The organism is Dyadobacter sp. HNCC25DJ184 (genome assembly GCF_056895215.1).
Map to the genome: position 1 here is coordinate 288,358 of NZ_JBXHAQ010000005.1, position 57,671 is coordinate 346,028.

The following is a 57,671-nucleotide window of genomic DNA, read 5'->3' on the forward strand; positions in this document are numbered from 1 at the left end:
AGTTCAACAATCAACTTCGTTCCTCCTCAAAAGTGACCACTGCTAGCCTGTACACACCACTTATCCGATTTTGCTTTCAACTACTGTGTATTGCATAGTACCTTTGATTATCAAATTTAAAATTACATACGGCCATGAATAACAATAGATTATATCGTAACATAAACAGCAAGGTAATAGGTGGTGTAGCTTCAGGTTTAGCCGATTATCTTCAAATTGACACCGCAATCGTTCGTGTACTTTTTGTAATGGGATTTTTCATCCCGACGAGCTTTCCGGTCGTTTTACTTTATATCGTGCTTTGGATAGCTATGCCAAGCAGCGCTAAAAGACCGAAGGAATTGCAGGAAAGCCATCAGCCGATATAACTGGCAAATGCCATCGTGTCGCATGAATTCAAACCGCGGGAAAACAATTTCCTGCGGTTTGTTGTTTTCTGCGAAATGCGTAGTTTTACCATAGTATGCAGGCATACTATTTTTTTACGTTGGATATCAGAGTTTAATCATACTTATTATGAACGCTTACATTGTTGCAGGTTATCGTAGTGCGGTCGGAAAGGCTGGAAAAGGAGGATTCCGGTTTGTTCGTCCGGATGATTTGGGTGCAGATGTGATCAAATATATGCTTGAAAAATTGCCACAACTTGATCCCGCCAGAGTCGATGACCTTATCGTCGGCAACGCGGTACCTGAGGCGGAACAAGGAATGCAAATGGGAAGGTACGTTGCATTGCTTTCTTTACCCCAGCATGTTTCGGGAATTACGATTAACCGATACTGTGGTTCTGGTTTGGAGGCGATTGCAATGGCCGCGGCAAAAATTCATGCTGGATTGGCGGAATGTATCATAGCAGGCGGAACTGAGTCGATGTCGCTGGTGCCTACCATGGGGTGGAAAACTGCTTTAAATTATAATATTGCTCAAACCCATCCGGATTACTACCTGAGCATGGGCCTCACTGCCGAACAGGTATCAAAAGATTTTTCGATCAGTCGTGACAGACAGGATGAGTTTTCATATAATTCCCATAGAAAAGCTTTAAATGCCCAAAAAGAAGGCTTATTTGAAAATGAGATTGTACCAATTACGGTGACTGAGACTTTTTTCAATCCGGCTACAGGGAAAAAGGATAAGAAGGAGACCATTATTAAACAGGATGAGGGGCCGAGAGCCGATACAAGCGTTGAGGCATTGGCAAAACTCAAACCAGTATTTGCCGCTGGTGGGTCGGTGACGGCCGGAAATTCTTCTCAAACCTCTGATGGAGCTGCTTTTGTGGTGGTGATGTCGGAGAATATGGTGAGTGAATTGGGGTTGAAGCCCATTGCCAGGATGGTATCATATGCCACGGCCGGCGTTGATCCGCGCATTATGGGTATCGGACCTGTTGCTGCGATTCCAAAAGCACTCAAGCAAGCCAATCTTTCTTTGGCCGATATTCAACAAATAGAGCTCAATGAGGCCTTTGCAGCTCAAGCTCTTGCGGTTATTCAGGAACTGGATATTAACCCGGATATAGTAAATCCAAACGGTGGCGCGATCGCTTTGGGGCATGCTTTGGGTTCAACGGGTGCAAGACTTTCTGTGCAAATATTAAATGAAATGGCACGTCAGAACCAGAAATATGGGATGGTCACTGCCTGTGTGGGTGGAGGCCAGGGAGTTGCCGGGATTTTTGAAAGATTGAACTAATCCGTTCAGTGAGTTTAGTCGTTCCGAGTTGCTTATGAAGCATTCGTTTTGTTGTCCTGCCGGAGATTTTTCTATTTTTGCCGGACAATCGTCTAACGCGTCTTCATGGATGTATCCATTATAATTGTCAATTTCCGAACCCCCGAGCTCCTTATTAATTGCATAAAGTCTGTTTATCAATACACGGAAGGGGTTTTATTTGAAGTTATTGTTGTGGATAATGACCCGTCGAACGGCGGGAAAAACGACGTTCTGAAAATTCACCCTAATATCAAATGGGTGGATATGGATTACAACGCGGGGTTTGGTCGCGCAAATAACGCTGGCATGAGTATCGCCGCTGGAAAATATTTTCTCCTGCTCAATGCCGATACCCTCCTGGAGGATAATGTGGTCGGTGTTTGCATGGAAAAAATGAACAAAAGACCCGATATAATGGCTTGCGGAGCCATGCAATATTATCAGGATCTCACTCCCATACCTTTCTATAAAAGTTTCAATGAGTTCAGGAGGACGTTCTTCATCTTACCGCCGAGCGGTTTTTTTGAAAAAATGCTTCTGAAACTTTTCCCTGAACCAAAATATGCTGATCAGGAACAATACGATTGGCTCGTCGGCGCGTTCGTTTTTTTGAGAAAGGAAGGGTTTGAGCGCACGGGGGGGTTCAGTGAAGACTTCTTTATGTACGGAGAAGACGTGGAGTGGTCGGGAAGGTTGGCAAAATTAGGGAAACTTTGCTATTTCGAAGACTGCAGATTTTTGCACCTTGAAAATAAAAACCCGTTCCGAAGAACGAATATTTCCTGGATCAACCGGTTCAGCACACAGATGCAGGTTTCCAATTTGCTTTGGCTGAGGAAACAATATGGAGTGTTTGCATATCTGTTTCAAATTCTCCATTACATTTTCATGATTCCGGTTATATATGCATGGAAAATGCTTTTGAATATAAAAAAGGATGGAAACCCTTTTAGCCAGCTGGGTACGCAGCACATTTATACTCGAAAAGTGGGGGTGCTGATAAAGTATTTTTGGCCCACGCTGACTAAAAAGAAAATGCTGTATAAAATACACACATCTGAAAACATAGATCTATTGACTTTGAATGACTAAGCCCAAACAAAAGATACTTTTTTTTACCCCATTTGCGACAAGGACGGGATCCGAAATGATGTTACTATATATCATCAGAAAGATCGATCGTTCACGCTTCGATATTGGTATAGTAAGCTTTGCAGATGGAGAACTTCTCAAAGATTTTCCTGAAGATATTCCCGTTTTTATCGCACCCAGAAAATTTAATCTTCAGCAGAAAGTTATGTTTCATTTGGGGGTGAACCCGACATTGCGATATCTGCGAAAAATGGCAAAAGAGTTTGGAGCAGATTATTGGTATGTCAATACAACAATGTTACCCGAAACCATAACCATTGCCAAGGAGTTTTCAATCAAAGTCATCACACATTTTCACGAACTCCCGCTAACATATGCCTACCTGAGCGATCAGGATTTTGGAGATATCATTGACTATTCTTCTCTGCTTATTGGTTGTTCGGAAGTAACGTGCGATGCAATGAGACAGGCAGGAGGGAAAAATGTTGCACTTCTTTACTCCTTTATTGATACCTCAAAGGTTGTAACAAATCCGACCAGAAGTGCTGAATTAAGGCAAAATCTGGGGATACCCAAAGAGGCATATGTTTGGGTCTTGTCCGGCATGACATCGGAGCGGAAGGGATTTGACCTGGTTCCTGAAATTGCCGGGGAAATTAACGATCCTAATGTTCATTTGATCTGGATCGGAAGCAGGATCAGCGACGGGCTGGTCAGGTATACGGAGGAATGCATCAAAAACTCCAGAAGCAAAACCAAGGTCCATTTTGTTGGTAAACAAAAAGAAGACTATTACGATTATCTAAATTGTGGTAACGGGTTTTTATTAACCTCCCGTCAGGATCCATATCCTCTGGTCATGATCGAAGCGGCGTTATTGGGTAAACCGATTGTTTCGTTTCCTTCCGGCGGCGTGTCTGAATTTATTAAGGATGGAATGGGCATTGTAACAGAGGGATTGAGCGTTAAACAAATTACTGCTGCGATGCACAAAGTGATGAATCGGGAGGTGGTTATTTCTGCCGCAAAGAGTATTGAGGTTGCAAATCAGTTCAACGTGGAAAACGGTTATAATAACTGGCTTAAGATTATTGAACAAAATTTCTAGAAAAGTTGAGGAGAGTGACTGTTTTTCTACCAATCAGAAAGGGTTATAATATCCTTTGTTTCTTTATGCTGTGGTTAGTCACTTCAGCATATGCTTCCCAAATTACCAAACCGAACGATCCGGATACTCAGCGTTATCTGGCGCTTATGTTGTTGAATTTGAGAGTGGACAAAGGTCCGGAGGTTGACCTGATCAGGAAAGGTAAGGAATATGGAATGAATGCCGTTTACCTCACCATTCCATGGGACAAAGTTTATTATCAATCACCAACCGAGCCTCCCAAATGGGAGGTTTATGATGAACAGATAAAAGTTGCTACAAGTCTTGGGATGAAAATTGCGCTCCGAATTCATGTTGGAAGGGCAACAACCCGATTAAATGGCTTTTGGGAAGTAAGCGACAGCCAGTTTTCTCAGTCCGGAAAATCTTTGGTAGGTGGTTACGGCGATACTTCATTTGGGTTTGATAATCAGCCAATTGTTGATAAAGCTGTGACTTTCGTGAAGGAGGTAGTAAATCGATACAAGTATCTTCAGACTGATAATAAATTGCTTTTTGTTTCTGTGACGAATACGCCCACTCAGGAGGGAGAGTATTCCGGAGGTATTCTGATAGATGGAAAAAGCGAGACTGCTGCATATGATTATTCTCCCAGAATGATCAAAGGGTTTCAGGGATGGCTTAAAGACCATTACAAAAAAATAGAACGACTCAATTTTCTTTGGGGAAGTCAATATAAAAACTTTGATGAACTTCCGGCTCCGTCTACACCATGGGAGCCCAACATGTCGTTCAAGCAACGCTTTGGCAAAGACTGGTATATATATCGTCACATTGTGATGAAGAAATATGTGGAACAAATGATCACGGCAATAAAGGGCGTTGATTCCAAAATAAAATATGTTTCAGATTATGGCTCAGTTTTTGACGCGGCTTCGACCCTGCGAGGGACGATTGGATATAAAGATTTGAACGCAAAAGGAGATGGAATAAAAGTAAACGATGATCTGGCGACTCATGATCACAGGTTTTCCGTAGATATCCTGAAAAGTGATGCTCCTGCCTCTTTCATCACCGCCAATGAGCTGTTCTTCAACCAGTATTTTGACGTCGCCGCGCACCAACGCCAGATCACCGAAAATTTTGAACACGGAGCGAATGTAGTTGCGGTGGTTATTAGTACGATGGAGCAAATGAGTCGGTCGGAGGGCTTCGTGAGACCATCTGCTGCAAAATGGGTGAACGTCCCGGTATATCCAATTGTATATAGTGATTCTGTGAGTTACCGAATGTCGGATGCTGTTGAAAAAAACGGAGCAGTGAACGTCATTTATAGCGAGTGGTCAAGGCGGGCATATGCTGATAAAGCTAACCCTCGTCCGATCAAAATAAAGCTGGATGAAGATATTTTGCGCGATTCTTACTGGGACGACGCAACGAATTATGCTCCGTATATATTTCGCCCGATACCCATGCAAATTATTGCGGTAAACCGTGATTTCACCTATCGTTTGCCACAAGATACTTTTTCCGATGTGGATGGTAAGATTGTGAGAATGGACGTGGAGTCTCTTCCTTCCTGGTTAAAATATTCCAATGGGCAGCTTACCGGAAAGCCAACAGTACTTGGCGATTATCGAATAAAAGTAATTGGGGTCGACGACGAAGGCGGCAAGAGTGATGCATACTTTACGATTCGTGTGGATACACGGGAGAATGCCAATAAACCGCCGGTGGTCAGCAGCAATTTTTCGAACCTGACTATCGCGCTTAGCAAACCGTTTGACTTGTCGATAGCCGAAGATGCGTTTGAAGATCCTGATGGAAAAGTGACAAAAGTTGAAGCGTCTGATTTACCGTCATGGTTAAATTTCAGTAACGGGCATTTGACAGGTACTCCTCCGATAACAGGTCAGTGGCGGATTTTTCTGAAAGCATATGACGATATGAATGCTTTCGTCGAGACGTATTTTACGATTAAAGTCGTTGAACCGCAGTTTCTGAATAAGCCACCGTATGCAAGTGGCACATTACCAGTGAAATATGCGTCGCTTAATAAGCCATTCTCATATGTATTGCCAAGCATTTTTGCTGATGGTGACGGTTATATATCTTCTATTACAATTGTCAACCGCCCGTCCTGGCTTGACTTTTCGTTGAATGTACTTTCCGGAACACCTACCGAAGAAGGCGAATACAGGCTCATATTGCGTGCATATGATAATGGAGGCGCATATGCGGAATTACCTTTTGTATTAGTAGTGGAAATTCCAAAATTGAAATTCGAGCTTGTCAAAGGCGGAAGTGCTGTGGACCAGCAGATTATTCGCAAACTGGAAGGGGAGGATGTATTGGCATATAAAGATCTGCCTCCTTTACTCAATATATATGCATATGGTAACTTCGAGTACGACGAAGTGAAATTCGATCTCCGCGGTCCTTATCGCAAAAGCTCAGTTAGTCGCAGGTTTCCATATTCCCTTTACAATGACGAACGCGGTTTTATTCCATATGCCGGCCGGTATACGCTGACAGTCACTGCTAACAGCAAGGATTCTGCCGTCGTTACAAATTCGATCCAGTTCAGCATCGGCTACGGCGATGAGGTTAATATATCAAAAGACATCGCCGAATGGAGCTTTTATCCCAATCCGACAGAAGGTATCGTTAATCTCAAATTACCTGAGACGATCGAGAATGGTTCTATAAAATATTCTCTTGTAAGTACGGCTGGGAAAACGATTCCTATTTCGTCAGGATATATCAATGAGTATGATGGGTTGGTAAATATAGATCTCATAGCGATGGGACTGCCAGCCGGGATTTATTTTATCCGGGTCGAGTCGGACGGGGAGCTGTTGCAGCAATTTAAAGTCGTTAAAAAATAGCATTTTAAAGCAAATGAATTTTTCAATAGTATGCTTGCATAATATTGCGAAACAATTAATTTTGTATAGTTCGAAATTAGTATGCTTGCATACTGTGTTTGCTTAAAGTCAATAATTGAAGATATTACTATGCAGGTCGCAGAATCAAAAAATACGTCGATTAAAGGAGGGGAATTCCTGATCCGGGAAACAGAGGCATCGCAGGTGTTTATTCCCGAAGAATTTGGAGAGGAGCAGCGCATGATTGCTCAGTCCTGCAAAGATTTCTTGCAAACCGAAGTTTGGCCGATTTTAGATGAAATTGATCAGGCGAAAGGTCCCGAACTGATATCCAGCCTAATGGATAAAGCAGGGGAGCTAGGCTTATTGGCAACTGTAATTCCAGAGGAATATGGTGGCTTTGGAATGGACTTTAATACATCACTGCTAATAGCAGAAGAACTCGGGCCGGGCAATTCGTTTTCGGTAGCGATTTCAGCACATACCGGAATCGGGACATTACCGATCTTGTATTACGGAAACGAAGATCAGAAAAACCAGTATCTCCCAAAACTCGGCTCCGGTGAGTGGAAAGCGGCATATTGTTTGACAGAACCAGATTCCGGGTCAGACGCAAATTCCGGCAAAACCCGCGCGTCTCTTAGCGAAGATGGTAAAAGTTATGTGATCAACGGGCAAAAAATGTGGATCACAAACGGAGGCTTTGCTGACGTCTATATTGTATTTGCCAAAATCGCAGAAAACGGTCAGGTTGATAAAAATCTTTCTGCATTCATTGTGGAAAAAACTTTCGGAGGAATAACAATGAACGCTCCGGAACATAAGATGGGTATCAAAGGCTCCGATACGCGCCAGATATTCTTCAACGACTGCCATGTTCCTGTCGAAAATATGCTTTCCGAACGTGGTAATGGATTTAAAATAGCAGTTAATATCCTCAATATAGGTCGTATTAAACTGGCAGCAGGTTCTTTAGGAGGAGCAAAAAAGGTTGCTCAACAGGCTATCAATTATTCTAATGAACGTAAACAGTTCGGTACTTCGATATCGGCATTTGGTGCAATAAAACATAAACTGGCAGAAATGGCGGTGCGCATATTTGCGTCAGAATCCGCTTCTTTCCGAATAGGGCAGAATATTGATGATCAAATCAGTCAATTGCGTCAAAATGGGTTACCTGAAGCGGAAGCAAAACTGAAAGCGCTTGAAGAGTTCGCGATCGAATGTGCAATCATGAAAGTTCATGGTTCGGAAGTGCTTGATTATGTGGCGGATGAAGGTGTTCAGATATATGGCGGAATGGGATATTCAGCTGAGGCACCGATGGATCGTGCCTACCGCGATAGCCGGATCAACCGTATTTTTGAGGGAACCAATGAAATAAATCGATTGCTGATCATTGATATGCTTTTAAAAAGAGCCATGAAAGGTCAGTTGGACTTGATGGGGCCGGCCAAAGAAGTTGGAAGAGAAATTATGTCTATTCCTGATTTCGGTTTGGATGAAGACGTTACCATTTTTGCGGCTGAAAAGAAGGTCATCAAAAACCTGAAAAAGGCAATATTGATGATATCCGGAGCGGCAGTTCAGAAATTCATGATGAAACTTTCTGACGAACAGGAGATCATTATGAACCTGGCTGATATGGCCATCGAGATATACATAGCCGAATCAGTTTTGCTAAGAGTGGAAAAAAGAATCGGACTTCTGGGTGCGGAATCGAGCGCACTTCAAAAGGATATGGCACTGATATATCTTCACTCCGCTGTGGAAAAAGTGAATGCAGCCGGCAGATCAGCAATTACCAGTTTTGCCGAAACAGATGAGCTAAGAGTAATGCTGCTAGGCTTAAAACGATTCACAAAAATAGAGCCGTTAAATTTAAAAGACGCCCGCAGAAGAATTGCTGACGAGCTGATTGAAAAGAACGATTATATATTCTAAGACATTTCAGGTGCAAGCGCCTGCGCAACTAAAAACCGAATTTGAAACAAAAGGCCGCGTCTGTAAAGTCGTGGCCTATTATTATGGTCGTGCATGCTAAAATTCAGAAGGCATACTCACAGAAATCCTGAACTTTAACGTTATTTGTAAGGTTTCATACCTATTACCAAAAATCAGAAATGTTGGAATCTTTACCAGCTGTTGAAAAGCCACCTTTCATGACAGTTCAATCCCTTGACCTGCGCCATACAGGTCAATTCTCTGCGTTATTACTCGACTATCTGGACGAAAAGGAAACTTTAAAAGAGTTTTACAATATCTTCCCTTCAATTGAAAATACGCATGAAATTATCGGGCAGCGATCGGATTTCGATGCAGATAAGCGCAAAACGCTGGTAAAAGTTTTGAAGGAGCAATACCAAAATTTGCCTCATATTCCTGATTTTTCAATTCTACTTAAGGAAAATACATTTACGGTAACAACCGGCCACCAGCTCAATATTTTCACTGGGCCTCTGTATATCATTTATAAGATTGTCACGACGATAAATCTGGCAAGGAAATTAAAACAGGCGCATCCGAACTATAATTTTGTGCCGGTATATTGGATGGCTTCTGAAGACCATGATTTTGCTGAAATTGCTTCGGTTAACCTTTTTGGGCAAAAACATACCTGGAAGGGAGATCACTCGGGGGCGGTAGGAAGGCTTGACCCAAAAGAGCTCGAAAGTATATTGCGTCTTATTCCGGATCGTCCGCTACTCTTTTCAAAAGCATATCTTGAAAATGATACCCTTTCTGACGCCGTGCGATGTTATATGCACGAGCTTTTCGGAAAGGACGGGCTGATATGTCTGGACGCCGACAATGTCGATCTTAAAAGAGAATTTCTTCCCGCTATCCGCGAGGAGCTGATGACTTCCAGCTCTGCCGAACTCTTATCTGCAACCAGCGCCAAGCTTTCTTCTTCCGGTTATCACCCACAGATTAGTGCGCGCGAAATTAATCTTTTTTACCTGGAAGGGAATGTCAGGGAAAGGATTGTACGCGAGGGGAAAGATTTCAAAGTGCTGAATACTGAACTTACATTTTCAGAAAAGGAAATTCTGGAACTGGCTGAAAATCAGCCAGATTTATTCAGTCCGAACGTGGTACTTCGCCCGTTGTATGAGGAAATTATTCTTCCGAATCTTGCATATATAGGTGGTCCGTCAGAGGTTCCTTATTGGATGCAGCTTAAGGGAATTTTTGACCATTACAATGTGGTTTTTCCGATGCTCATTCCAAGAAATTTTGGTTTATATCTCAACGGCAGCCAGCAGAAAAAGGCTGAAAAGCTCAAGCTGGATCCAGAGGACCTTTTTTTGGATGAAATCGCTTTACGTAAAACATTTATTCAGAAAAATACAGAACATAAGATTGATCTGGAAGATCAGAAATTGGCGTTTTCCGAAGTGTTTGAAAGTATTGTAAAAGCTGCGGTAAAAGTTGACTTTACAATGGAGGGCGCAGTTAAGGCCGAATATACACGATTACTGAACTCACTTGAAAAGCTGGAGCGACGTATCCGTCGTGCTGAGGAAAGAAACCATGAATCGGAGATAGAGCAACTCCTGAGGCTTAAAAACAAACTGTTCCCGGGCGGAAGTGCCCAGGAACGTTATGATAACTTTCTGAATTTCTATTTGAGCGACAATCAATTTATCGAAAAACTGCTGGCAACTTTTGATCCACTGTGTTTTAGATATTATCTGTTGACAGAAAGCTGAGAGTTTAGATTGACTTTCAATCCTTTAGCTTTACATCTCCATACTTGGAGACAACGGTGATTTTCGTACCCGATCCAGCTCCCACAGAGCCTTGATATTGGCGCATTTTGAAAGATTTATCGTCCTTAGAGGGTTGCATCGAAAAACTCACATTCGCAGCCGGATATATAAAACTTCCATATGATACTACGACGTTGAATTTGTTCGCTTCGGCAGGTAATACCACAGAAGAGTATGAGGCATCAATATTCACATTTTCAGCCGAATTGGTCATTTCATCGATTTTGAAATTACCGGAATAGTTGAGTTTAATCTTGCCCTCACCTTTGATCGTACCGATTTTTGCACCAGAATAATTGATATCAGCGATCAGGTCAGTTACCTCTCCGATCATCAGATCCCCGCCTTTATTATTGAGCAGCAGTTTTTTCACCTGATCCAGTTTGAGATCAGAATACTGGCTATCAATACGTCCGTTTATGATCTTTCCGATTTTGGCATTTCCATATCTCACATCTATTTTGTTTGTAATACCCTCCAGTGAGTTAGCGTAGAAGTTACCATATCGCGTATCAACAGTCAATGCGGCCTGAAATAATGGGATATTGATATCGCCAAAGCGGTTTTTTACCAATAACGGATTTTCCTTTGGCATAGAAACTGTGTAGTCGATTCGGATAAAATTCTTATCTCCTTTCCTGTTTTCCCACATTTTGGCGTCAAACTGGCTGCGGTTAATAACAGTTGATAACGTCAGTGTGCCTTTTTCCCGCGTTTCCTGAATTTCAACCGCTTTCAGATATTCCAACGCTTTTGAGTCCGTGGCAGCGTTTGCAGTAATGACGATCTCAACCTTTATCTCATTTTTATCCCAAAGGGCTACTTTTACGAGCCCAAACTGATTGTCCAGAACGAGGGCTTCTTTATTATTGACATCAAATTCTTTGACAATGTTTCTGCGTCTCTCAACCAGGAAGGCGTCAGCGCCGGGATCCATTGCAAATGAAGCAACTGTTATGTTAAATAACAGGAGCGTTATCGCTATTTTCATCTTGATCATTTTGTTCCTTGTTAATACGCTGTAAAATATTCAATTGTTGATTCAGTAATTCAATTTGCCATTGCAAATTCTGAACCATGGCTTTTAGTAATGCTTCCTGATTAGGCGCATTAGACAAATTGGAACGAAGATTAGTATAGCTCTTCTCGAGCGATTGGAGGTCGGTAGAAAAATCCTTATAAAGCTCCGGATTGTTTTTGGTGAGCTTGATGAGCTCCACCCTTTTCTGTTCAATCGTGTTGGTATATTGATTGAACTCACGTGCATACGCAGGTACTTTCAGTGCTACTCCCGGGTCGCGTGTCATGCCATACTCTTTATTGAGAAAGAATAAATAGCCGATCCCAAGTACGAGCACAATCGATGCAGCAACGCGCCAGTCGAAAAGCATTCGTGTCTCCAGGTGCCACTTTTTACCGTTTTTTTTACTTAATGGAAGCGGCGGTGCGTCGTTGTGAAGTTTACTGTCTATTCGATTCCACAGATCATCTTTTGGCAAGAAAGCGTCGAACCCATCTCTATTATCCCTCACAAACCTTTCCAGCCGATCCTTTTTATCAGAAGAATTTTTCATTGTTAAAATTGATTTGTAAAAAGTGTTTCAAATTGATCCAAATGTTTGATTGTTAAAACTATCTCTCTTACTGAGCCACGAACCAACCTTATACACCCCAGTTATTAAATTAACTATCCATCTTTTTCATTTACATTCTAGCTTCAATCAAATCCATCACCTTGCGTTTTCCTCTCATATATTGGGTTCTGGATGTACTCTCACTAATTCCGAGGACTTCACTGATCTCCTCGTGATCATAACCTTCAAATAAATAGAGCGACAATACGACCCGATAACCGTCCGGAAGTTTCATTACCGCATTACGAATCCTTTCTATTTCCAGCGAGGTCTCGTCCTCGGTCAAATCTATTTCTTCGTATGGCTCATCCTGACCGTTACTACTTTCCTGCCATTCTTCCAGTTCCACCCACTTTGCTTTTCTGCCCCTTATCTGGCTGATCGCTTTGTTGATCACAATTTGTTTAAGCCACGCCCCGAAAGTAGACTGCTGCCTGAACTGATGTAGATTTGTAAATGCATCCACAAATGCCTCCTGTAAAGCGTCCTCAGCTTCCCCGACATGGTTCAATATCCGCATGCAGATATTGAACATCGCTTTGGAATAGCTTTTGTACAGCTCATACTGCGCCTTCCGCTCGCCGTTTTTACAGCGTTCCACAAGATCGACATGCCGGTCAGTGTACAATTTTGTTTTCAAGCAGAAGGTTTAATTTTTTGAACGTTCAATGTAAAGACAACATCTGAATCAGAATGTTGCACGAGAAAGTAATTATTTTGGTTTTTTTGAAAAGAACATTCACCGATCGTCGATTGTTCTTTTTACCGGCTAGCCGTATCTTTGACAAATGGTGCGAATTTCGACCGTCAAATAAAGATAGTGAATATCAAGCTGGCGTTAAGAAATTGAGCATCAATATAAATCCAAGGTAAACAGAGTGCCATGAAGACCTTCAATATCCCCGATTTCTACAGAAGTAACATCATATCCCCGATTAAGGAATTCAGGCGTAAAAATGATAAGCTGAAGCGAGATTACAGTCCTACGGTTTTGGATTTTGGTTCTGTCAGTTTTTTGATCGCCAGGCATTTTGGTTTTTGTTATGGAGTTGAAAATGCAATTGATATTGCATATCGTGCCATTGCCGAAAATCCGGACAAGCGTATTTTTCTGTTAAGTGAAATGATCCACAACCCTGATGTAAATCAGGATTTGATATCGCGTGGCGTTCAATTTATCATGGATACCAAAGGAAATCAGATCATTCCTTGGGAGAGTCTGACGAATGAGGATATCGTGATCGTGCCTGCGTTCGGGACGACGATTGAGAATCAGCGAAAACTCGAAGAACTGGGAATCAATTCATTGGTATATGATACTACTTGTCCTTTTGTGGAAAAGGTATGGAACCGCGCTGCCCAGATCGGCGAAAAAGATTATTCCATTGTAGTGCACGGCAAACCGACCCACGAGGAAACGCGCGCCACTTTTTCTCATAGTAAGGAAACTGGACCGACTGTGGTTGTCAAGAATATGACTCAAACAGAAATACTGGCGAGATATATCACAAAAGAATTACCAGCTGATCAGTTTTTTACTGATTTCAAAGGGCAATATTCGGAAGGGTTTAACCCTGAAAGGGATTTGGAGCGAATCGGTGTAGTTAATCAGACGACTATGTTGGCATCTGATACACAGGGTATTGCTGATTATCTAAAAAGTGTTATGATTCGGCATTACAAACTGGGTCCAACCGAAATCGAGAGTCGTTTTGCTAATACTCGGGACACACTTTGTTATGCTACAAATGACAATCAGGATGCTACATATGCATTATTGACACACGAAGCTGATTTGGTAATTGTGGCGGGCGGCTATAATAGCTCAAATACTTCTCATTTGGTCGAACTATGCGAAACCAAATTTCCAACTTATTTTATCGAATCAGTCAACAAAATATTGGACAAGAATCTGATACGGCACTATAAGTTAGATTCAAAAGAAGAGGTTGTAACTGAAAACTATATCCCGGAAAAGTATCCGGTACGGATTATGCTTACTTGCGGGGCATCTTGTCCGGATGCGGTTGTTGAGGGTATATTGGTTAAACTGCTTTCGTTTTTTGAGACCTCGCAGACGATAGAGGAAGTGATGACTCCATATCTTTGATCTAACTAATTCTTCAAAATCAGATATACTCCTGCAACAAGTAAAACCGCGCCTGCGATACGGGGAGCGGTAATATGATGGACGGAAAATCCCTGGAGGCCGTAATGATCGATCAGCATGGCGGCGATCATTTGACCGGCAACAACGAGACATATCATATTGGCAGGGCCAATATCTCTGACAATAAAGATGACTGTGATTACATAAAAAGCGCCCAATACACCGCCTACGAATCGAGTCCACGGGATTTCTCGAAGTTCACGTATTGATGGAACCGGATGTTGATTAAAACACGTGAACGCAATGACCATCACGATCAAACCAACAGCAAAGGAGCTGATTCCTGCTAAAATTGGGTTTCCAAGCGACTCGCGAAGCTGAACATTTACGCCTGATTGAACTGTGTTGGATATTCCGATAAGGAATGCAAAAAAGAGAAAAATCCAGTTCATATTATTTTGAGACGATTTGATATTTTAGTGATTGTCATAATATATGGCTAGTACTAGTGGTCACAAAGTTTGATAATATTTCGATGACCTCTTAGATTATTTTTGGCTATGTTTGTACAAAAAAGCTTTATCAGCAATGTTTTCAAATGAATTGGCTGCGAAATTACTAAAACTGCCAAAAAATATTGAAGGAGTTTCAGTGCATACAATTGATCTTTCTGTCGAGAAAAGTCGGTTTCACTTGACTAGTCCAAACGAAGAGGAATACGACTTCTTATTTGAGATTACTTCTCACAGAAAAATTACATTCAAGATATCTCTTCATAATCAGGAAAATAATTCAAAAGAAGGATTGATCAGAATAGACTACAAAGGCGGCCATAAAAATCCGGAGAGTATTACGGATTTTGTTCCTGAATTCATTAGACCTTATGTTGGCTATTTCTTTGTCAATGAACCACATGTCCATGTGTATGTTGAGGGATTCAAGGATTTGGCTTGGGCAGTACCTTTGTCGGTTTATAAATTTCCAATTCTTAGTATCAATAATGCTGACGATTTTAGTAATGCAATTATTGCTTTTGCTAAAGAGATTAATATTGTTTCAGTATTTAACATCCAAAGTGCAATATTATGACTTGGGCAAATACTCTTATAAACGACTATTTTGTTTGGCTGAAAAATAAAACAGTCATTATTTCAGATGAACATACGGAATGGGTTGCGATTCAGACACCATTTATTGGTCTTTTTAATGATGTTGTAGAGATGTATGCCCAAAAGAAAGGTAATAAAATTATATTATCTGATAATGGAGAAACATTTCACAATCTTGATTTGGTTGGTACATCACTTAACAGACTCGGAGAAAGGCGAAATATTGCTGAAAGAATTTTGCTAAATTATGGCATCCAATTGAAAGATAATGAGCTTGTTGTGGAAACCAGCGAACAGAATTTTTCTCAGAAAAAACATAATTTTCTATCTGCAATAATGGAACTGAATGATTTATATGTTCTGTCTAAATCAAGTGTTTCTTCAATCTTTAAAGAGGATGTAAGGACATACCTAGATGAGAATAATATAATTTATACTCCCGATTTTATTTCTAAGGGTTCAACGGGCTTAGAGTTTATGTTTGACTTTCAGATTGCTGGAAAAAGAAGTGAGCTCGTACTCAAATCCTTCAATACTATTAATAAACAGACTCTAAGTAGCTTTCTCTTCAGTTGGGATGATATCAAGTCAGTTAGAGAGAAGGTTAGCAAAAAGAATGTAACTGCAATAGCAGTGATTAATGATGAAGAAAAATTAGTAAAAGGAGAGTTTCTTGAAGCTTTAAAAGCGAAAAGTGCAAGCTATATTTTATGGAGCGAGCGACATAATTTAGATAATTTGTCTAAACTATATCCCGCGGCTTAACCAGCTTGTAAACAATAGGAAATTTAAGGACTGATGTGTAACTGTAATTAATTTGCTCCGGAGTTACGATTTCTAAAATCTGGACTCCTCTGTTGCTAGATACAGGTTTACTGCTTCATTTTATTAACCTTGTCCGGGTCAACAGTTTTGAAGTGACCGTAAACGCGAAGTATAATAGCCAGCGCGATTGTCACTTCGGCAGCCGCCACTACTATTACAAATAATGCAAACAACTGCCCGTCGAGACGTTCAGGATCGTGGCGATTGAATGCAACCAGATTGAGGTTGACAGCATTCAGCATCAACTCGATACCTAATAGCATACCAATAAAATGGCGTTTGGTGACCGCAATGGCTAATCCGAGGCTAAAAAGTAACGCAGCTACAATGAGATAATGTTCCAGGCCTATCGAGTTCATGCGGAAGGGTTTCGGTTCATGGCAAGATATGCAGCTCCGATTAGAGCCACTAACAACAATATCCCTATAATCTCAAACGGCAATAGATGACTCGTCATCAGATCAACGCCAATACTTTTTACCGTAGATTTTCTCACAATCGGCTCTCCAACTAGTCGGAAATTGGCTGTTAGAATCATGAAAAGCAGGAAAATGAAAGTCAATCCGCCAAAGAAGAACCCCGGAATTTTTCGCTTCGATTCTACAATAACTTTATTAGCAGTCGACGACGTCGCGGCCTTGTCTGCCTGCTGAGTGAGCATGATCCCGAAAATGAGAAGAACCAAAATTCCACCTACATATACCATGATCTGAGAAACTGCAAGGAAATCGGCCCCGGCCAGCACAAATAGTGCCGCAATACCTAGAAAGGCTTTGAACAGCGCAAAAGCGGCATAAATCAGATTCCTGGAAAACAAGATGAACAAGGAAGACGCAATGGTCATCGCTGAAAAAGTATAAAAAGCGGCTATTTCCATAGATTCAATTTCCTTATTTATTCCTGATCAGGAGACTTGGGTCTCGGCTTCATTGTCGGTTTAAAAGCTGGCTTTGGCTTTTCGGGTTCAATATTTTCCGTTGCCTTATTCTCAACTATATCTGACTCCGTTGGCTTCGGCTTCATCGTCGGTTTAAAAGCTGGCTTTGGCTTTTCGGGTTCAATATTTTCCGTTGCCTTATTTTCAACTATATCTGACTCCGTTGGTTTCGGCTTCATTGTCGGTTTAAAAGCTGGCTTTGGCTTTTCTGGTTCAGTATTTTCCGATGCCTTATTTTCAACTATATCTGACTCCGTTGGCTTCGGCTTCATTGTCGGTTTAAAAGCTGGCTTTGGCTTTTCGGGTGGGATACTTTCCGTTGCCTTATTTTCGGCTATATCTGACTCCGTTGATCTCGGCTTCATTGTCGGTTTAAAAGCTGGCTTTGGTTTTTCGGGTTCAATACTTTCCGTTGCCTTATTTTCAACAATATCGGAGCCAGCCGTTTTTGGCTTCATTATCGGCCTGAATACAGGTTTCGACTTTTCTAGCTCGGTATTTTCGGACGCTTTATTTTCAACTTCTTCTTCGTTTGCCGCCTTCGGTTTCATGGAAGGACGGAACGGTAATTTAGGTGCTTCAGCTTTTGGCTCTTGCGGGGTTTCCTCTGCGCTGGCGGTGATGACTGGCTTGCGAGGTTGGAAAACAGGTTTCGCAACGGGTTTTTCTTCCGCTTTTTCCTCCTGAATTGCAGTCTCAATCTTTGGTTTTATAGTTGGTTTGAAAGCTGGTCGGGCAGTTACAGGTGTTGGTTCGGAAGCGATAACTGGCTTCTGAGCAGCTTTTAATGCTTCTTTTTCTTTCTGGAATTGCTCCAGCAACGCACGTTTTTCATCTGCTTCCTCCGGCGTTAAATTGGCATAGTTGTAAACCAGATCACGAACGTCAAATTCGCTGTAATCAAAAGTTTTTGTCATGGTCAGACACTCCGTTGGACAAACCGTAGTGCAGAGGCCGCAATAGCAGCACTTGCCCATATCGATGTCAAACTTAGCAGCATAAAGTCGGATGGGGGAACCATCGGATGCCCGTCCAACTTCTTCAAAGGCTTTAATCGGCTCAATTTCAATACAATCGACAGGACAAACTTTTACACATTTGTCGCAAACGATACAATCGTCCATTTCATTATGGAGTCGATATCTACCATTGTCAGGGATCGCTATGCTTTCCTGCGGGTATTGTATCGTGACCATCCCGTCTGTCTGGTCATAGAAATTGTCTTTCCGGATATCAGTATTCGTGCGTCGTTGTCTCGCCTTCCACAAATGTCGCAGCGTAAGGCGCATTCCGGTAAGCGTGGTATTGATGCCTTCTGATATGTTTTTAAAATAATCTGACAACGCTATGATCTTAATTTATCGACGATAAGATGTTCTGACAGCACTTAGAAGCCTATGACAAAGATAGAGTAAAGAGCTCGAAAACTCAGCAGTATCCCAAAACACCTTCCAAAATTGTTTTCATTTCGTTTTGGCGCATGCCCCTGATAAACTGACAATAAAATCTCTTGACCAGTTCATTCGCCCACTCTATTTTTCAAGATATGATGCATGTCCAATCAACGGGGCATTTTCCTAGTTTCGTTCCCAGGTTAAACAGAAGTTGGGTCATTTGCGATTTTATATAACATCAAATCACACCTTCCGATTCAAATAATTGCTATAATCTGTTTGAATAGCCAGATATTCCTGATCCATTAATGGAGAAGAAAATAAAAAGTCAGCCGTAGCTTTGTTGGAAGCGACCGGAATATTCCAAACGACACATAGGCGAAGCAATGCTTTCACATCAGGATCATGAGGTTGCGCGGACATGGGGTCCCAAAAGAAAATCAGCAAGTCAATTTTCTCTTCCGCGATCATACTACCCACTTGCTGATCACCTCCAAGTGGCCCGCTCAGAAGCCGGATCACCGGTTGGTTTAGCCTTTCTTCAATCAGCTTACCCGTGGTTCCTGTACCATACAGGGTATTTCCGGCGAGTTTTTCACGGTTAAAATAAGCCCAATCCAATAGCTCGGTTTTCCGGTTATCATGCGCTACGAGGGCTATTCGTTTGGATGGGGATATTGTTCGGTAGTTTTGCATGAGCGCGCTTTAAGCAGTTAGCTTTTAGTGGTTAGTTTTACTAATTAGCTGAATATTAAGTGTTTGAAGTATTTCTTGGGCTAGTTGAATGTTCTTTCTGCTAAATTTTGGAATTCGCAATATTATTTATCGCTTTCAGATATTCCAAAGCCAATTTGTTTCTGTCAAAATGTTCTTTTGCATATTGATATCCATTTACGCCCTGAGCTGCTATTTTTTCCGGTTGCTTCATGTAGTGCAAAATTCCATCGGCAATTTGCTGTGGGTTTTCGGGTTCTACAAATAATCCAGCATCTGCGTCTTCGATTAATTTTCTTGAAACACCGTCAATGCCTAAGAGAACGGGCTTTTTACATGAAAAATAATCGAAAGTTTTGTTAGAGTAAACAGTTTTGAAGGTATCCACTTTTTTAAGCACAGATATACCAATTTCAGCAGCCAGGATATATTTAAATACCTCTTTTTTTGACAGCGGTTCAATAAAGCGAATATTGGCTAAATTTCGTTTTTGAGCATCTTTCATCAACTCTTTTTTCTGCATACCATCGCCTATCAGAATAAGGAGCAAATTTGTATTTCGCAGTATTTCAGCCGTATCCAAAAGCTGTGACAACTGATTGGCAACACCGTGCGCCCCTACATATACCGCCACAAATTTCCCTGTCAGATCGTTTTCAATTCTGAATTTCTCCGTATCAAAATTTGCCGAAACTTCATCAGCAATAGCAAAATCGGCTGCGTTGGGGATATATAGAATTTTTGACAGCGGTACTTTTTTGCCATGAATCAACTTTTCGCGGAAGGCGGGCGTCAGGACATTGATTAACTTGGCTTTTATATATATCAGTTTTTCAAAGCCAAAGGCCAGTTTGATAAGCGATTTGTTGGTTAATATACCTGTGTCAATCGCGGATTCGGGCCATAAGTCCCTTACTTCAAAAATTAACGGTACTTTCTTTAGAAAAGATAAAACCAGACCGGTTGCACCCACAAAAAGTGGCGGAGAAGTGACGATCACGACGTCGTATTTACCATTAAGTTGAAATAGTCCGGCCCAAATACTGGAAAAAGTAAAGGAAAAATAACTCCACAATCGTCCGGCGAAACTGGCGTGATATTGTTCAGAAACATGGCAGCGAATCACTTCAACCCCATCTTTATTTACGTTTTTAACAAAATATCGCCCATTATATCGATCGACCTGCCCACCCATATAGTGTACCATGCCAGCTAAAACGGTGATTTCATGACCAGCGTCACGCCATATCCGGCTCATTTCATTCCATCTCGACCCGCCGCCATCATCGTCTTCCAGAAAATATTGATGTACTAATAGTATGCGCATATGGTCAGGCTGGCGAATCAGTATTTATCATAAGAGCGGAATGGCTTTGAATCACTGTCCGGATATAATTATTCGGGATTGTGAACGAAAGTTGTGTTCCCTCGCTCATCTCTCCATATTTTTCCGAATACCATCCCGGAGAAGTTTTGTATGCAATCGGTTGATTTGAATAGTCATATGCCCGGATATGGAAATGTTCGGAAAAAGTTTTTGATGGATGCCATAATTGCGCGGCTGTATATCCCGCAGGCAGACCTTCCAGCCAGTCTTCTATTTCCCAATAATGTGTATTAACTTTTTTACGCACCTTCCGGCGATGAATAATTCCACTGGCAAGGTGACGAAAACCCTCAAAACTTCCTTCAAAAATTTGTTCATCTCCATGCAGGTCTTCACTTAAAAGGCCAGCACTTTTTTTGATCCAATAATACCACATGAAACGTGAGGCTCTTTTCATTTGATCAAAACCATAAATTTTAACCGTATTATGCGCTTCGGTTCCAGAGAAGTAATTCCGCCATTCGGCTTTGGTATTGTAAAGATAAGAACCAGCGTCGTGCATAATATTATCGCCGTTAACCCAAATGTCAATATGCAGATTATCTGCCTGAAATGGGCGGGTCTGGTAGTTTCCGCAACGGAGGAAAGTCAAGCTTTCGACATCTCTCATGATATAATATCCGTCATTCAGGAATTGAAAACAGCCGTTTTCAGGCTTCCACTTATTATTGTCCGAATTCAATCCAAACCATTGACTTTCCTCGATCCAAGGACCTGAACCATATCCGGTATTGATTTTTAAAGCCTGGGCCAGTGCGAACAGCTGTGAACGAAAATCAGGATATGCACTTTCTGAAAGTGGGAAAAAGAGCGCCCCATCATTATTGCCATAGTTGGGTAGCCTTCCCGTTTTTTCATCCTGACACGCAGTTAGAAACGCGACAGATTTTCTAGCTTTTTCATAAACGATCGGCCTAAAATTTTCCCCATTTAACTCGGAAAGCCGAATGGCCCAGGTTAGTAGCTGCACCACCACCCGATGGTAGTTCATCGAAAACTGCAAATAAGTGCCATCTTTTTGAATTTGATATTCAATTTCTTGCTCGAACCAAGCCTTACCTTTTGCCTTCCAAACAGCGCTCTCAGGAAAAAATGGATATAGCAAACCGACCAGATATAAAGTCAGCGTCTCTGTAATCGCATGATTATTTCGAACTGCGATTCTTGAAAAATGAATATTTTTTTGAACATGAACGATTTGCTGATATATGCTATTGATGATTTTTTTAAATAAAGCGTCTGTCAGGTTTTCGCTATATCTATAGTATTGTAACGCAAAAGTCCAGTTCAATACGCGTAGAGATATCTCCTGTGAACAACGCCAGTTTGGACCACAATTGACGGGATTTTCATCAATCCAGTTTTGGATATGATCGAATACAACTTTCGACATATCTGTCTGAAAATGTTGGTCATAACGTATCAGATCGTATAGAAAAGTGAAGCGTGATTTTTCCCAAACATATTTGATATCCCCAGCCGAAGTGGAAAAATCCGGAATTTTAGTCCAATGTAAGTCTTTTGGATAGACATGTCCCGTGATGGGATGGGTATGCCAATCGGGTATACGGTACCACTTGGAATAGAACAGCTGATATTCTCCATCCAGAATCTGGTCAACTCTTTTTTTGAGCGACGCCATATCCTCGTTGCTGAGGGATCCGATGCTCGGGATTTTTGGAGAATGAGCCTGCCCCCTTTGATTTCCTGAAAAGAAGAAATCAGGGCTGGAATTGTTACGCCAGTGATCTAATGTGATCAAGGATTTAAGGGCCTGGTCTTTGGGGTATTGTCTCTTTAAAAGGCCTGAACGCAATTTTATCTCGTACCAACCACGAAACAGGATATAGCGAATACCCATATTTCTAATCAGATCAAGAATAAGGAGGGTGCGTTCAATCATTCAATTCTATAAGTATATCCAGCGATTTTCTTTCAGACTATTTAATGCGGCAAAAGCGGCTTTTGAGGTATTGACAATTTCGGCAAACGGGATAATAGGTGCGCTTCCGGTTTTCACCGCAGTGATCAGTCTTCTAAACTGCTCTTTGTGTCCTTTGTCCTGCCTGCTATCAAGTTTTGAGAAATTCTTGAAGCCATATCCATAAAGAGTTCGGAAATTATCTAAAACGAGGGTTCGGCCCTGTGCATAAACTTCCACCCGTTCTTTGGAATAGGCACTGCTGCCATTTGAAAAATAGTTGATCACGCCCGTCGATCCGTTCTGAAATTTGAGCAGAATACTGGCATTGTCAGACGAAGTATCTGGATGTTTACCCATTGCATTCATACAAACCGCTTCGATTTCACTGCCGGTCAGATATATTAATAAGTCCATATAGTGACAGGCCTCGCCCAATATCCTCCCACCGCCTACCTGCGGGTCGTGTACCCACGAAGATGGGTCGATCCAGCCGGCGTTCATCGTTGCAACGACGTTCATGGGTAAGCCATTCGTGAGCTCTTTAATCTTCTGAGTGTGAGGTGAAAATCGGCGGTTATACCCGACGCTCAGCGAGACATTGCCGGCCGAAACTTGTTGGTAGCTTGCTATTATATCGTCTAATTCACCCTCAAAAATTGCCAGCGGTTTTTCCACAAAAACGTGCTTGCCTGCATTTAATGATTCGATGACCATTTTTGCGTGCTGATTATGTCGGGTCGTGATCATCACCAGATCGACTTCCTGGTCATCCAGTATTTCCTGATAATCCGTTGTACTAAACCCTATTTTATGTTTCTGGGCCAACGACGTTCCAGAAAGTCCGTTCGCGCTGGAGATATACTTAATGGTTTCGCCGGTGAGAATAGGTAGCAAAGTCATTTTCGTGAAATTGCCTGCACCGATGATTCCAATTATTCCGCTTGAATTTGTGTTAGGTATATCATGGTATCGAATGGTTTTCGCAACAGATACTTTTTCAGGGTAAGTCAGGAGCGAGGCGACGGTATTCGCTTTTCCTATTTGACTATATATGTTGTTAAAATCCACGAATTCAACAACTTCACTGATATAAGGTTTGACATCCAGGGTGCCGGAGGAAAGTAATTGCAAAATGGCCTGAAAGTTTCGATTCTCTGTCCAGCGCACATAGGGCAACGGATATTCAACGCCTTTGTTTTCATATGCCGGGTCGTATCGGCCGGGACCGTAAGAGCAGGAAACCTGGAATGTGAGCTCTTTTTCATAAAAATCGGCCCGATTGATATCCAGACCTGTGACTCCGATCAATACGATTTTGCCTCTTTTTCTGGATATTTTCGCTGCTTGAGAAATGATATCATTGCCTTTGGATGACGCCGTAATTATTACCCCATCTGCCCCATATCCTGCCGTCATTTCCTGGATAATTTTTTCAATATCACCCTCAGACGAATTTATGGCAATGATTCCTTTGGATCGCGCAATCTGAAGTTTTTCTTGGTTGATATCAAAACCGATCACCTGGCAACCATTGATTTTTAACAACTCAGCAGTCAATAATCCGATCAATCCCAAACCAATAACGGCCACAGTTTCGCCTAATGATGGATTCAGCAATCGAATTCCCTGCAAGGCGATTGACCCAATTACGGTAAAAGTTGCATCCTGATCCGAGACGTTGTCAGGTATTTTTGCCAGTAAGTTCCGGGGTACACAAACGATTTCTGCATGACTGCCATTGCTCGCAACCCGATCCCCAACCTGTACATCCGTAATTCCTTCACCCGCCGCGAGTACGATTCCGGCATTGCAATATCCAAGTGGAATCGGCTGACTGAGTTTGTTAAAAACGGCTTCTACTGTCGGCATTAATCCGTCGGTTTTGATCTTATCCATCACCATTTTAACCCTCTCGGGCTGTTGCCGGGCTTTTTCGAGGAGATTGGCTTTGCCAAATTCGATCAGCATTTTTTCCGTTCCGAGCGAAACAAGGGTATTTGTCGTCTGAATCAAGACGTGTCCATGTTTCACCATAGGCGCGGGAACTTCTTCCAGCAAGGTTTCGCCTGTTCTTAAATTCTGGATAAGCTGCTTCATTCAACGGGCAGGGTAATAACAATGGTAGGTCTTAACTTGCAAGATAACAGACTGTTTGGAAAAACAATAGCGCAAAAAAAGACCGATCCATCCGAATCGGCCTTTTCTAATTACTATGGCGAAATTATAATCTTAAACTGATTTATATCTCAGTGTCAATTCTTCGAAATATTAGATTTTAGTCACTTTGGTTTCCACAAGTTCAGTCCATTCCGGTAACTCAGGAATACCCGGTTTTCTTTTACCAAAATATTGGTTGAACATCACCCCGTTTTTGTCGATCAATTCGATACCCGTTACCAATCCGGCTTCGCTAGGTTTTTTTACTACCCAGGCTTCATCAATCGCGTCCTGGCGAAGGTGTAAATTGAATTCCGGATCCATGATATTCAACCATGGACCCATCACAAATATCTTGTTGATCGGGCCGGTATGGATTTGAATGCAGTTGTTGTTCGAAACAAAAACCATGATCGGAACCTGTGTTTCAGATGCGCCGTCGAATATATCTTTCAAACTTTCCGGCGTAATCTGATATGCATATCCCTCAGGAGCAAGCCTCAATGCTTGTTTTCGGGTCAGGTTATGTTTTTTCAGGAGACCGAAAAAGTCGTGGGTGTCTTTCAGGTTCAACCATTCTTCCTGAAACGTGGCTTTGTCAATGTCCGGTATTGATTCCGGTTCAGGTTTTACCTCGGCTTTTTCAGCAATAAATAGGTTTTGATCCTGATCGGCGGCTTTATATTTTTCAGTCAGCGTATCATATGCTACCAAATTGCTTTTTTCTGTCATATATATCTTGTGTGTCGCTTCTCCGAAACTGTTGAAGAATTGAAGACTTTTACGATCATTTTCATTAACCGCAAATCCGAATTTCCAATCGCCCAGAAACAAACGAAGATCAATATCTGCGCCTAATACAAGTCCGACGTGGTTATTGAAAGATATTTTCTCATAGGTTCCTTTACGCTCATGAACAACATGGTCGTTTCTGGTCAGCGCCATCACGTGGCCAAGCGAACCAACTTCTTTAATCAACTCTCTGAAATCACCTTCCAGAAGAATAGCAGATTCGCCAATGCCTGTTGCCACCAGCTCTGCTTCGGTTGTGCCAAGTTCCTTAGCTGCATCTCTGATACGGGTTTTTGGATTTTGCGATTTGAATTCTGCCCAGGTTGCTTTGAGTTCTGCCCTGTTGGGTGCGAGTGTTGTCTTCATGAGTTATTGATAAATAATTGATTATTAGTATTTTAATATTTTCATCACGAAAGATGTTATCTGAACGCAGAGTTAATTTGAGTTTGACGCTGAGTTACGTGGAGTTTTTTAATTGCTATAGCGAAACGCTGTGCGGCACTACAGCCACTCGCGTTAAAAAAATAGACGTAACAGCTCTAAACATGAATCGGTTTTTGTTGAAAGTTGGGAATGATGATCGGGAAGGGCGAATTTTCGGTTTGAATGATTTGTACCGAAATTCCGAAAGCACTTTTGATGATCTCTTCCGATAGTGCTTTTTCCGGCTCACCTTTTGAAATAACCTGCCCCGATTTTAGTACCAAAACTTTGTCTGCATATTGTAAAGCATGGTTTAGATCATGGACAACGGCGATAACTCCATATCCTTTTCCCGTCATTTCTTTTGCCAGTTTGAAAGTTTCATATTGATGCAAAAGGTCCATCCCGGTAGTTGGTTCGTCCAATAATAAAAGCCCTTTGTCGACATTCCATATTTGCGCCAATGTCCTCGCTACCTGCACTCTTTGCTGTTCACCTCCGGATAGAGTCGGATAAAGCCTGTCTTTTAAATGAGAAACTCCGGCCTTTTGAAGACATAGATCCACAATGTCCAGATCATGGTCAGACGGATCGGCACTGTAATATGGATATCGACCCATCAGCACAATTTCTGCGGCGGTAAAAGAGAGCGTAATGTTGTTTTGCTGGGCTAAAACGGCACGTTTTTTAGCCAAGTCCTTTAATTCATAGTCGGAAAGAGCCTGCCCGTGAAACGCGATTGATCCTGTTGAAGGCGTATATTCTCTTGACAAAAGCTTCATCAAGGTCGACTTGCCAGCGCCGTTTGCTCCTAAAACTGCCCAAAATTCGCCTGCTTGCGCTTCAAAGCAGATATCCTGGATCAGTGTCCGTCCGTTAACTCCATATCCAGCTTTGTTGACCGCTATCATATCCTCTTTCTTTTTTGTTCCCAAAGGATGTACAAGAAAAACGGTGTTCCCAAGAGTGCCGTCAATATTCCTATCGGCAGTTCGGAAGGAGCCGCGATAGTTCTGGAAATCGTGTCTGCCAAGGTCAGCACAATCGCTCCTCCTAGTGCGGACCCCATCATCAATGTGCGGTGATCCGGTCCAAAAGTGGTGCGAATAATATGCGGAACTACCAATCCAACAAAGCCAATCGTGCCTGCAACTGCTACGGAAGCACCAACCCCCATCGTTGCGAGGATGATTACCTGTCTTTTTAAAATTTTCATATTGACACCAAGCGCTGACGCCTGACTTTCGCCTAAAACCAAAAGGTTCAGCGACTTGGCAAGATATGGCATACTGAACACCGACACGCCGACAAATGGAGCGATCGAAATAACGGAAGTCCAGGTGGCGCCACCCAAGCTGCCGAGGTTCCAGAAAGTAATGGAGCGAAGTTGCGCATCATCGGCGAGGTAAGTCATGAGGCCAGTTAAAGCGCCAACAAGTGCGTTGATCGCAATTCCGCAAAGAAGTATGGTCGTGATGCCGCCTTCTCCGGTAACCTTGGAAAGCTGATATACCAGCATCGTCGTCAATACGGCTCCGATAAAAGCTACGAATGATATGACATATGCACCACCTAACTCATTGAGCATAAATAGATATTTGGCGTTCAGCATAATGACAAAAACCGCAAACATAGAGGCTCCCGACGTGACACCTATAAGGCCTGCATCAGCTATGGGATTTCGGAAAAGACCTTGCAGAGAAGCCCCGGCGATACCAAGTCCTGCACCAATCAATACTGCCAGGCATACTCTTGGCAAACGTATCATCCAAAATACGATCGACTTTTGTTCTTCGTAATTCGCTGATTGTGAGATGCCCGTTTTAAATGCGACGATGTTCCAAAATTCCGATATAGAAATCTGTAGCGCACCCTGGCAGGCTGAGTATATCACACAACCTGTCAAAAGAAGGCTCAAAATGAGCAACATTCTTTGATCCGAACGTCGTTTTCGTTTGACGGGAGTCAAAATCAGATTAATACTTCCGGGTTTTTCCTTTATCACCACCTCCATTTTTTCTTATTTGACTTTTTGATAAAGTTCCAATGCTGCTTTGCCCAGTCTCGGGCCAAAACCCGTAAGTAACTGGCCGTCCATTGTTATTACCTTCCGGTTTTTTCCTGCGTTTGTGAGCGCAATTCCCGGTACTTTCAAAAGTCCGTCCGTTCCGTCAAGACTTTCCAGTCCGCTCGAAAACAATACCAAAACATCGGGATTGGCCGCAACCAGCGATTCGGATGTCAAAGGTTTGAAATCGGTGAAGCCTTGAACGGCGTTCTTATAGCCAGCCAGGGTGAACATTTTGTCAGTGGATGTACCCGTTCCCGAGACCATCAACGTGCCTGTTCCGCGGGCATATATGAATAGTAATTTCTTTGATGAAGTGTTTTTAGGAATTTTATTAAGATCTGATTCGAGTGTTTTAACCATCCTTTCAGCTGCAGGTTTGGCATTGAAATATGCGCCCACTTCCCTGATCAGTTTTATAGCGCCTTCCTTCGAATACTCATGTTTAAATTCAACTACCTTTTTTCCGGTACTGGTGAGTTGTTTAACAACCGCCGGAGAGATCATGCTTTGGTCGGTATATACAATTACGTCAGGATTTAGCGCAATGATACCTTCTGCTGCAATGGTACGGTTATGGCCAATTTTGGGAAGTTTTTCCAGAGTAGCCGGGTACGTGCTTGTTACGTCGACGCCAACCAGTTGACTTTCAAGACCAAGTCCGACAATGATTTCACTCAAGGTACCATTCGCCGATACAATCCGCGAGGACTTACCTGCAATGGCATGGACAGAAAGCGATACCAGTAAAATGTTAAGAATCAGAGGTTTAAAACACTTGGACAGCTGCATTCAACGGGGGATTTATTTACACGAAAAGATCTTGTCTATCTCTAAGGTTAGAAATGATTCCTGAAAAAGATTTTTAATTTCTTCCACTTCCGACTCGTCAAACGACAGCATAAAATTCGGAATAGGAGAAGGTAAAAGGTAGTTCTTACCGTGAGGAAGGCTTTCTTCAAGCTGCTGCATATAGCAGGCATCGTATAAAATAGATTGAAAACCTCTCAGCCCGTCTTCAGTGAAAATGAACAGAACATTACCGAAAACGAAATTGTAATGGTCACGGCACGAACATTGACCGATATAACCTCGCCCGGTTTGACTAAGAATTCGCAATGAATTGTAACTGTGTTGTGATTCCTGCATACCCACTGTTTAATAAGTTTTACATATCAGTTTTACCGTTCAGTAAATTCATTTCGCCATGATAGGATCCTGTCGCAAATATATATTATTTATTTAGACCAAGTATAAACAAAAATAAAAAATCTTTTCCTGCCTGAAAGGCGGGTGATCAAACCTTAATTCTTTATTATCTTGTTTGGTCGCACCGTACACCTGATCTTATCCTCTTCACTTATTAACCACAATGAAATTGAAAAAACTTTTTACCAATCTCACTTTCTGGGTGTTGACAGCCATCACCGCGGGCGCATTATTAGGTCATTACAATCCGTCGGCGGCTATTGAAATGGAGTTTCTAGGCAAAGGTTTCATCAGCATTGTGAAGCTTTTTATCAATCCAATCATCTTCCTGACCATTACGCTCGGCATTGTCGGGATGGGTGATCTTAAGAAAGTGGGTAAAGTAGGTGCGAAGGCGATTCTATATTTTGAAATTATAACTACACTGGCTCTGATCATCGGCGTTGTCGTTGCCAATATCATTCAGCCAGGTCATGGTGTCGTGACGACATCACTTGAGAAAGGAGATATATCGCAGTATGCCAATAAAGTGCACGATTTCAGTTGGTTGAAGTTTTTCTTGGACAATATCACCCTGCAGGTTCTTTTGTTTTCATTGGTACTGGGTACGTTTTTAAGCAAATATTCGGGGCGGGAAATGATTGTTTACTGGCTCAATTATGCGTCAAAATATATATTCCGGGCTTTGCATTTTGTGATGATGGCGGCACCTATCGGGGCATTCGGAGGAATGGCTTTTACGATCGGTAAATATGGGATTCATACGCTATTACCGCTAGCGAAGTTGATGGGGACGGTATATGCAACGATGGCCATATTCATTTTCGGGATATTAGGCCTGGTGCTTCGGACCTACAAAATCAGCCTTTGGGGATATCTGAAGTATATCAGAGAAGAACTCTTGATTGTTTTGGGTACATCTTCGTCAGAAGCTGCCTTACCGTCTTTAATGGAAAAACTGGAAAGAATGGGCTGCTCCAAGCCGGTTGTTGGCTTGGTGGTACCTGCCGGATATTCGTTCAATTTAGATGGTACCACGATTTACCTGTCAATGGCGACGATTTTCCTTGCCCAGGTTTTTAACGTGCATCTGACGATTGAACAAATTCTCTCGTTGATCGGGATATTGATGGTTACTTCCAAAGGAGCTGCGGGAGTTACAGGAAGTGGATTTGTCGTGCTGGCTTCAACATTGACAGCCATAAAGGTGATTCCATTGGAAGGACTAGCGCTTCTGCTGGGCGTTGACAGGTTTATGTCAGAAGCCCGCGCGATCACCAATTTTATTGGAAACGGAGTGGCAACTATATGGCTGGCCAATAATGAAAAGGAATTTGACCGTGAGAAAATGAACTATGCATTTGCCCGAGTTCATGAAACCGAAAACATTGTGACCGACAACCTGACCAGCGCAACGATTCCAGACGAACTGAAATAATTGAAAAGTGTGCGTATAATGTCAGGTCCGATCATATCAACGTCGTTCCGGACTACACTAACTTGGTCGAAAAAAGGGGAGTTAGCGGAATAAAAAAATGAACATTTTTGCAAAGGAAGACGAGGGTAAATGCATTGACAACTTCTCACCTCGAAGTTTAGCAGATTTGATTCGACGCGATATCAGATATATTATAATCACGGATAACAAGATACCTGTGAAAATGCAGATCAATGTTAATGAGCTTCCCGTATTGATCGGTTCGGTGTTTCCTACTATCAAAATACCAGCCCAATAATATGGTAACTGTTTACCTTTCGATCCTGAATCGAGCCATTTGATCTGGGCTTTCTGGATGGCGATATCAAGATCATTTCCATCATCCAGCCCGTCGTAAAAGGACTGGGTTAGTTCATATACCGATTTATTTTCCAGACTCCACAAAGTCGTAACCGCCGACGGAATTCCCAATCCCGCAAATCCACGAGCTAAACTAAATACGCCTTCCCCGTTTTGAACTTTGCCGATTCCTGTCTCGCATGCAGACAAAACCATTAGCTCTGTTTTTGCATTTTGAATCGCTGATAACTCCGAAAGTTTAATAGTGGAATCAGCGAAATAAAGAGTCGGAGCGATATCAGTATTACCGGCTTTGGCATGAGTAAGTACCTGCACGATTCGATAATCAGGTGCTTTTTCCAGGAAACTTTGCCTGTTTGCTTCCTGTCCGGTCAATAATTTGGAAAAACTAAAATGCCCGTCTATGATGTTTAAAGCTTCCTCTGAACCCGGAAGCGAAGCCTGAGATAATTTCGGACTGAAATTCACGGGTGCAAAGCCAAGAAAAGTATGTGAAGAGAAAAGCGGATAGCTCCTTTTCATTCTTTTCGCAAGACTTCGTGCTGAATATGCATAGCTGAAAGCATAATCACGGATCAGATATTGTGGGGTTGTCGCTGATTTGCTCAACGCGCCATATGGAAGAAAATCGCCGTCTGGTGAAACAATGATTCTTGATCCGGTCGGAATGGCCAAGGGTTTGATCAATAACCTATATAGCTCAGATGCACTGCTCAAATATTGGTCAAAGTGTTGATTCTGACCTTCCTGGTCGCTGACCAGCTTTTGGAAATCTGTCAAAGCTTTTTCGTAATCAGCCAAATCAATCTTTCGAATGGAGCTTCCGTTTTTGGATATCAGCATGGAATACACGCCTTTATCGCCGATAAAATAAGACAGGAAAACTTGCCTCTCCTCCAGCTCGTTTTTGCTAAAGTCCTTTAATTTGGGAACACGATTGTCATATTTGTAAGCATAATATCGCGGATTTCTTTGTTCCAGACTGCCAACAAAGGCTTCCTGGGCCCGCAGTGCCGCGAAGAGTTTTTCACGAAGTTCGGGAGTATCGACTTCGCTTAATTGGTTCTGTATATCAAGTATATTTTTTTGATGCTGATTCTCTTTTTTCAAATCTTCGGGAGACAGCATCTTGTTCGCTGCCAGCTCGTTCAACTGATCATTCAGCAAAACGGCCCGGCTTTTCTCGAAAAAATAAAATGCCTTCTCAGGATCATTCAACAAATAACAAGCTTCAATCGCGTTCTCATACAACGACCGCGTTTTATCCCTCCAAAACAATTTAGAAACCGCCCCCGAATGCTCCCAACGCATATAGTCTACCATCGTATCAGCCAGCATATAGGTGTTAAGGGCATTGCGCAGTTCGGCGTTATTTTGTTTTTTGGTTTGGGCGATTTTTAACCAGATGTCGGCTTTTGCCTGGATAACGGGGAGAAGAGAGGCTTTTTCGACAGAGGATTTCCAGTTGACGGCTGGAGGATTTTTAGCTGCATCCAAATTTTCAAAGCCAGCGAAGGTTGCCGTTATGGCCTTGTGGTTGTAAATTAAACTCTTTTGAAGGTTGCCTTTTTTGGTATATACCTCTGCAATACTATTAAATATAACGGCGCGAGTCCAGGGATGACTAGTATGAGTTAATGCAAGGTTGTAGCTAGAAAGAGCACTTTGAAAATCATTGAGGGAATTACAATAGAAAAAGCCCAAATTATTTGCTGCTTGGGCGCATCCGTATTCATAGCCTGACTTTAAGGAGGAATTATAAGCCTTTTTGTAAAAATAAATGGCTTGTTGATTCTTGTGGTGTCGAACCTTAAGATCGGCAAGTACAGAATAGATAGATCCTTTGAGCGACTCATTTTCCGAGGTAGATGTCAGGCGATCGGCTTTGCTCAGTACAACTTCTGCATCATTGTCATTGCTCAAGGCTAAAAGTGCCTGCGATTTGGTCATCAGGCTATTGGCCATTAAGTCTTTATCCAAAATTTTCTCAGCCAAAGCATAAGCCTTTTCTGAGTACATTATTGACTTGGAATAATCGCCCAGTGCAGCACTAATAATGGCCAACTGAGTATGAGATCCAATGGAAGAGGGTGTTTTTTCAGGGTATTTCGAAGCTACTTGAATCGCTTTTTCAAACATTGCTATGGAAGGCTTTATTTGACCTAGCTCATTATAGATACACCCCAAATTAAAATAACTGTGACAGGTATTAGCATAGTTTGCTGCGCTTGCTTTCCCGCTGTTAATCTGAATTGCCATTTTTGTCATTGAAATGGCTGAATCAATTTTGTTCTCTTTCCACAAGGTTCGGCCTAGAACATGGAAAGATTTGGCAAATGTTGAATCATTGTTATATCTGCATTTTTTACAAATCAGTATCAAGTCGTTTAATTCCTTGGTAATCTGTTTTTTATCATTTCTAGTAACTATTTCGTCAAGCATAATCGGAATTTTCTCTCTTTCAGGACATTGAGAATATCCTGAAAGAGAGAACGAGAAAGTCAGACATATAATTAGTATCGTGTGCTTCATACTCCTGACGATTATTAAAGCTTTCAAAAATATAATCTCTGTCACTGTAATACCGGTCTCGATTTAATTTTACTCAAATTTTCTGGGACAAAATATTTAATGTATTTGCCAGATATAATAAATGATTCTAGTAGCTCGTCCTTTTCGGCTGGAGACAATAGATTTAATTTTTTCAAAACAGCGAGACTATCTTTGCCTGCAATCCAACCAGTTACAACAGGAGCAGCGAATGAAGTGCCACGTAGAGCGGTATCGAGATTACTGGTTTTGAAGTAACAATTCGCTGCCTGGACTCCGATATCAACACTTTTTGGGTCAAAGTTTTGACGCGAACATATTAGGAATGAGTCGCTTCTTACAGTTGTGACCGAAATAACATGATCCATATAGGAGCTAAAATATGCAGGGTATAATTTGCTCGTAGCAACTCGCTGACTCAAATTACGATTTTCCGGATCATCGGTTTTAAAGTCCGGATTGTCGTATCCCGGTATCGAATTTCCTGCTGAGGCGACCAGCCAACCAGGTTTACTTCCTGTTGATCGAATCGAGTCAACATATTCTTTAAAAATGGGATCTTCCTTTCCGTAATACCCCAAGCTCATATTGTAAATATCTGCCCCCATTTTCTTAGCCTGATACATCGCGCACATAATGCCAAATAAATCGCCCTTATTTTGATCGTTAAGAACCCTCATTATCAATAGTTTTAATGAGATAGGGCTTTTCGAATCAGCGAACTGTTTGACAATTAATGATGCGACGTTGGTGCCGTGACGCCCCGGATGAGTGTCGCTGATATTTGACATTTTATACTCGTTCGTAGCATAATCGGCGGGTGCGAAATTCAGACCTTTGATAGTTCCATTTGTTAAAGTACCATTATTGGTCAGTTCGGTGATGGCGTCGATCGAAAAGCAGCTTCCAAGATCATGTTCAACACCCAAATAATTAAGGCCTAAGAGACCGCTGTCAATTCCGCTATCGAAAATAGCCACTGTTACCGCTTTTGAAGCCGTCGATGGGTTGTTGAAGCTCGATAGAATTGTGAACCTGTCGTTACGGCCTCCGGTAGGGGATGAGTTTGACAAATCTTTCTCACTTTCGTATAAATTATAATTTTTGCTAAACACAAACCCGGGTAAGTCGAGACTATCGCTTTGACCGGGCACGTCAGCTCGTGCGGGTAACTGACCATTCCCCGTAACAATTAAGCCGGGGAAGTTTACGCTGACCAGACTTGTGTCGCATGGGCAACTTTTGACGTGCTGTTTCTCGTCAATTCGGATATCAAACTTAAGATAAACTTCTCTGGCAAAGTCGGCAAAACTTTTTCCTTTCGGAATTTTAACATTTATTCCGCTAAAAGGAGCTTCTTTTTGTTTGACTGGAGGAGGTACTTCACAACAATTCTTGCAACGGCACCCCGCGAAGATCAATAAATTGACAATTAAAAGAATTAATAAGCGGAGGATAGGTTTCATAGATTTATTAAGTTTAAGAGTAATAATTCGCACCAAAAATTGCTTGAATTCACTCGCCCTTTGTCAACGTATGAAACGGAAGTCTAACTTTTAGCTTTCCTCACACTCTTTTACTTCAGCCATTTTTCTGCTTGCTCTTTTCCCTCCAAATTACCTGCAATAACCTCTTGTAGCAAACTTTCTGCCTTTTTCTTATCCAACGGTAAATCCCGTTGAATCAGGGCAATAGCTTCGTAAAATTTCCCAGGATTGTCCTGGAGATATTCCTGTTGACCTAACTCGTGAAAGTAATTGATCGCTTTGTCGTAATCGAGGAGTTTGAGGGAAACAATCCCGGCGATTTTTTTCGCCTGGGCATTTTTGGGATCGTTTTCCAGAATGGATTCGCAGATTGAACCAGCCTTTTTAAATTCGCCCTGGTTGTAAAATCTTGTGGCCAGCTGGAGGCTGTCTTCAGAGCCTCCCATGGTTGTATTTAAGGTCGTGAAATTCTCTTGTGTATATGCAGATGACAACAGTTTCAGATCATAGTTTTGGTTAAAAAACTGATACCAAACCAGCCCAATTGCCAAAATGAGAACTGCGGCCGCAGCGACCCATATTCGAAGAGCGGGCCTTGGCGAAAAAGCGCGTTTGGATAGCACCCATTCCCGATGGCGGGAATCCAATAGTTGGCGTTTAGCTTCGTCGGCGGCTGCTTGTTTGGAAGCCAGAAAAAAGGCCACCGACTGCCTGAGTTCCGGATCAGATTTGAGGTCTGATTCAAATTGTTCTTTCTCTTTTCCAGAAAGTCGTTTTTCGAAAAAATCATCTACACGTTCCATATTTTTAAAAGTCAAGTACTTTTCGTCATTTTTAATCAGGAGTTGTCAGGTATAGCCGGCTATGAGGCATATCGGTCGCCGACTGCCCATATTCACCTATATAAGGCCCGCAATCGTTCCAGACATCGAAGCCTGCTCGTTTTGACAACCGCTGCCGTCTGATATCCAAGCTGAACCGCAATTTCCTGATCCATAAACCCCTCGCCCCAGGCAAGGAGCATTTTTGAACATTTTTCGCCCAATTCCTTAATCCGTTTTCGTAACAGATCTGTGTCGTATTGTTCAATCAGGTGTTCGACTATACCCCGCGTTTCGTCGGGAAGAATATTGATATAGTCTTCGATTGCGCTACCCAAATTCACCTTCTGCTTATTAGTCGCGTTTTTTCGCAGCAGGTCAACACATTTGTTGGTAAATATTTGGTAAACGTAGGTTTTGAATTCCGATCGACCCTCAAATTTGCCCTTTCGGATATTATCAATAATGGAAAGAATAGTGTCAGAATACACCATCGAACATTCGTCCTCGCTCAGCTTGTGCTTCCTGATACCGTCTTTGATCAGGTAAGAATATTTTTCGTAAAGCAGGTTTTCGGAGTGCCGTTGTTGTGAGCCTTCAGAACGAATACCTTCTATTAGATCGATATCGGAAATGGTTTTACGGAGGAAGGGCATCGTTGATGGTCTTTATGCTTGTAATATAAAAAAATGGTGCATTCGAAAAAAGTGTTCAGAAAATGTTTCCAAATGATACGGAATTTACGACTTACTCATTGTCAGGCCCTTCCGTTAACGGAGAAAGTTTGATATGGCCATCACCCTGGACTTTAAGGGTGCACAGCCTCTAGTCTCAGCTCACGTCGGAATTAAAGTAGACCTTAGATACCTATGAAAACTTTAAGCATTGGCACAACCTACGATGGGGGCCGTCCGGAATTTCTCGAAAAGCTCGTTGCTGTGATAAATCATATAGAGATCAGTCCCGACTCGATGGGGGTATTTAATAAGGGAATGGTCGGTATTCATCCGGGAAAATTGCATGAATTATTGAGTATGAAATCAGAAGTTAATTTTCTGGCGCATGGGGTGGGCCTGTCGATCGGGTCGGCCGATGGTTTTTCAAAATCTTATTTGCGGTTGCTGGATGAACTCTTTGATAGTATGCCATTAAAGTGGCATAGTGAACACCTGGCTTATTCGATTGTCGACGGCGTGCATTTGGGAACGATGCTCACTTTGCCAAGGACGGACGAAACACTGGATATGATTTGTGAACGAGTGGATATTATTCAAACGAGATATTCAGCCCCTTTTTTATTGGAAAACGTCGCCAGCCTGATTCCTGAATATTACAGCGATTATACCCACGCGGATTTTTTGAATCGCATATGCGAAAAGACCGGCTGCGGACTCATTTTGGATATCTATAATCTTGAATGCGATGCCTATAACCATGACCTGGATATTCCGGCTTTTCTGGAAGAACTAAACTGTAACCATATTCGTGAGTTTCACGTGGCCGGCGGAATGCTGGACAGCGGTTTTATGACGGATATACACATTGGTCTTTCGGCTGAATCCACATTGGAGTTAGCCCGATATATTATAGCAGAATATGCTCCTCAAAACCTGGAAGCGATTACATACGAGCTGCTGGATGAGTTTATAGCGCGGGTTGGAGAGGATGAAATTTTAGATGAATTGAACAAACTAAAATCGATATTTCATGAAAAGTTACCTGCCCCTGAAAGAACTGCAGCATAAGTTACTCGGCCTGATCAAAGGCTCATATTTTCCCAAAACTGATGATGATGCATATTTTAAAACCCTTTACGCGTCGGAAAACCTGGAACTGATCAAGGTAATTATCCTTTGGACGCGACAAAGCCATATCGAGCGTTTCTGCTTTCTTACGTCTCAGATTTTGATTGAAACGAATCAGCTCCAAACCCTTACCGCACAGTATTTTAAAACAAATAATCACTCTCCGTTGGCGGAAGAAATGGCAGTTGGTTTCCTTCAATGGGTTATGCAAAATGGAAAAGGACTGGTAAAACTGATCTCAAGATTTGAATACAGCATGATTCAACTTCAAAAGGGAAATACTTATTCCGACGAACTGATATGGCCGTGCGATCCTATGATCGTTATCCAGGGATTGACTGCCGGTAACTTTTCTTCACTTTTTCTGGATTCTGGTGAATATCGTATGACTTTATCGGACGGTATTAACAGCTATTTTGAAGTAGAAGATATTCGTAAAAATGATGCTGCAATTGGGTATTCCATGTGTGTTGCAAATTTCTCAGATTAAAATAAAATTAAAAAGCGCCGATCTAAATTAAAATTTCTGTCGTAACTGGTATGTCAATCAATCACTCACCTATACGACACTAATATGAAAAGATTTCGATTTTTGATGTCATTGGCCATATATGGGCTTATGGCTGCATCGACGGTTACATTTTTTGCCTGCAAAGACGATGAAAATATGACTCCCAATGAGGAGACGCTTCCCGACAGAGTTTTCTATGCCTTGTCCGACAATAATAAGTTGCATGAAATCAACATAAAGACTGCGACGAGCCCATTGCGGTCATTTGATATTACGGGACTTGGATCTGGTGAAAAAATGATGGGCATTGATTTTCGCCCTGCAACGGGACAACTGTACGGTATTAGCTCACAAAGCATCCTATATCAGATCAATATAATATCGGGAGAGCAACAAGGAAGGGCGACGATGATAGGAAGCGGGCCGATTACCACTGCTTTGACAGGTTCAAGCGTCGGTTTTGATTTTAACCCAACTGTTGACAGGATCCGGGTGGTGACGAGCTCAGCTCAAAATCTTCGGTTACACCCTGAAACAGCCGCAATCATTGCGGGGGATTCCCCCTTAAACGGACCTGCCTCACCTTCCATCGGCGGTGTGGCATATACAAATAGCCGTGCTGGCAATACTGCCTCCGGGGCCGGCACCATGCTTTTTGATATAGATCCTACATCTGATATGCTCTATCTACAAGACCCGCCGAATCCGGGGACGCTGGTTGGCGTTGGTGCGCTTGGGATTGATATCTCGGAGGTTGGTGGTTTTGATATATCACCTGATGTAGAGGCGGTCGATGTTCTTCCGCTTACTTCCGTAAAAATAGATGCAAAATGGGAATTGCATACCGTAGATCTTTCCACTGGCAAACTCAAAAAGTTGACTGATTTACCATCTGGGGTAAATATAATTGGGATCGCAATTCCTTCATTACCAGTTGCATATGCACTTGATGAAACTAATAATGTCAGCATTTTCAACCCTGAGTCCGGTGAGATTTTCGGTAATAAAATGATTGCCGGTTTGCCGGTTGGAGTAATGCTCCATGGACTGGATTTGAGACCGATAAATGGACGGATGCACGCTCTTGGAAGCGATAGCAAAATTTATGGTATAGATCTGGGCTCGGGAGCCGCGACGGAGCTCGCAAGTTTGAAGCTTGCCGACAATACTCCGGTTTTGATCAACGGAACTTCTTTTGGTGTAGACTTCAATCCGGCAGCTGACAGGCTGCGGGTGGTCAGTGATAGCGGTCAGAATTTGAGGATCAATGTCGCAGACGGCGTAACATCGGTTGATGGTGTGTTGAAAGCCGGAGCTGCAGATCCTGCGCCTTTGGTTACGGCAGTGGCCTACACCAACAGTTATCCCGGGGTGGTCGCGGCAAATACTACATTGTATGATATAGATAGCAATCTTGATAAGATTTTTAAACAAAGCCCGCCCAACGACGGACTTCTTATTGAACCCAAAAATCTTGGTTTGGACGTGACGAGCACAATCGGTTTTGATATTGGTAATGCTACCGGAATGGGATATGCAGTTTTTACCACTGGCGGCAGTACCAACTTTTATCATGTCAATTTAGCCACTGGCGCAACGGAAATGAAGTTCAAAATGAACACCCCAATCAAGGGGCTAGCTATAGGTTCGGGACTTTAATACAGTTCATTTAGAATATTGACAAAAATGATCCGGACTTTTCGGATCATTTTTGTTTCCCTTAGGCTTGTCTCAGAGCCATACCGGGTTTTTTTGTAGTCTTACGTCGCCGTACCCGATTTCTGACTTGCACTTTCAGCTCATTCAGGCTTACCTTTGAGTTTACACCATGCAATCCGAAAAATGACCAGCGAGGAAACAGTTGCTATACCCGGCCGCAAAAAAAGGGTTTTTATAGGAGAAGAATTTGATCTGAGAAAATGGGAGGATTTACAGCCTCTTTTTGATAATCTGATAAATAGGGAAATCAATTCGGCGGGTGATCTAAAGGCCTGGTTTGCAGATCGCAGCGAGATGGAGTCCTATCTTTCAGAAAATTTTGCCTGGCGATATATCCGCCAAACCTGCGACACTGCCAATCAGGGTTTGATCAATGCATTACAGTTTTTTATAACTGAAATTCAGCCTAAACTGGCAGAGTTCGGGAATATTCTGGATAAAAAAGTCGTCGATAGTCCATATTGGAAGGAATTGAGTGATAGCGGATATCAGATCGTTCACCGCGGGATGAAACGTGGTATTGAGATTTTCCGTGACGAGAATATTCCGGTTTTTACCGAAATGCAAACCGAAGAGCGTAAATATGGCGCCATTGCAGGCGCGATGACCGTGACGCTTGACGGGGAAGAAATGACGCTCCAAAAAGCATCAGACCGATTGCAGTCGACCGACCGGGCAATTCGGGAAGAGGCCTGGAGAGCCATTAGCTCACGAAGATATGAAGACCACGAAAAGCTGGATGAGCTGATCAATACTTTGATCAAACTGAGAAATCAGGCTGGTTTGAATGCCGGTTTTGCCAACTACCGCGACTACATGTTTGCTGCCATGGGTCGTTTTGATTATACCCCGCAGGATTGTTTTAACTTTCATGCATCCGTCAAAAAGGCTATTGTGCCGATTTTGAATGAGATGGGAGCAGAACGGAAAAGCGCTTTGAATGTTGATCCACTGAGACCATGGGATACCAAAGTTGATCCGAAAGGGCAAGCACCTTTGAAACCTTTCCAAACCGGGGAAGAGTTGCTGGATAAAACCATTCGTTGTTTCACCCGTCTGGATCCGTTTTTGGGCGATTGCCTGAAAATTATGAAGACTATGCGTCATTTGGATCTGGAGTCAAGAAAAGGCAAGGCGCCGGGTGGATATAATTATCCTTTGGATGAAATCGGCGTTCCTTTTATTTTCATGAACGCGACTTCCAACCTCCGGGATATGATCACTTTGCTTCACGAAGGAGGCCACGCAGTTCATTCGCTCGTTACTCGCGATTTGGCGTTGAATTCTTTCAAGCATACCCCTTCAGAAGTAGCCGAATTGGCATCCATGTCTATGGAGCTGATTACTATGGATTTCTGGGATGAGTTTTTTGAGAATGAAGCGGATTTGAAACGTGCTAAAATTCAGCATCTTGAATCTATCATTGAAACGTTGCCGTGGGTAGCAACGGTTGATAAGTTCCAGCATTGGATGTATGAAAATCCGGGTCATACTATTGAACAGCGGACAGCAAAATGGGTTGAAATTTATAGCGAATTCACAGACGATGTAATAGACTGGACCGGTTTTGAAAATAATCGTAAATACCTGTGGCAGCGTCAATTGCATATATATGAAGTTCCTTTTTACTATATCGAATACGGTATAGCGCAGTTGGGGGCGATTGGAGTTTGGAAAAATTACCGGGAAAACCCTCAAAAAGGACTTGAAGGATATCTGAATGCATTGAAACTGGGATATACCGCACCGATCTCGGAAATTTATGAGACGGCTCATATTCCTTTTGATTTCTCGGAAAAGAATATCACCGAATTGATGCAGTTTGTTAGTAATGAGCTTGCTGAGCTAAAAAAATAAGAAATCGTTGTCCGCGCATTTGGTGAAATTAAAAATGGCGGCTAACTTTGTGCAGTTACCTTGAACGATACAAAGATGAAATTTTATAAAGTATTTGCATTTGTTGCGTGTGTTGCCTTGATGTCATCTTGTGACTACCAAAAATATAATCAAAAAGAACAGAAGGATTTAAACGCCGGCAATCCATACGTTTACGGCGTAAGTCCGGACAGTTTGCCTCGTCAGATGGCTAATAAGTATACAGCTGACCCTGGGTTGGAGCCACGTGTAAATGCTATTCGTGAAAAACTTTACAGCGGAGCAACTAGTGCCGTTGCAAAGCAATAGAGATAAATTCTGATTCCTGATTATATTTTCTGGATTGATATATTGAAAAGCTGCCGAAACAACTTCGGCAGCTTTTTTATTTACGTGCTAAAAAAAGAGAGATAACCATCAAAACCACAGCTATCTCTCTGCATTACCCCGCATTATAAAATCATAGTGGCGCTTCGGGGGTATCTTTTTGAACTATTGGCCAGATTCCCGGTTTTGGAACGCTCACACCCTTGTTTGATCCGCGAACCGTTCCGTCGGTACCGAAATAGTATAACGGCCAGCCTTTATAAGTTAACTGTTTTTTGCCGAAAACGTCGATTGTTCCAAATAGCGTTTTATCCAGCGTAGACGGCACTTCGCCAAGATCCGTTGTATAGATAGGCCAGGATGCATCGTTGCTGAAATCAGATTTTGTGAAATTGTTCTTGTCTTTCTTATCATTGGCGAATGCATATAATGTCCTTCCGGCGCCGTCTACAAAATACTTGGTGATTGCCGTACCTTCAGTATAATCCGATTTGTATGACTTGCCATCGTTGCCTATCAATTGCGCATCTGCAATCATAATAGAGTACTTGGACTTGGCAACATACCAAACTGTGCCTACCCCCTCGCCCTTCACGTCTCCGGCTGCTGCATCGGGAGTATAGTAATATAAAGGCCAGCCTTTGTAAGTCGTTTGAGAAGCTCCATCTGCCCTGGTAATTGTTCCGAAGTCAGCTGCGTTTAGGCCTGCCGCAGGTTTTGGTGCGGCAGAATAGAAGACTGGCCAATTGGCTAGACAGCCTCCTGTACAGGCCGATTTGCCGTCTGCGTCCTTTGTGAAGAAATATAGCGTTTTCCCATTTTCGTCAGTGATAATGTTCCCCAGCGTCGACGATTTTTCCAAAATATTTGGAGTCGGGGCTTCGGGTGTATCTTTTTGAATGATAGGCCAAACTCCTGGTTTCGGCACACTTACACCTTTATTGGCACCCCGTACCGCTCCGTCTGCACCAAAATAATATACCGGCCACCCTTTATACGTCAACTGTTTTTTACCGAATACATCGATCGTTCCAAAAAGCGATTTGTCTAGGGTTGACGGTATCTCGTCGATATTTGAAACAGAATATACCGGCCAGGTAGCGTCGTTGCTGAAATCAGCTTTGGTATAGGAGTTGGTATTCTTCGTGTCTTTGGCGAATGCGTACAACGTGCGACCCATGCCATCCACAAAATACTTTGTAACTTCTGTACCCTCAGTATAATCCGATTTGTATGACTTGCCATCGTTTCCAATTAACTGAGCATCAGCCAACATGACGGTATATTTGGTTTTGGCTACAAACCAAACGCTGCCGACCCCTTCACCTTTCACATCTCCGGCGGCTGCATCAGGTGCGTAGTAGTACAAAGGCCATCCTTTGAAAGTTGTCTGAGAAGTACCATCGGCGCGCGTGATCGTCCCAAAGTCTGTTGCAGTTAGTCCTGTTCCAAATTTAGGTGACGCAGAAGCGTTAAAAACGGGCCAGGTTGTAAGACAACCTCCCGTACAAGCCGATTTGCCATCTGCATCTTTGGTGAAAAAATAGAGTGTTTTTCCCTGGCTGTCGGTCAACACATTTCCCAGTGAAGTCGATTTTTCCATAATGTCGAAGGTGGGCTCAGGCACTGTGTTGTTGTCGTCGTCTGAGCAGGATATGCCCAACGCCAGGAAAAAGCACAATAAGGCTAATTGTGGAATGGTTCTTAAAACTTTCATCGTGTTCCGTAATTTTGTTAGTGATAAGTTGGCTTACCACCATTACGGACTTTAATACGAGGAGGTTGCGTACGAAAAATATATCCCTTAAAAAGAAAAATCCATCGCTTTGGTTAAGCAATGGACTTGTTTTTAAAAAATATATGGAGGCATATCAAGTCCAGCCCTGCGCAGTCAGCGGAATGCGATTGTCGCCATTTGTATGAAGCAAAACCTCGTTTTTCTGATCCGTCATATACCCGATGAAGCTGATCTTCGGGTTGTTTTTGATCAGATCATATGCATTTTGAGGAACCGTAAAAAGTAGTTCATAATCCTCGCCACCGTTCAACGCCGCTGTTACCGGATTGAGATTTAATTCTGAAGCGGCCAGGAAGGTCTGGTCGTCGATCGGTAATTTATCTTCAAAAATAATAGCGCCTACACCAGACTGCGCACAGATATGCAACAGATCCGATGCCAGCCCGTCCGATAAGTCGATCATAGATGTTGGCAGAACACCGGCATCGGCCAGCTCGAAAACCACGTCCATCCGGGCCTCTGGTCTAAGTTGGCGCTGAATGACGTAATCTTTTCCCTCAAGCTCTGGCTGCATATTCGGGTTCGCCAGGAAGACCTGTTTTTCTCTTTCCAATAATTGCAGACCAAGATATGCACCTCCCAAATCTCCCGTTACGCAGATCAGCTCGTTAGCTTTCGCTCCGTGACGGTATGTTATTTTATCTTTTTTTACTCTCCCGAAAACACTTACCGATATAATCAGGCCGGATTTTGAAGAAGTGGTATCCCCGCCAACCAGATCCACATTGAAATCTTTACAGGCAGTGAATATTCCATCATACAGTTCATCGACGGCCTCCACCGAAAAGCGGTTGCTGATGGCAATACTAACCGTAACCTGGCGCGGTATGCCATTCATGGCAGCTATATCGGAAACATTAGATGATATAGCCTTATATCCGAGGTGCTTCAGAGGAGAAAAGGTGAGGTCAAAATGAACACCTTCCAACAGCATATCGGTTGACAAAAGTCCGAATTCATCATTCAGGTCAATCACTGCGGCGTCGTCGCCGATGCCGGTAATTGTATCCGGAAGAGTGGTTTTTGTTTTCTTATTTATTCTTTGAATCAGGCCAAATTCGCCAAGGCTACTGATTTCCGTTCTGGTTTCTGACATTGTATCTGGATATCTTAAAGAGCACGAAGCCATTCCCGGTTAAGAAATGGCTTCGTGTAGATTAATGAAATTCTTATAATGATAGTTCAATCACGAGCCAAAATGCTACGGATTGGTAAGTGTATATTTATTTACAGTATCACCTGTTTTTTTACTGGCGTCTAATCTGGTAATCACCAGTTTACTGTCGTCGATGGAGTTAATTGTAAACTGGATCGTGCCGCCTGTTCCGGTTGGTTGCGGTACCAGATTTTTTAAAATCAATTTGGTATCACCTTCCAATTCCCATGTTCCCGTGAAACTATCGTTGTTGAACTCTACCATGATGGCTTTATTCACACCCGACTCTACGGAAAGTGTAAGCTTGTAACCGGCATATCCCGGAACGATATTGGATGAAGCGCCCCTTGTATATACGGTGGTATTGTCCTGATTTACTGTTTCTGCCGTCCAAGCTTTTGCAATTCTTTCAGAAAGCGGCTTTGTTTTATCCTTGCAGCCTGAAAGTAGTAGGGTTGCGGATAAGACAAAACACCAGATAGCTGCGTAACTTTTTTTCATATATGGTCTTACAATGTATTCGATTCGGTGAGCAAGTTCATACTTTTTAGGCTTATTATCAAAATATTCTGACAAGATCACGTTATTTTGAGCCTATGTTTGATACTGCTGTCAGATATAAACACATCAACGCAAAAATTGAAAGAATATTCTAAATCGCAGCTGGCTCTTCGAAACGGCCAGGACAAAGAAGATATATGGTGTGCCTATAAGGGTATTATATATGACGTAAAACCATCAAGATTGTGGCGAAACGGGCATCATTATGAACATTGGGCCGGGCAAGATCTGACGAAAGAACTTGGAGACGCGCCTCATACCGATAAGGTTTTCGAAAGGTTTGAAGTAGTAGGAAGGCTTGCTCAGGACTAGCGTCAGCGAAGGCCGAGTGCTGAAAGCCGATAGATTATAATCGTTAATTGACCTAACATGCTTATTGCAGATAGCGGATCCACCAAGACAGACTGGATTTTTGTAAAACAAAATGGGGATACGGAAAGAGTGCAATCCGCGGGGATTAATCCCTTTTATCAAACAGAAGAGGAAATAGCCGCTGTACTAGAACGTGATTTACTGCCTCACGTGAATGGGGCTGTTGGTGACATATTTTTTTACGGAGCCGGTTGCGCAGATGAGAAAACAGGAAAGGCGGTTTTTGAAGCTTTGAAAAAAGCGTTTCCCGCGTCTCAAATAATTGAAGTTGCGTCAGATATGCTCGGTGCGGCCCGTGGCTTGTGTGGTCACGAACCGGGATTGGCATGTATATTGGGCACTGGAGCGAATAATGCTCTTTTTGATGGCCGAAACATTGTTCGTTCCATTGGGTCACTTGGTTTTTGGCTGGGCGACGAAGGAAGCGGGTCTTTTCTGGGAAAAACCCTGGTGGTTCATTTTTTGCAAAACGAATTGCCTGAAGACTTGGACAAGGTTTTTAAAAAGCAGTTTCCAGAAATAGACAGATTATATGTTTTAGATATTGCATACAAGAAACCTTTTCCTAATCGTTTCTTTGCCACATTTTCGAAATTCATATCTGAAAATATAAGCCATCCGTTTATCAAGCACCTTGTCGCAACTGCATTTACGACTTTTGTGAATAAATATGTTGCCCGACATGAAAATGTGGAAACCTTGCCAGTTCATTTTACCGGCTCCATCGCCTTTTATTATCAGGATATATTAAAAGAGGTGCTAAGAGAAAAAGGATTGAAGCCAGGGAATATTGAGAAATCGCCCTTGGAGGGGCTTGTGAGGTATCATTGAGCTGTTAGCTATTAGCTATTAGCAATTAGTTTTTAGTGTTGGATAACTTGAAGTATATAAAATGAGTCTAACTATTTGGAAGAAAAATTATCAGGAATATTTCCGGCGCATCAAAGGTCCAATCCAGTATATAAACTTGAATATCCCTGCCCAAACTAACCGCTAATTACTAAAAGCTAACACCTAGAACATGTCCAGAAAAACCATACAATGGCTGATTGTTTTCTCCGCGCTACTGATTGTTGGCGTAGTGATTACGCAGATATTCTGGGTAAAACAGGCTTTGGAATTAAGGAGGCGGCAATTTAATCAGAATGCACACGTGGCCTTGCAGGATGTGGCCGGGAAGTTGGCGAAAGTAAACCGAGTGATGCTGACTACGAATCCAGTGGAGCAGCTATCTCCCGGTTATTTTTTGGTCAATACGAATTCTACCACGCAGCCCGACCTGTTGGAGCACTTTATAAAGGATAGTTTTCAGGAGCACAATCTGATTACCGACTTCGAGGTCGGGATATATGACTGCACTACCAACCGTATGCGTTTTGGAATGTCGTTAAGCACGAAAAATAATGACAAAACCCCGACCGCGACTTCAAACTGGATTAAGACTGATAAATATCCCTATTATTTCGGAGTAAGATTTCCGGAGCAGGAAGGGACTTTTGCCGGAAGCAGCAATGGTGCTATTGGTTCATCGGCTTTGGTATTAGTGGCCCTTTTGTTTTTCGCATATGCATTGTTCGTGATACTTCGTCAACGCCAACTTTCGGAAGTTCAGAAGGACTTTGTAAATAATATGACTCATGAGTTGCAGACGCCGATATCCACGATCCGTATCGCGGCAGATGTATTGAAGACTGATAATATTACAAGGCAACCAGAACGGTTTAAGAGATACGTTTCCATAGTAAGTGAGGAAATTTTCAGACTTCAGGGCCAGGTGGAAATGGTATTATCAATGGCAAAGGCCGAACAAAATGCCCTCCATTTGCAAAAAGAGCAACTGAATGTTAATGCCGTGATCGATTCCATTCTTTTACCGTACGAAGAAAAGGTAACTTTTCTAAAAGAGGAAACTCAGCTGATGATATGGGCCGATCCTTTTCATTTTCGCTGTATGATGAATAATTTGATCGATAACGCACTTAAATATTCAAATGAAGTTCCGAATGTGATTGTTAAAACGATGTCCGACGCCAAGGGTGTGAATATTATGGTCATCGATGAAGGAATCGGAATCGCGCCGGAATACCAAAAAAAGATCTTCAACCAGTTTTTCAGGATACCTTACGGGGACGTGCATAATGTCAAAGGTTTCGGTATAGGGTTGAGTTATGTGAAACAGATCATCCGTGCACATCACTGGCGTTTGAGTCTTCAAAGCGAAGTCGGCAAAGGCAGTACTTTTAAAATATCAATTCCTGATCATCAGATAAAGTAGGGATTAACAAACGAACTTAGGATCCCATTGGCAGGAAATCAAACTACCAAAAAATGACCACTTTCTGACTAATCTTGACAACACCAACCCCTGACAACAGCTTAACCGCCAAAATATCAACTTCAAAATATAGAGACACATTGAAAAAGAAGATATTATACGTAGAAGACGACCCAAACCTGGCATTTGCCACAAAAGATAATCTGGAAGAATTCGATTTTGAAGTCGTCCATGCCGCCAATGGGGAGATTGCCCTTCAATCCTTCAAGAAAGAACATTTTGATATCTGTGTGCTGGATATCATGCTCCCTAAGATGGACGGCTTTACGCTCGCGCAACATATTCGTGAGCAGGATCCGTTAATACCTATATTGTTTTTGACGGCAAGAGCTCTTCAGGAAGACAAGATTAAGGGACTTAAACTGGGTGCCGACGATTATATCACAAAACCATTTAGCATTGAAGAACTCAAGCTTCGAATCGATGTGTTTTTACGCAGGAGTACTTCGCCAAAACCTGCAGGGACCAATTATGAAGCTGGAAAAGTGGGCGACTATGATTTTGATTTTCAAAAATTGACGCTGCGGTTGGCCGACAAAACGCAAAGTCTGACGTTCCGCGAAGCAGAGGTACTAAAATATCTGGCAGACCGCCCCGAACAGGTGATTAAAAGGGATGAAGTGTTGAAAGCAATATGGGGCGACGACGACTATTTTATGGGACGAAGCCTGGATGTGTTTATATCTCGTTTGCGAAAATATTTGTCAGGCGATTCCAACATAAAAATCGATAATGTACACGGTGTGGGGTTCAGGATCAGGTGGTAAAGATGAACTTTTTCCAAAATTTATTTTGTCGATACTTGCTCACAAAAAAATAATTGCGCATCTTTGCACCCTCATTTGGAAAAATTGTAAGGTCATGGCTAAGGTTTGTCAAATTACTGGAAAAAGAACACGCGTTGGAAATAACGTTTCTCACGCTAACAATAAAGTAAAACGTAAATTCTTCCCGAATTTGCAAAAGAAACGTTTCTTCCTTCCTTCAACAGGAGAGTGGGTTACGTTGAAAGTTTCTACTTCAGCACTTCGTACCATCAACAAGAATGGTGTAGAATCTACCATTCAAAAAGCATACGATAAGGGTACGCTTACGTTCTAAGAAATTTACGAATTTATTGAAAAGGGACTTCTCATTTTGGGTAGTCCCTTTTGGTGTTTTAGCTTGCCCATTATAGTTTGCTGAATATGGAGGTCACGAAGGTTTTTTTATTACTTGGGTCTAATTTGGGGGAAAGACTTGCGATCTTAGAGTCGGCCCGAAAAGCCATAGCTGAAAGAATCGGTGATATCGGTGATTTATCCTCTATCTACGAAACCGCTCCCTGGGGCGTACTGGATCAACCTCCGTTTATGAATCAGGTCGTTGAAGTTCAAACAATGCTGCAGCCTGAGGATGTCCTCCGGAATATTCTGGAAATTGAAAATGAACTGGGCCGAATTCGTTATGAACGTTGGGGAGCGCGGGTTATCGATATCGACATTCTTTATTTTGGCAATCTTGAAATAGAAAGTTCAAGGCTTACGGTTCCCCACCCGCGTCTTCAGGATCGTCGTTTTACACTTATCCCGCTTTGCGAAATAGCCGGCGAATATATCCATCCTATCTTCCTGAAAACCAATAATTATCTGTTGGAAATTTGCCAGGATGATAGTGAAGTTACAAAATTGTAGTCTGGCAATTTTGAATTAGAATTGTACAAAACGAATATTGTTTTCACGACACAAAGGCATATTGCTGAATTTAACGATAAGTTCTGTCCAGGTATGATTCTGAAAATGAAGGTATTCTAAATACAACCGTCTATATCAACCGTTCATACATTTTTTGAGCCCTTTTATCTTCTTTTTATATCATTTTTTGAACTTAATGACTTGCTTTGTCGGGAAATTGAAATTTTTCGCATAAAAAATTTAGGGTATACGCCAGCTCAGTTGTCATTACCCCAAAACCAGAAGATGTCAATCATTTCAATTTTTTAACAGAAACAGGTTACTTAATTACTTAGCATGGAAAATAGAATACTTAAAGGAGTACTGGGGCTTTTGTTGATATTATCTGGTATCAGCGCCTCAGCGCAGTCAAAACGAACGGTAAGCGGTTATGTAAAAGACATAGCCAACGGAGAAGGATTAATAGGCGTGTCGGTATATGTCAGAGAGGTCGAAACAGGAGTTACAACGAACACCTACGGCTTTTACTCAATTACGCTTCCGGAGGGGAAATACAATCTGGTATTTACCTATCTGGGATACCAGAAAATCGTAAAAGAGGTCGCTCTGACGACCGACCAGACTTTGGGTATCGAAATGGATGCCGAGAGTAATCAGCTTCAGGAGGTTACTGTTTCAACAAAAAAGGAGGACGAAAACGTTCGTGGTATTGAAATGTCGGTGAATAAGGTGGAAATGAAAACCATCCGTAAAATGCCGGCACTTTTGGGGGAAGTCGATTTGATCAGAAGTATTCAGTTGCTTCCGGGGGTGACCACGGTTGGTGAAGGTGCCTCGGGTTTCAATGTAAGAGGGGGGGACATTTCTCAAAATCTCGTATTACTTGATGAAGCACCGGTTTATAATTCTTCCCACTTGTTTGGCTTCTTTTCTGTTTTTAATCCTGATGCAGTCAAGGACGTGAAGTTGATCAAAGGAGGTATTCCTTCTATGTATGGTGGCCGGATTTCGTCGATTCTTGATGTAAGGATGAAGGAAGGTAATTCCAAAAAACGCGAGATTAACGGTGGTATTGGTACCATTTTCTCGAGACTAACGTACGAACAGCCTTTCGCTGATGGAAAAGGTTCGTTTATAGTTGCTGCACGCCGTTCCTATATAGACATTTTGGCAAAACCGTTTTTGAATAAGGACCTGAGAGATTCCAAATTTAATTTTTACGATCTGACAGCGAAAGTCAATTATCGTTTAGGGAACAAGGATACGTTTTTCGCCTCAGGGTATTTGGGCCGTGACGTATTTGGGGGTGGCGACTTTGGCTTTGGTTGGGGCAATGCTACTGCAACGGGCCGATGGAACCACATTTTTTCTAACAAGTTGTTCATGAACCTCACCGGATATTATAGCAATTACGACTATAATTTAGGTCAGAATCAAAACAAGGAAAACGCGAAGGACAAGTTTACCTGGAAATCTAAAATTATCAGTACCAGCATCAAACCTGATTTCACATATTACTTAACGCCCAATAACCAGCTGACTTTTGGTGGTCAATACATCCGATACAATACCAAACCAGGGAATGCCATTGCGGTCTCTGAGGGCGAGACTACCGATATCAGTCTCGAGTCCAGATACGCGGATGAGTCTGCTGTATATATTGGTAATGAGCAGAAACTCGGGGATCGTATTTCATTACAATATGGCCTTAGATATAGTTTTTTCAGAAGTCTTGGACCCGGAACAGATTACGACTATATAGAAGTTGAAAAAGGTCAGCGTAAATTACCGGTCTTTCCGGGTACAGAATATGAAAGTGGCGATGTGATCAAAAGCTACGGAAATTGGGAGCCCCGTTTTTCAGTCAATGTTGGTGTGACACCGACCATGTCTTTGAAAGCCAGCTATAACCGCACTTCTCAATATCTGCATTTACTATCGAATACCGCGGCGAGTTCTCCGCTTGATGTGTGGACGTTAAGTTCAAAAATAATTAAACCCGAAAAGGCCGACCAGGTGGCTCTGGGCTGGTTCCAGAATTTTGGGAGTAATATGTATGAAGCTTCGGTAGAAGTTTATTACAAGAAATTATACAACCAGATTGATTACGTGCCTGGCTCGGATCTGTTATTGAATCAATACGTAGCCGGTGATTTGCTTTTTGGAAAAGGCCGGGCATATGGAGCAGAATTTTATGTAAAAAAGAATAAAGGCCGTTTAACGGGATGGGTAAGTTATACATTATCCAGAACTGAAAGATTGGTTGAAACGATCAACAATAACGACTGGTATCCTGCCAGATTTGATAAGCCTCACAATTTTACGACTGTTGCTATTTATGAATTCAAACCACGACTAACGCTTTCCGCAAATTTCACGATTGCGTCAGGCACACCAGCAACTTTTGCCACCAACAGATATGTGGTGCAAGGTTATGTGATTGGAAATAATTATGAAGGCAAGCGAAATAATAGCCGTATTCCTGCATATCATCGCCTGGATCTGGCGGCGACGCTTAAATCAAAAAGAAAACTGTTTGGCAGCGGGGAAGGCGAATGGGTGTTTTCGGTCTACAATGTATATAACCGCAGAAATCCTTTCTCTGTATACACCCGTGTAAACGAAGATAATCCTTTAAAAACGGAAGCGGTAAAGTACTCGGTGATTGGAAATTTCATTCCGGCTGTAACGTATAATTTCAAATTTTAAGGCTAAAAGACACAGAAAATGAAGAAGTTAAATATATATAAGTGGATTGCAAACAGTTTGGTATTAGTGTCATTGCTCGGATTTTTGTCCAGCTGTGAAGACGTTATTGATCTTGATACGGAAAACGGACCGACGCAGCTGGTAGTAGATGGTTGGATCAACAACCAGCCAGGTGAGCAAAAAATTATTTTGACATGGTCAGCAGGATATTTTGATAACAGTACAGCCAAACCGGTTGTCGGAGCAGAAGTTTCGGTGAAAGACAATCTTGGCAATGTCTACAACTTTTTCGATCAAGATGGAGATGGCGTATATACCTGGGTCAGTGAAAACGGAAAAGATACGCTCGGGCATATTGGAAGAAAATACTCATTAACTGTCAAAAACGGTGCAGATACTTTCACTTCTGAAAGTGAAATTAAAAGAGTGCCGACGGTTGATTCGGTAGTATACCAGAACGAAACACTACCATTTGAACCGGATAAAGGGCCTAAAGAAGGTTATATCGCTGAGTTTTATGCGAGAGATTTCGTTGGCGCCGGAGATACCTATTGGATTAAACCGATTATTTCCGGAAAAGTGCGTACTGACAATCCGGTAAATATATCGATCGCATATGATGCAGCCTTCAGCGCCGGCGCGCCTTCCGATGGGTTAATCTTAATACTGCCTATTCGTCAATCAATAACTGTCGATTCGCTTTTTTCTGCAGGTGATTCCGTAGGTGTGGAACTGCACAGTATTACCAACGAAGCCTTTGATTATTTAAAGCAGATCAATGAGCAAGCGCTGAACGGCGGACTGTTCGCGACTCCGATCGCCAATATCAAATCAAACATTAAAAATGTCAATCCCAACGGACCGAAGGCTTTAGGCTTCTTCTCATGTACCGCTGTATCCCGAAAAGAAACCAAAATTGATCCGGCGAAAGCCCGGCCGGAAGAGGATTAAAGTTTGTCATTTAGTGGCAGGGGGTGGTAATTTGGTTGTCAAGGGTTGTCAGGAATGATCATTTAAGAATCCCATGAAGAGGTTCTCCCAAAAGGAGGGCCTCTTTTGGTTTAAGTGTTCCATATCCAATAATAATGTCTGATTTCAATAAGATAATATGATAGTTTCCGATTGTCTTATTAAATGTGTTCATGAATTTAATTCAAGCTATAAAACCTTACCCCAATCAGCCAATAACGCACCAATTATTGATGTCGTTGGTGAAGGCTTACAAACGGACCAATAATAAAATTTACCAATTGATTTCGCAATAGGGTATCAGGACTTTAAAGTGTCGGTTGATTTTATTTTTCAAAAACCAAACTCTCCGGACTCGCTCCCAATTCTGTCAAAATTTCTAAAATGGAGCTATTAAAAGCATCAGGGCCACAGACGTAGAACGGTTGGCTGAAATTGTCGATATGTTTTTGAAGATATGCCTTATCAATTTTACCATGCTCATATTCTTCGGTAAAATCCTGAGACAGGATATTCACAAAATTATCACCCAGCATTGCCTTGAATTCATCTCTTAGAATAATATCACTTTGGGTTTTGTTGGCAAAAAAAAGCTTGTTGCTTCCAGTTTGGCCTTTTGCGTATAAGTCGCGAAAGATGGCGATGAAAGGCGTTATACCAGCACCACCGGCGAGAAATGTACCTTCTCCTTTATATTCAATAGTACCCCAGGCATCACTGATTTCAAAATAATCGCCGGGTTTGATATTCAGAAGTTCGTTCGTGACACCTTGGTGATCGGTGTATGACTTGATCGTAAATTCGAGCGTGTCGTTTTCGGGAAGAGAGGTAAATGTAAATGGCCTCTTTTCATCTTTCCATTTCTCGTTCAATATGGAAAAATCCGTAGCTTGACCGGGAGCGTATTGAAAGCCTTCAGGCTTTTCGACGGTAAAGGCATGCACATTATGCGTCACCTGCTTGATTGCCAAAACTTTTACATGAAAGTCAGCCATAATTTTATGATGATTTTGTGGTCCGAATGGACATTAATTTAAACACTTGTTCTGGATAATATACCCGTAAACCGAATTAAAATTCTCTTTTCTTCAATATTTGCCACAATGTCTCAAAGGCAACAAGGAGGCAGTATATTCAAAATTTTGAGCTTGGTTTCTCTGAGCTTTGTGGCAAGATAAATTTAGCCTCGCACTAGTAATCTTCTGAATAAAAGATGGCAAAAAGTTAACGCCGGCCAATATTCTATTTTAATTTGAGTATTTTTCAATCGAAAAATCAGTCTTATTTATTTCTTGTAATAATTTCTACATGAAAAGTCCATATTCCCTTATTCTGTGCTGTTGTTTTGTGCTTTCGCAGTCATTCGCTGGCATAGTAGCCGAGGAGAAGCATAATTCCTCAAAAGAAAATCACAGTCTGATACCTGAGCAAAAAGCCTTGCCTCGTATCGCCATCGCCGGGTTAGGTATCGAGTCCAGCACATTTTCGCCTGCCACAACCAACGAAGAAGCTTTTCATGCCAAATACGGCGATGAAATTTATACATCCTATCCATTCTTCTCAATTGATTCTTCGGAAAGAAAGCGTGCGAACTGGATACCAACTTTAATGGGAAAATCGCTGCCAGGTGGCGCGGTGACCCGCGAGGCATATGAGTCGTTGGTGAAGCAGACGCTTGATTTGTTGAAAAAGGGAATGCCATATGACGGCCTTTTCTTTGATATACACGGCGCTATGAGCGTTGTCGGCCTGCCCGATCCGGAAGGAGATTTAATTGTCAGAATCCGGGAAGTGATCGGTACGAAAACAATTATATCAACCTCAATGGATTTGCATGGAAACGTTTCCGAGCGTCTGGCAAAAAACACGGATCTGATAACCTGCTACAGAATGGCGCCTCACGAGGATGCGATGCAGTCGAAGAAAAGAGCTGTTGATAATCTTTTAGCGAGGATTGAAAATGGAAAAGGAAAGCCGGCATATAAGGCGTGGATTCCAGTTCCAGTGCTTCTCCCAGGTGAAAAAACAAGTACGAGAATTGAGCCAGGGAAAACGATTTATGCAGCTGTTGCCCCTGCTGCTGCTCAGGAAGGTATCATAGATGCGGCCATTTGGGTAGGATATGCCTGGGCCGATGAGCCTAGAAATCATGCCGTGGTGATGGTAACGGGCGACGATAAGGAAAAGGTAGCCAAAACCGCCGAAAAATTGGCAAAGAGCTTTTGGGACGCGAGGGATAAATTCGTGTTTGTAGCGCCGACGGCCGATCTTAAAACGAGTTTGGATAAAGCTATCGCCAGCGACAAACATCCGTTTTTTATCAGCGATTCGGGAGATAACCCAACGGCAGGCGGTGCGGGAGACGTTACCTGGACTTTGACCGAAATATTGAAACGTCCTGAATTCAAGTCTGAAAACGGGCCTTCTTTAATTTATGCATCAATTCCGGGACCCGAGTTTGTGAAGAGCGCTATTGCTGCCGGGATCGGCGGTAAAGTCGATGCATATGCCGGCGCGAAGGTGGATGCAAGATTCGCTCCTCCAATAAGATTAGCAGGAACGATTGAGTCGATCGAATATGGCGATAAAAATGCCGAAGTGGAAGTGGTGGTTAAAGTGGGTAGCGTTCACGTGATCGTCACACAAAAACGGAAGCCGTATCATAAAGAAGCGGATTTTACCAGATTGGGTTTAAAACCACGAAGTTCAGATATCGTGGTGGTAAAGATCGGATATCTGGAACCTGAACTTTACAATATGCGTGCCGACTGGCTTTTGGCTCTGACGCCGGGCGGCGTTGATCAAAACCTGGAAAGGCTGGGGTATAAAGGCATTAAAAGACCAATGTTTCCGTTGGACAAGGATATGAAAACTCCCGATTTGACTACCCGGTGGATTCCTAGCTCTGACGGGAAAAAATAGGAGTACTTCGGCACTCAGCTTTTGGCAGTCAACAAATCAGGCTTATTGCGGTTTTATAATACCTTAATAAGGCTGATTTGTTTCCCAGATAAGCGCATGAATGTTGACAGGGTCACGACCGACGGCCTAAAGCCGACAGCCGATGTTCCTATGCTTCTTGAAGTTTTTTGATATCAAGCTTCTTCATTTCCATGAGTGCCTGCATCGCGCGCTGGCCTCTGTCGGGGTCAGACATCAGCTGTCCCAGCATACTGGGTACGATTTGCCAGGACAGGCCAAACTTGTCTTTTAGCCAGCCACACATACTTTCTTCCCCGCCATCAGAAGTCAGTTTATCCCAGTAGTAGTCAATTTCGTCCTGTGTGTCGCAATTGACTACCAATGATACTGCCTCATTGAATTTGAAATGGGGGCCACCATTCAAACCCATAAACTTCCCGCCATTTATCTCAAAAAGGACCACCATCGGGTTTTCCTGGATTATTCTGGAGTCTTTGAAAACACTGCAATAAAAGTCTGCGGCAGCCTTGGCCTGGCCATCGAACCATAGACAGGGATATATTGGATGTGCCATTTTCTGGTAAGGTTAAGGAGTTGATATAGCGCTATTTCAGCCAGCAAGTTTAACCCCAATCAGTATATAAACGAAGGGGATAAAGCGACTTTTTTGGGGGCAATCGGGACAATTTTTTTGGGAGTTTTGATTGATTTGGCATCAGGCTTACCAAGTTTTTAAAACTTGGTAAGTCTACGCGGGAGATTTAAACTTAGAAAATAACCTTCCCAATCGCTTTACCCCAATATTCTCCCAAAACAGCTACTCCTTCTTCATTTGGATGTAAATAGAAAACGCCCTGCTGCCCGTTTTCAGGTTTAAAGAGTTTTTCTGCGTTATTTTTGAAGTATTTAAACGCCTTCGTGTCCCCCTTAAAAACCTGATCAGGATATGAGGTTTTGTAATCGGCGACAAGTCCGTCGATTTCCGGAATATAACTTGTCATGCGATCCAGACCTTCTTTC

51 protein-coding genes (1 of these 51 running past the window's edge) are annotated in these 57,671 nt (G+C 42.3%); 25 read left to right on the forward strand and 26 right to left on the reverse strand.

What is annotated here, in order from left to right; all coding sequences use genetic code 11:
* Positions 1 to 134 precede the first annotated feature (134 nt).
* The 7 genes from AC1XUD_RS10045 (at position 135) to bshC (ending at position 10,517) form a co-directional block, all read left to right on the forward strand.
* Positions 135 to 368 (forward strand): PspC domain-containing protein, encoded by a 234-nt coding sequence (locus AC1XUD_RS10045; RefSeq protein WP_483360850.1) that lies wholly within the window; start codon positions 135 to 137, stop codon positions 366 to 368.
* 148 nt (positions 369 to 516) lie between these two features.
* The gene (locus tag AC1XUD_RS10050; protein ID WP_483360851.1) at positions 517 to 1,695 is read left to right on the forward strand and encodes an acetyl-CoA C-acyltransferase; all 1,179 of its coding nucleotides are present in this window, start codon (positions 517 to 519) and stop codon (positions 1,693 to 1,695) included.
* 105 nt (positions 1,696 to 1,800) lie between these two features.
* Positions 1,801 to 2,808 carry a glycosyltransferase family 2 protein gene (locus AC1XUD_RS10055; protein ID WP_483360852.1) on the forward strand — a complete coding sequence of 336 codons (1,008 nt, stop codon included), beginning with the start codon at positions 1,801 to 1,803 and terminating at the stop codon, positions 2,806 to 2,808.
* A complete protein-coding gene (locus AC1XUD_RS10060) occupies positions 2,801 to 3,916 on the forward strand; it encodes a glycosyltransferase (RefSeq protein WP_483360853.1) in 1,116 nt (371 codons plus the stop codon). Before AC1XUD_RS10055 ends, AC1XUD_RS10060 begins: the two co-directional genes overlap by 8 nt.
* Before the next feature lie 65 nt (positions 3,917 to 3,981).
* On the forward strand, positions 3,982 to 6,804 hold the full coding sequence (locus AC1XUD_RS10065; protein ID WP_483360854.1) for a putative Ig domain-containing protein: 2,823 nt from the start codon (positions 3,982 to 3,984) through the stop codon (positions 6,802 to 6,804).
* A gap of 129 nt (positions 6,805 to 6,933) precedes the next feature.
* Positions 6,934 to 8,748, forward strand: coding sequence for an acyl-CoA dehydrogenase family protein (locus AC1XUD_RS10070; protein ID WP_483360855.1), 1,815 nt, complete (start codon positions 6,934 to 6,936; stop codon positions 8,746 to 8,748).
* Positions 8,749 to 8,966: 218 nt separating this feature from the next.
* The gene (bshC, locus tag AC1XUD_RS10075) at positions 8,967 to 10,517 is read left to right on the forward strand and encodes a bacillithiol biosynthesis cysteine-adding enzyme BshC (protein ID WP_483360856.1); all 1,551 of its coding nucleotides are present in this window, start codon (positions 8,967 to 8,969) and stop codon (positions 10,515 to 10,517) included.
* Positions 10,518 to 10,533: 16 nt separating this feature from the next.
* On the opposite strand, the gene AC1XUD_RS10080 is transcribed toward bshC, so the two are convergent.
* The 3 genes from AC1XUD_RS10080 to AC1XUD_RS10090 all read right to left on the reverse strand — a co-directional run bounded on the left by AC1XUD_RS10080 (position 10,534) and on the right by AC1XUD_RS10090 (position 12,851).
* On the reverse strand, positions 10,534 to 11,577 hold the full coding sequence (locus tag AC1XUD_RS10080) for a hypothetical protein (protein ID WP_483360857.1): 1,044 nt from the start codon (positions 11,575 to 11,577) through the stop codon (positions 10,534 to 10,536).
* Positions 11,537 to 12,151 carry a hypothetical protein gene (locus AC1XUD_RS10085; RefSeq protein WP_483360858.1) on the reverse strand — a complete coding sequence of 205 codons (615 nt, stop codon included), beginning with the start codon at positions 12,149 to 12,151 and terminating at the stop codon, positions 11,537 to 11,539. The genes AC1XUD_RS10080 and AC1XUD_RS10085 overlap by 41 nt, the downstream gene beginning before the upstream one ends.
* A gap of 130 nt (positions 12,152 to 12,281) precedes the next feature.
* Entirely contained in the window at positions 12,282 to 12,851 is a 570-nt protein-coding gene (locus tag AC1XUD_RS10090; RefSeq protein ID WP_483360859.1) for an RNA polymerase sigma factor, read from the reverse strand.
* A gap of 243 nt (positions 12,852 to 13,094) precedes the next feature.
* Between AC1XUD_RS10090 and AC1XUD_RS10095 the strand changes: the two genes are divergently transcribed.
* Positions 13,095 to 14,321 (forward strand): 4-hydroxy-3-methylbut-2-enyl diphosphate reductase, encoded by a 1,227-nt coding sequence (locus tag AC1XUD_RS10095; protein ID WP_483360860.1) that lies wholly within the window; start codon positions 13,095 to 13,097, stop codon positions 14,319 to 14,321.
* A 5-nt stretch (positions 14,322 to 14,326) separates the two neighbouring features.
* Here AC1XUD_RS10095 and AC1XUD_RS10100 read toward each other — a convergent pair whose 3' ends face one another.
* On the reverse strand, positions 14,327 to 14,773 hold the full coding sequence (locus AC1XUD_RS10100) for a DMT family transporter (protein WP_483360861.1): 447 nt from the start codon (positions 14,771 to 14,773) through the stop codon (positions 14,327 to 14,329).
* 136 nt (positions 14,774 to 14,909) lie between these two features.
* On the opposite strand from AC1XUD_RS10100, the gene AC1XUD_RS10105 reads away from it, so the two are divergent.
* Positions 14,910 to 15,410 carry a DUF6978 family protein gene (locus AC1XUD_RS10105; protein WP_483360862.1) on the forward strand — a complete coding sequence of 167 codons (501 nt, stop codon included), beginning with the start codon at positions 14,910 to 14,912 and terminating at the stop codon, positions 15,408 to 15,410.
* Complete coding sequence (locus AC1XUD_RS10110) at positions 15,407 to 16,195, forward strand: DUF1828 domain-containing protein (protein WP_483360863.1); 789 nt, start codon at positions 15,407 to 15,409, stop codon at positions 16,193 to 16,195. Before AC1XUD_RS10105 ends, AC1XUD_RS10110 begins: the two co-directional genes overlap by 4 nt.
* 107 nt (positions 16,196 to 16,302) lie before the next feature.
* Here AC1XUD_RS10110 and nuoK read toward each other — a convergent pair whose 3' ends face one another.
* From nuoK to AC1XUD_RS10170, 12 genes are all read right to left on the reverse strand, one after another.
* Positions 16,303 to 16,614: an NADH-quinone oxidoreductase subunit NuoK gene (nuoK, locus tag AC1XUD_RS10115; protein ID WP_483360864.1), complete on the reverse strand. Its 312-nt coding sequence runs from the start codon at positions 16,612 to 16,614 to the stop codon at positions 16,303 to 16,305.
* Positions 16,611 to 17,132: an NADH-quinone oxidoreductase subunit J family protein gene (locus tag AC1XUD_RS10120; protein ID WP_483360865.1), complete on the reverse strand. Its 522-nt coding sequence runs from the start codon at positions 17,130 to 17,132 to the stop codon at positions 16,611 to 16,613. Before AC1XUD_RS10120 ends, nuoK begins: the two co-directional genes overlap by 4 nt.
* Before the next feature lie 17 nt (positions 17,133 to 17,149).
* The gene (locus tag AC1XUD_RS10125) at positions 17,150 to 18,535 is read right to left on the reverse strand and encodes a 4Fe-4S binding protein (protein ID WP_483360866.1); all 1,386 of its coding nucleotides are present in this window, start codon (positions 18,533 to 18,535) and stop codon (positions 17,150 to 17,152) included.
* Positions 18,536 to 18,829: 294 nt separating this feature from the next.
* Complete coding sequence (locus AC1XUD_RS10130) at positions 18,830 to 19,282, reverse strand: methylglyoxal synthase (RefSeq protein ID WP_483360867.1); 453 nt, start codon at positions 19,280 to 19,282, stop codon at positions 18,830 to 18,832.
* A 100-nt stretch (positions 19,283 to 19,382) separates the two neighbouring features.
* Positions 19,383 to 20,627: a glycosyltransferase family 4 protein gene (locus tag AC1XUD_RS10135; protein ID WP_483360868.1), complete on the reverse strand. Its 1,245-nt coding sequence runs from the start codon at positions 20,625 to 20,627 to the stop codon at positions 19,383 to 19,385.
* Positions 20,628 to 20,631: 4 nt separating this feature from the next.
* A complete protein-coding gene (locus AC1XUD_RS10140) occupies positions 20,632 to 22,590 on the reverse strand; it encodes an alginate lyase family protein (RefSeq protein WP_483360869.1) in 1,959 nt (652 codons plus the stop codon).
* A 6-nt stretch (positions 22,591 to 22,596) separates the two neighbouring features.
* Positions 22,597 to 24,708, reverse strand: coding sequence for a bi-domain-containing oxidoreductase (locus tag AC1XUD_RS10145; RefSeq protein ID WP_483360870.1), 2,112 nt, complete (start codon positions 24,706 to 24,708; stop codon positions 22,597 to 22,599).
* A 171-nt stretch (positions 24,709 to 24,879) separates the two neighbouring features.
* Positions 24,880 to 25,926 (reverse strand): hemin-degrading factor, encoded by a 1,047-nt coding sequence (locus AC1XUD_RS10150; RefSeq protein ID WP_483360871.1) that lies wholly within the window; start codon positions 25,924 to 25,926, stop codon positions 24,880 to 24,882.
* A 176-nt stretch (positions 25,927 to 26,102) separates the two neighbouring features.
* On the reverse strand, positions 26,103 to 26,897 hold the full coding sequence (locus AC1XUD_RS10155) for a heme ABC transporter ATP-binding protein (protein WP_483360872.1): 795 nt from the start codon (positions 26,895 to 26,897) through the stop codon (positions 26,103 to 26,105).
* The gene (locus tag AC1XUD_RS10160; RefSeq protein ID WP_483360873.1) at positions 26,894 to 28,000 is read right to left on the reverse strand and encodes a FecCD family ABC transporter permease; all 1,107 of its coding nucleotides are present in this window, start codon (positions 27,998 to 28,000) and stop codon (positions 26,894 to 26,896) included. The genes AC1XUD_RS10155 and AC1XUD_RS10160 overlap by 4 nt, the downstream gene beginning before the upstream one ends.
* Positions 28,001 to 28,006: 6 nt before the next feature.
* Positions 28,007 to 28,846, reverse strand: coding sequence for a heme/hemin ABC transporter substrate-binding protein (locus AC1XUD_RS10165; protein ID WP_483360874.1), 840 nt, complete (start codon positions 28,844 to 28,846; stop codon positions 28,007 to 28,009).
* 12 nt (positions 28,847 to 28,858) lie between these two features.
* Positions 28,859 to 29,203, reverse strand: coding sequence for a DUF6686 family protein (locus AC1XUD_RS10170; RefSeq protein WP_483360875.1), 345 nt, complete (start codon positions 29,201 to 29,203; stop codon positions 28,859 to 28,861).
* Positions 29,204 to 29,432: 229 nt separating this feature from the next.
* Between AC1XUD_RS10170 and dctA the strand changes: the two genes are divergently transcribed.
* Entirely contained in the window at positions 29,433 to 30,701 is a 1,269-nt protein-coding gene (dctA, locus tag AC1XUD_RS10175) for a C4-dicarboxylate transporter DctA (RefSeq protein ID WP_483360964.1), read from the forward strand.
* An 81-nt stretch (positions 30,702 to 30,782) separates the two neighbouring features.
* Here dctA and AC1XUD_RS10180 read toward each other — a convergent pair whose 3' ends face one another.
* The 4 genes from AC1XUD_RS10180 to AC1XUD_RS10195 all read right to left on the reverse strand — a co-directional run bounded on the left by AC1XUD_RS10180 (position 30,783) and on the right by AC1XUD_RS10195 (position 36,575).
* Positions 30,783 to 33,593, reverse strand: a complete 2,811-nt coding sequence (locus AC1XUD_RS10180; RefSeq protein WP_483360876.1) for a CHAT domain-containing protein — start codon at positions 33,591 to 33,593, stop codon at positions 30,783 to 30,785.
* A 41-nt stretch (positions 33,594 to 33,634) separates the two neighbouring features.
* Positions 33,635 to 35,077 carry a S8 family peptidase gene (locus AC1XUD_RS10185; RefSeq protein WP_483360877.1) on the reverse strand — a complete coding sequence of 481 codons (1,443 nt, stop codon included), beginning with the start codon at positions 35,075 to 35,077 and terminating at the stop codon, positions 33,635 to 33,637.
* A gap of 110 nt (positions 35,078 to 35,187) precedes the next feature.
* Entirely contained in the window at positions 35,188 to 35,901 is a 714-nt protein-coding gene (locus AC1XUD_RS10190; RefSeq protein WP_483360878.1) for a tetratricopeptide repeat protein, read from the reverse strand.
* A gap of 92 nt (positions 35,902 to 35,993) precedes the next feature.
* A complete protein-coding gene (locus tag AC1XUD_RS10195; RefSeq protein ID WP_483360879.1) occupies positions 35,994 to 36,575 on the reverse strand; it encodes an RNA polymerase sigma factor in 582 nt (193 codons plus the stop codon).
* A gap of 213 nt (positions 36,576 to 36,788) precedes the next feature.
* Here AC1XUD_RS10195 and AC1XUD_RS10200 point away from each other — a divergent pair, with 213 nt between their 5' ends.
* The 5 genes from AC1XUD_RS10200 to AC1XUD_RS10220 all read left to right on the forward strand — a co-directional run bounded on the left by AC1XUD_RS10200 (position 36,789) and on the right by AC1XUD_RS10220 (position 42,138).
* Positions 36,789 to 37,664: an MbnB/TglH/ChrH family RiPP precursor modification enzyme gene (locus AC1XUD_RS10200; RefSeq protein WP_483360880.1), complete on the forward strand. Its 876-nt coding sequence runs from the start codon at positions 36,789 to 36,791 to the stop codon at positions 37,662 to 37,664.
* A complete protein-coding gene (locus AC1XUD_RS10205) occupies positions 37,627 to 38,214 on the forward strand; it encodes a hypothetical protein (RefSeq protein ID WP_483360881.1) in 588 nt (195 codons plus the stop codon). The genes AC1XUD_RS10200 and AC1XUD_RS10205 overlap by 38 nt, the downstream gene beginning before the upstream one ends.
* Before the next feature lie 84 nt (positions 38,215 to 38,298).
* Complete coding sequence (locus AC1XUD_RS10210; protein ID WP_483360882.1) at positions 38,299 to 39,894, forward strand: DUF4394 domain-containing protein; 1,596 nt, start codon at positions 38,299 to 38,301, stop codon at positions 39,892 to 39,894.
* 183 nt (positions 39,895 to 40,077) lie between these two features.
* Positions 40,078 to 41,811 (forward strand): M3 family oligoendopeptidase, encoded by a 1,734-nt coding sequence (locus AC1XUD_RS10215; RefSeq protein ID WP_483360883.1) that lies wholly within the window; start codon positions 40,078 to 40,080, stop codon positions 41,809 to 41,811.
* Positions 41,812 to 41,886: 75 nt separating this feature from the next.
* Positions 41,887 to 42,138, forward strand: coding sequence for a hypothetical protein (locus AC1XUD_RS10220; RefSeq protein ID WP_483360884.1), 252 nt, complete (start codon positions 41,887 to 41,889; stop codon positions 42,136 to 42,138).
* Positions 42,139 to 42,289: 151 nt separating this feature from the next.
* Here the strand turns inward: AC1XUD_RS10220 and AC1XUD_RS10225 are convergent, their stop codons facing one another.
* The 3 genes from AC1XUD_RS10225 to AC1XUD_RS10235 form a co-directional block, all read right to left on the reverse strand.
* Complete coding sequence (locus tag AC1XUD_RS10225; RefSeq protein ID WP_483360885.1) at positions 42,290 to 43,873, reverse strand: hypothetical protein; 1,584 nt, start codon at positions 43,871 to 43,873, stop codon at positions 42,290 to 42,292.
* 154 nt (positions 43,874 to 44,027) lie between these two features.
* Positions 44,028 to 45,050 (reverse strand): thiamine-phosphate kinase, encoded by a 1,023-nt coding sequence (gene thiL, locus AC1XUD_RS10230; protein ID WP_483360886.1) that lies wholly within the window; start codon positions 45,048 to 45,050, stop codon positions 44,028 to 44,030.
* Positions 45,051 to 45,155: 105 nt separating this feature from the next.
* Positions 45,156 to 45,611, reverse strand: a complete 456-nt coding sequence (locus AC1XUD_RS10235) for a lipocalin family protein (RefSeq protein ID WP_483360887.1) — start codon at positions 45,609 to 45,611, stop codon at positions 45,156 to 45,158.
* Positions 45,612 to 45,749: 138 nt separating this feature from the next.
* Here AC1XUD_RS10235 and AC1XUD_RS10240 point away from each other — a divergent pair, with 138 nt between their 5' ends.
* From AC1XUD_RS10240 to AC1XUD_RS10275, 8 genes are all read left to right on the forward strand, one after another.
* Positions 45,750 to 45,983, forward strand: coding sequence for a cytochrome b5 domain-containing protein (locus AC1XUD_RS10240; RefSeq protein ID WP_483360888.1), 234 nt, complete (start codon positions 45,750 to 45,752; stop codon positions 45,981 to 45,983).
* A 57-nt stretch (positions 45,984 to 46,040) separates the two neighbouring features.
* Positions 46,041 to 46,874 (forward strand): N-acetylglucosamine kinase, encoded by an 834-nt coding sequence (locus AC1XUD_RS10245; protein ID WP_483360889.1) that lies wholly within the window; start codon positions 46,041 to 46,043, stop codon positions 46,872 to 46,874.
* A gap of 190 nt (positions 46,875 to 47,064) precedes the next feature.
* Complete coding sequence (locus AC1XUD_RS10250; protein WP_483360890.1) at positions 47,065 to 48,318, forward strand: sensor histidine kinase; 1,254 nt, start codon at positions 47,065 to 47,067, stop codon at positions 48,316 to 48,318.
* Between the two features lie 140 nt (positions 48,319 to 48,458).
* Positions 48,459 to 49,145, forward strand: a complete 687-nt coding sequence (locus AC1XUD_RS10255) for a response regulator transcription factor (RefSeq protein WP_483360891.1) — start codon at positions 48,459 to 48,461, stop codon at positions 49,143 to 49,145.
* A 94-nt stretch (positions 49,146 to 49,239) separates the two neighbouring features.
* Entirely contained in the window at positions 49,240 to 49,479 is a 240-nt protein-coding gene (gene rpmB / locus AC1XUD_RS10260; RefSeq protein WP_483360892.1) for a 50S ribosomal protein L28, read from the forward strand.
* 86 nt (positions 49,480 to 49,565) lie between these two features.
* Positions 49,566 to 50,051: a 2-amino-4-hydroxy-6-hydroxymethyldihydropteridine diphosphokinase gene (folK, locus tag AC1XUD_RS10265; RefSeq protein ID WP_483360893.1), complete on the forward strand. Its 486-nt coding sequence runs from the start codon at positions 49,566 to 49,568 to the stop codon at positions 50,049 to 50,051.
* Positions 50,052 to 50,387: 336 nt separating this feature from the next.
* Positions 50,388 to 52,760 carry a TonB-dependent receptor gene (locus AC1XUD_RS10270; RefSeq protein WP_483360894.1) on the forward strand — a complete coding sequence of 791 codons (2,373 nt, stop codon included), beginning with the start codon at positions 50,388 to 50,390 and terminating at the stop codon, positions 52,758 to 52,760.
* Positions 52,761 to 52,778: 18 nt separating this feature from the next.
* A complete protein-coding gene (locus tag AC1XUD_RS10275) occupies positions 52,779 to 53,711 on the forward strand; it encodes a DUF4249 domain-containing protein (RefSeq protein WP_483360895.1) in 933 nt (310 codons plus the stop codon).
* Positions 53,712 to 54,055: 344 nt separating this feature from the next.
* On the opposite strand, the gene AC1XUD_RS10280 is transcribed toward AC1XUD_RS10275, so the two are convergent.
* The gene (locus tag AC1XUD_RS10280) at positions 54,056 to 54,724 is read right to left on the reverse strand and encodes an FAD-binding oxidoreductase (protein ID WP_483360896.1); all 669 of its coding nucleotides are present in this window, start codon (positions 54,722 to 54,724) and stop codon (positions 54,056 to 54,058) included.
* A gap of 313 nt (positions 54,725 to 55,037) precedes the next feature.
* Between AC1XUD_RS10280 and AC1XUD_RS10285 the strand changes: the two genes are divergently transcribed.
* Complete coding sequence (locus AC1XUD_RS10285) at positions 55,038 to 56,651, forward strand: M81 family metallopeptidase (protein ID WP_483360897.1); 1,614 nt, start codon at positions 55,038 to 55,040, stop codon at positions 56,649 to 56,651.
* A 148-nt stretch (positions 56,652 to 56,799) separates the two neighbouring features.
* Here the strand turns inward: AC1XUD_RS10285 and AC1XUD_RS10290 are convergent, their stop codons facing one another.
* Both AC1XUD_RS10290 and AC1XUD_RS10295 read right to left on the reverse strand, forming a co-directional pair.
* On the reverse strand, positions 56,800 to 57,225 hold the full coding sequence (locus AC1XUD_RS10290; RefSeq protein WP_483360898.1) for a VOC family protein: 426 nt from the start codon (positions 57,223 to 57,225) through the stop codon (positions 56,800 to 56,802).
* Positions 57,226 to 57,418: 193 nt separating this feature from the next.
* Positions 57,419 to 57,671, reverse strand: partial view of a GDSL-type esterase/lipase family protein gene (locus AC1XUD_RS10295; RefSeq protein WP_483360899.1) — the final stretch only. It continues 515 nt past the right edge of the window; only the last 253 of its 768 coding nucleotides appear in the window; its start codon lies beyond the right edge, outside the window; its stop codon occupies positions 57,419 to 57,421.

Coding starts and splice junctions, on each gene's coding strand:
- AC1XUD_RS10210 (WP_483360882.1), top strand. CDS start 38,299: ATGAAAAGATTTCGATTTTTGATGTCATTGGCCATATATGGGCTTATG.
- AC1XUD_RS10270 (WP_483360894.1), top strand. CDS start 50,388: ATGGAAAATAGAATACTTAAAGGAGTACTGGGGCTTTTGTTGATATTA.
- AC1XUD_RS10170 (WP_483360875.1), bottom strand. CDS start 29,203: ATGCAGGAATCACAACACAGTTACAATTCATTGCGAATTCTTAGTCAA.
- AC1XUD_RS10120 (WP_483360865.1), bottom strand. CDS start 17,132: ATGGAAATAGCCGCTTTTTATACTTTTTCAGCGATGACCATTGCGTCT.
- AC1XUD_RS10215 (WP_483360883.1), top strand. CDS start 40,078: ATGACCAGCGAGGAAACAGTTGCTATACCCGGCCGCAAAAAAAGGGTT.
- AC1XUD_RS10180 (WP_483360876.1), bottom strand. CDS start 33,593: ATGAAGCACACGATACTAATTATATGTCTGACTTTCTCGTTCTCTCTT.
- AC1XUD_RS10050 (WP_483360851.1), top strand. CDS start 517: ATGAACGCTTACATTGTTGCAGGTTATCGTAGTGCGGTCGGAAAGGCT.
- AC1XUD_RS10195 (WP_483360879.1), bottom strand. CDS start 36,575: ATGCCCTTCCTCCGTAAAACCATTTCCGATATCGATCTAATAGAAGGT.
- AC1XUD_RS10055 (WP_483360852.1), top strand. CDS start 1,801: ATGGATGTATCCATTATAATTGTCAATTTCCGAACCCCCGAGCTCCTT.
- AC1XUD_RS10085 (WP_483360858.1), bottom strand. CDS start 12,151: ATGAAAAATTCTTCTGATAAAAAGGATCGGCTGGAAAGGTTTGTGAGG.
- AC1XUD_RS10135 (WP_483360868.1), bottom strand. CDS start 20,627: ATGCGCATACTATTAGTACATCAATATTTTCTGGAAGACGATGATGGC.
- AC1XUD_RS10045 (WP_483360850.1), top strand. CDS start 135: ATGAATAACAATAGATTATATCGTAACATAAACAGCAAGGTAATAGGT.
- AC1XUD_RS10165 (WP_483360874.1), bottom strand. CDS start 28,846: ATGCAGCTGTCCAAGTGTTTTAAACCTCTGATTCTTAACATTTTACTG.
- AC1XUD_RS10145 (WP_483360870.1), bottom strand. CDS start 24,708: ATGAAGCAGCTTATCCAGAATTTAAGAACAGGCGAAACCTTGCTGGAA.
- AC1XUD_RS10130 (WP_483360867.1), bottom strand. CDS start 19,282: ATGCAAAACTACCGAACAATATCCCCATCCAAACGAATAGCCCTCGTA.
- AC1XUD_RS10190 (WP_483360878.1), bottom strand. CDS start 35,901: ATGGAACGTGTAGATGATTTTTTCGAAAAACGACTTTCTGGAAAAGAG.
- AC1XUD_RS10160 (WP_483360873.1), bottom strand. CDS start 28,000: ATGGAGGTGGTGATAAAGGAAAAACCCGGAAGTATTAATCTGATTTTG.
- AC1XUD_RS10205 (WP_483360881.1), top strand. CDS start 37,627: ATGAAAAGTTACCTGCCCCTGAAAGAACTGCAGCATAAGTTACTCGGC.
- AC1XUD_RS10185 (WP_483360877.1), bottom strand. CDS start 35,077: ATGAAACCTATCCTCCGCTTATTAATTCTTTTAATTGTCAATTTATTG.
- AC1XUD_RS10060 (WP_483360853.1), top strand. CDS start 2,801: ATGACTAAGCCCAAACAAAAGATACTTTTTTTTACCCCATTTGCGACA.
- thiL (WP_483360886.1), bottom strand. CDS start 45,050: ATGTCAGAAACCAGAACGGAAATCAGTAGCCTTGGCGAATTTGGCCTG.
- AC1XUD_RS10275 (WP_483360895.1), top strand. CDS start 52,779: ATGAAGAAGTTAAATATATATAAGTGGATTGCAAACAGTTTGGTATTA.
- AC1XUD_RS10285 (WP_483360897.1), top strand. CDS start 55,038: ATGAAAAGTCCATATTCCCTTATTCTGTGCTGTTGTTTTGTGCTTTCG.
- AC1XUD_RS10235 (WP_483360887.1), bottom strand. CDS start 45,611: ATGAAAAAAAGTTACGCAGCTATCTGGTGTTTTGTCTTATCCGCAACC.
- folK (WP_483360893.1), top strand. CDS start 49,566: ATGGAGGTCACGAAGGTTTTTTTATTACTTGGGTCTAATTTGGGGGAA.
- AC1XUD_RS10220 (WP_483360884.1), top strand. CDS start 41,887: ATGAAATTTTATAAAGTATTTGCATTTGTTGCGTGTGTTGCCTTGATG.
- AC1XUD_RS10080 (WP_483360857.1), bottom strand. CDS start 11,577: ATGATCAAGATGAAAATAGCGATAACGCTCCTGTTATTTAACATAACA.
- AC1XUD_RS10245 (WP_483360889.1), top strand. CDS start 46,041: ATGCTTATTGCAGATAGCGGATCCACCAAGACAGACTGGATTTTTGTA.
- AC1XUD_RS10155 (WP_483360872.1), bottom strand. CDS start 26,897: ATGATAGCGGTCAACAAAGCTGGATATGGAGTTAACGGACGGACACTG.
- AC1XUD_RS10065 (WP_483360854.1), top strand. CDS start 3,982: ATGCTGTGGTTAGTCACTTCAGCATATGCTTCCCAAATTACCAAACCG.
- AC1XUD_RS10225 (WP_483360885.1), bottom strand. CDS start 43,873: ATGAAAGTTTTAAGAACCATTCCACAATTAGCCTTATTGTGCTTTTTC.
- rpmB (WP_483360892.1), top strand. CDS start 49,240: ATGGCTAAGGTTTGTCAAATTACTGGAAAAAGAACACGCGTTGGAAAT.
- nuoK (WP_483360864.1), bottom strand. CDS start 16,614: ATGAACTCGATAGGCCTGGAACATTATCTCATTGTAGCTGCGTTACTT.
- AC1XUD_RS10095 (WP_483360860.1), top strand. CDS start 13,095: ATGAAGACCTTCAATATCCCCGATTTCTACAGAAGTAACATCATATCC.
- AC1XUD_RS10290 (WP_483360898.1), bottom strand. CDS start 57,225: ATGGCACATCCAATATATCCCTGTCTATGGTTCGATGGCCAGGCCAAG.
- AC1XUD_RS10105 (WP_483360862.1), top strand. CDS start 14,910: ATGTTTTCAAATGAATTGGCTGCGAAATTACTAAAACTGCCAAAAAAT.
- AC1XUD_RS10110 (WP_483360863.1), top strand. CDS start 15,407: ATGACTTGGGCAAATACTCTTATAAACGACTATTTTGTTTGGCTGAAA.
- AC1XUD_RS10150 (WP_483360871.1), bottom strand. CDS start 25,926: ATGAAGACAACACTCGCACCCAACAGGGCAGAACTCAAAGCAACCTGG.
- AC1XUD_RS10280 (WP_483360896.1), bottom strand. CDS start 54,724: ATGGCTGACTTTCATGTAAAAGTTTTGGCAATCAAGCAGGTGACGCAT.
- AC1XUD_RS10140 (WP_483360869.1), bottom strand. CDS start 22,590: ATGATTGAACGCACCCTCCTTATTCTTGATCTGATTAGAAATATGGGT.
- AC1XUD_RS10100 (WP_483360861.1), bottom strand. CDS start 14,773: ATGAACTGGATTTTTCTCTTTTTTGCATTCCTTATCGGAATATCCAAC.
- AC1XUD_RS10200 (WP_483360880.1), top strand. CDS start 36,789: ATGAAAACTTTAAGCATTGGCACAACCTACGATGGGGGCCGTCCGGAA.
- AC1XUD_RS10250 (WP_483360890.1), top strand. CDS start 47,065: ATGTCCAGAAAAACCATACAATGGCTGATTGTTTTCTCCGCGCTACTG.
- AC1XUD_RS10070 (WP_483360855.1), top strand. CDS start 6,934: ATGCAGGTCGCAGAATCAAAAAATACGTCGATTAAAGGAGGGGAATTC.
- bshC (WP_483360856.1), top strand. CDS start 8,967: ATGACAGTTCAATCCCTTGACCTGCGCCATACAGGTCAATTCTCTGCG.